Source organism: Granulicella sp. S156, assembly GCF_009766105.1.
Lineage (GTDB): Bacteria > Acidobacteriota > Terriglobia > Terriglobales > Acidobacteriaceae > Granulicella.
Map to the genome: position 1 here is coordinate 56,790 of NZ_LMUH01000007.1, position 57,671 is coordinate 114,460.

General features: G+C 56.0%; 45 protein-coding genes (1 of these 45 only partly in view). 18 read left to right on the forward strand and 27 right to left on the reverse strand.

All coding sequences use genetic code 11. The features are described from left to right. Positions 1-1,826: FtsX-like permease family protein (locus tag GSQ91_RS06055; RefSeq protein ID WP_158820370.1), on the forward strand; the 1,826-nt coding region annotated here is incomplete at its 5' end. Positions 1,827-2,928: 1,102 nt separating this feature from the next. Further along, complete coding sequence (locus GSQ91_RS06060; RefSeq protein ID WP_158820371.1) at positions 2,929-3,780, forward strand: TIGR03435 family protein; 852 nt, start codon at positions 2,929-2,931, stop codon at positions 3,778-3,780. Positions 3,781-4,285: 505 nt separating this feature from the next. Here the strand turns inward: GSQ91_RS06060 and GSQ91_RS06065 are convergent. The 4 genes from GSQ91_RS06065 to GSQ91_RS06080 all read right to left on the reverse strand — a co-directional run bounded on the left by GSQ91_RS06065 (position 4,286) and on the right by GSQ91_RS06080 (position 6,646). Beyond that, positions 4,286-4,615 carry a hypothetical protein gene (locus GSQ91_RS06065; protein ID WP_158820372.1) on the reverse strand — a complete coding sequence of 110 codons (330 nt, stop codon included), beginning with the start codon at positions 4,613-4,615 and terminating at the stop codon, positions 4,286-4,288. A gap of 79 nt (positions 4,616-4,694) precedes the next feature. Further along, on the reverse strand, positions 4,695-5,660 hold the full coding sequence (locus GSQ91_RS06070) for a DUF1376 domain-containing protein (RefSeq protein WP_158820373.1): 966 nt from the start codon (positions 5,658-5,660) through the stop codon (positions 4,695-4,697). Then, the gene (locus GSQ91_RS06075; protein ID WP_158820374.1) at positions 5,661-5,972 is read right to left on the reverse strand and encodes a hypothetical protein; all 312 of its coding nucleotides are present in this window, start codon (positions 5,970-5,972) and stop codon (positions 5,661-5,663) included. It abuts the gene before it with no gap. A 323-nt stretch (positions 5,973-6,295) separates the two neighbouring features. Beyond that, positions 6,296-6,646 (reverse strand): hypothetical protein, encoded by a 351-nt coding sequence (locus tag GSQ91_RS06080; protein ID WP_158820375.1) that lies wholly within the window; start codon positions 6,644-6,646, stop codon positions 6,296-6,298. Positions 6,647-6,886: 240 nt separating this feature from the next. Here GSQ91_RS06080 and GSQ91_RS06085 point away from each other — a divergent pair, with 240 nt between their 5' ends. Continuing rightward, positions 6,887-8,749, forward strand: coding sequence for a glycoside hydrolase family 9 protein (locus GSQ91_RS06085; RefSeq protein ID WP_254064383.1), 1,863 nt, complete (start codon positions 6,887-6,889; stop codon positions 8,747-8,749). A gap of 2 nt (positions 8,750-8,751) precedes the next feature. On the opposite strand, the gene GSQ91_RS06090 is transcribed toward GSQ91_RS06085, so the two are convergent. The 9 genes from GSQ91_RS06090 to GSQ91_RS06130 all read right to left on the reverse strand — a co-directional run bounded on the left by GSQ91_RS06090 (position 8,752) and on the right by GSQ91_RS06130 (position 21,988). Beyond that, positions 8,752-9,870 (reverse strand): histidinol-phosphate transaminase, encoded by a 1,119-nt coding sequence (locus GSQ91_RS06090; RefSeq protein WP_216845090.1) that lies wholly within the window; start codon positions 9,868-9,870, stop codon positions 8,752-8,754. Between the two features lie 28 nt (positions 9,871-9,898). Next, positions 9,899-13,393, reverse strand: coding sequence for a carboxypeptidase-like regulatory domain-containing protein (locus GSQ91_RS06095; RefSeq protein WP_158820376.1), 3,495 nt, complete (start codon positions 13,391-13,393; stop codon positions 9,899-9,901). Positions 13,394-13,720: 327 nt separating this feature from the next. Continuing rightward, complete coding sequence (locus tag GSQ91_RS06100; RefSeq protein WP_158820377.1) at positions 13,721-14,644, reverse strand: carboxypeptidase-like regulatory domain-containing protein; 924 nt, start codon at positions 14,642-14,644, stop codon at positions 13,721-13,723. Between the two features lie 110 nt (positions 14,645-14,754). Further along, complete coding sequence (locus GSQ91_RS06105) at positions 14,755-15,663, reverse strand: membrane protein insertase YidC (RefSeq protein ID WP_158820378.1); 909 nt, start codon at positions 15,661-15,663, stop codon at positions 14,755-14,757. Between the two features lie 288 nt (positions 15,664-15,951). Then, the gene (locus GSQ91_RS06110) at positions 15,952-16,278 is read right to left on the reverse strand and encodes a hypothetical protein (RefSeq protein ID WP_158820379.1); all 327 of its coding nucleotides are present in this window, start codon (positions 16,276-16,278) and stop codon (positions 15,952-15,954) included. A gap of 52 nt (positions 16,279-16,330) precedes the next feature. Beyond that, positions 16,331-17,560, reverse strand: coding sequence for an acyltransferase (locus tag GSQ91_RS06115; protein WP_158820380.1), 1,230 nt, complete (start codon positions 17,558-17,560; stop codon positions 16,331-16,333). Positions 17,561-18,020: 460 nt separating this feature from the next. Beyond that, the gene (locus GSQ91_RS06120) at positions 18,021-19,922 is read right to left on the reverse strand and encodes a M56 family metallopeptidase (protein WP_158820381.1); all 1,902 of its coding nucleotides are present in this window, start codon (positions 19,920-19,922) and stop codon (positions 18,021-18,023) included. Beyond that, positions 19,919-20,305 carry a BlaI/MecI/CopY family transcriptional regulator gene (locus GSQ91_RS06125; RefSeq protein WP_158820382.1) on the reverse strand — a complete coding sequence of 129 codons (387 nt, stop codon included), beginning with the start codon at positions 20,303-20,305 and terminating at the stop codon, positions 19,919-19,921. Before GSQ91_RS06125 ends, GSQ91_RS06120 begins: the two co-directional genes overlap by 4 nt. Positions 20,306-20,644: 339 nt before the next feature. Next, the gene (locus GSQ91_RS06130) at positions 20,645-21,988 is read right to left on the reverse strand and encodes a glycoside hydrolase family 6 protein (protein WP_158820383.1); all 1,344 of its coding nucleotides are present in this window, start codon (positions 21,986-21,988) and stop codon (positions 20,645-20,647) included. 252 nt (positions 21,989-22,240) lie between these two features. On the opposite strand from GSQ91_RS06130, the gene GSQ91_RS06135 reads away from it, so the two are divergent. Next, positions 22,241-25,021, forward strand: a complete 2,781-nt coding sequence (locus GSQ91_RS06135; protein WP_158820384.1) for an endo-1,3-alpha-glucanase family glycosylhydrolase — start codon at positions 22,241-22,243, stop codon at positions 25,019-25,021. Positions 25,022-25,279: 258 nt separating this feature from the next. Here the strand turns inward: GSQ91_RS06135 and GSQ91_RS06140 are convergent, their stop codons facing one another. Further along, positions 25,280-26,638, reverse strand: a complete 1,359-nt coding sequence (locus GSQ91_RS06140) for a hypothetical protein (RefSeq protein WP_158820385.1) — start codon at positions 26,636-26,638, stop codon at positions 25,280-25,282. A 133-nt stretch (positions 26,639-26,771) separates the two neighbouring features. Between GSQ91_RS06140 and GSQ91_RS06145 the strand changes: the two genes are divergently transcribed. Next, positions 26,772-27,533 (forward strand): phosphotransferase enzyme family protein, encoded by a 762-nt coding sequence (locus GSQ91_RS06145; protein WP_158820386.1) that lies wholly within the window; start codon positions 26,772-26,774, stop codon positions 27,531-27,533. Between the two features lie 71 nt (positions 27,534-27,604). On the opposite strand, the gene GSQ91_RS06150 is transcribed toward GSQ91_RS06145, so the two are convergent. Next, positions 27,605-27,922: a transcriptional regulator gene (locus tag GSQ91_RS06150; RefSeq protein WP_174240655.1), complete on the reverse strand. Its 318-nt coding sequence runs from the start codon at positions 27,920-27,922 to the stop codon at positions 27,605-27,607. After that, positions 27,912-28,358: a hypothetical protein gene (locus tag GSQ91_RS06155; RefSeq protein WP_158820387.1), complete on the reverse strand. Its 447-nt coding sequence runs from the start codon at positions 28,356-28,358 to the stop codon at positions 27,912-27,914. The genes GSQ91_RS06150 and GSQ91_RS06155 overlap by 11 nt, the downstream gene beginning before the upstream one ends. Before the next feature lie 782 nt (positions 28,359-29,140). Here GSQ91_RS06155 and GSQ91_RS06160 point away from each other — a divergent pair. The 6 genes from GSQ91_RS06160 (at position 29,141) to GSQ91_RS06185 (ending at position 39,191) form a co-directional block, all read left to right on the forward strand. After that, the gene (locus GSQ91_RS06160) at positions 29,141-30,682 is read left to right on the forward strand and encodes a glycoside hydrolase family 76 protein (protein ID WP_158820388.1); all 1,542 of its coding nucleotides are present in this window, start codon (positions 29,141-29,143) and stop codon (positions 30,680-30,682) included. 190 nt (positions 30,683-30,872) lie between these two features. Then, positions 30,873-32,945: a S53 family peptidase gene (locus tag GSQ91_RS06165; protein WP_158820389.1), complete on the forward strand. Its 2,073-nt coding sequence runs from the start codon at positions 30,873-30,875 to the stop codon at positions 32,943-32,945. Between the two features lie 435 nt (positions 32,946-33,380). Next, positions 33,381-34,487, forward strand: a complete 1,107-nt coding sequence (locus GSQ91_RS06170; protein WP_158820390.1) for an RICIN domain-containing protein — start codon at positions 33,381-33,383, stop codon at positions 34,485-34,487. 77 nt (positions 34,488-34,564) lie between these two features. Continuing rightward, the gene (locus GSQ91_RS06175) at positions 34,565-35,881 is read left to right on the forward strand and encodes a glycoside hydrolase family 76 protein (protein WP_158820391.1); all 1,317 of its coding nucleotides are present in this window, start codon (positions 34,565-34,567) and stop codon (positions 35,879-35,881) included. Positions 35,882-36,158: 277 nt separating this feature from the next. Continuing rightward, positions 36,159-37,952 carry a glycoside hydrolase gene (locus tag GSQ91_RS06180; RefSeq protein WP_158820392.1) on the forward strand — a complete coding sequence of 598 codons (1,794 nt, stop codon included), beginning with the start codon at positions 36,159-36,161 and terminating at the stop codon, positions 37,950-37,952. A 108-nt stretch (positions 37,953-38,060) separates the two neighbouring features. Continuing rightward, positions 38,061-39,191 (forward strand): hypothetical protein, encoded by a 1,131-nt coding sequence (locus GSQ91_RS06185; protein WP_216845092.1) that lies wholly within the window; start codon positions 38,061-38,063, stop codon positions 39,189-39,191. On the opposite strand, the gene GSQ91_RS06190 is transcribed toward GSQ91_RS06185, so the two are convergent. Both GSQ91_RS06190 and GSQ91_RS06195 read right to left on the reverse strand, forming a co-directional pair. Further along, a complete protein-coding gene (locus tag GSQ91_RS06190) occupies positions 39,123-40,802 on the reverse strand; it encodes a hypothetical protein (RefSeq protein WP_158820393.1) in 1,680 nt (559 codons plus the stop codon). The genes GSQ91_RS06185 and GSQ91_RS06190 overlap by 69 nt on opposite strands. Beyond that, on the reverse strand, positions 40,795-41,559 hold the full coding sequence (locus tag GSQ91_RS06195; RefSeq protein WP_158820394.1) for an ABC transporter ATP-binding protein: 765 nt from the start codon (positions 41,557-41,559) through the stop codon (positions 40,795-40,797). The genes GSQ91_RS06190 and GSQ91_RS06195 overlap by 8 nt, the downstream gene beginning before the upstream one ends. Positions 41,560-41,645: 86 nt before the next feature. Between GSQ91_RS06195 and GSQ91_RS06200 the strand changes: the two genes are divergently transcribed. After that, entirely contained in the window at positions 41,646-41,951 is a 306-nt protein-coding gene (locus tag GSQ91_RS06200) for a PadR family transcriptional regulator (RefSeq protein ID WP_158820395.1), read from the forward strand. Then, entirely contained in the window at positions 41,951-42,775 is an 825-nt protein-coding gene (locus tag GSQ91_RS06205; RefSeq protein ID WP_158820396.1) for a hypothetical protein, read from the forward strand. The genes GSQ91_RS06200 and GSQ91_RS06205 overlap by 1 nt, the downstream gene beginning before the upstream one ends. Before the next feature lie 324 nt (positions 42,776-43,099). Here GSQ91_RS06205 and GSQ91_RS06210 read toward each other — a convergent pair whose 3' ends face one another. The 3 genes from GSQ91_RS06210 to GSQ91_RS06220 form a co-directional block, all read right to left on the reverse strand. After that, on the reverse strand, positions 43,100-43,555 hold the full coding sequence (locus tag GSQ91_RS06210) for a hypothetical protein (RefSeq protein WP_158820397.1): 456 nt from the start codon (positions 43,553-43,555) through the stop codon (positions 43,100-43,102). Further along, a complete protein-coding gene (locus GSQ91_RS06215) occupies positions 43,533-44,135 on the reverse strand; it encodes a nucleotidyltransferase domain-containing protein (protein ID WP_158820549.1) in 603 nt (200 codons plus the stop codon). The genes GSQ91_RS06210 and GSQ91_RS06215 overlap by 23 nt, the downstream gene beginning before the upstream one ends. 554 nt (positions 44,136-44,689) lie before the next feature. Then, on the reverse strand, positions 44,690-45,694 hold the full coding sequence (locus tag GSQ91_RS06220; RefSeq protein WP_158820398.1) for an NAD(P)-dependent alcohol dehydrogenase: 1,005 nt from the start codon (positions 45,692-45,694) through the stop codon (positions 44,690-44,692). A 119-nt stretch (positions 45,695-45,813) separates the two neighbouring features. Here GSQ91_RS06220 and GSQ91_RS06225 point away from each other — a divergent pair, with 119 nt between their 5' ends. Then, positions 45,814-46,188, forward strand: a complete 375-nt coding sequence (locus GSQ91_RS06225) for a helix-turn-helix transcriptional regulator (protein ID WP_158820399.1) — start codon at positions 45,814-45,816, stop codon at positions 46,186-46,188. 282 nt (positions 46,189-46,470) lie between these two features. Here GSQ91_RS06225 and GSQ91_RS06230 read toward each other — a convergent pair whose 3' ends face one another. Next, positions 46,471-47,820: a Gfo/Idh/MocA family protein gene (locus GSQ91_RS06230; protein WP_158820400.1), complete on the reverse strand. Its 1,350-nt coding sequence runs from the start codon at positions 47,818-47,820 to the stop codon at positions 46,471-46,473. A gap of 524 nt (positions 47,821-48,344) precedes the next feature. On the opposite strand from GSQ91_RS06230, the gene GSQ91_RS06235 reads away from it, so the two are divergent. Next, positions 48,345-49,601, forward strand: coding sequence for an acyltransferase (locus GSQ91_RS06235; RefSeq protein ID WP_158820401.1), 1,257 nt, complete (start codon positions 48,345-48,347; stop codon positions 49,599-49,601). A 96-nt stretch (positions 49,602-49,697) separates the two neighbouring features. Here the strand turns inward: GSQ91_RS06235 and GSQ91_RS06240 are convergent, their stop codons facing one another. Beyond that, a complete protein-coding gene (locus GSQ91_RS06240; RefSeq protein ID WP_158820402.1) occupies positions 49,698-50,477 on the reverse strand; it encodes an SDR family NAD(P)-dependent oxidoreductase in 780 nt (259 codons plus the stop codon). A 144-nt stretch (positions 50,478-50,621) separates the two neighbouring features. On the opposite strand from GSQ91_RS06240, the gene GSQ91_RS06245 reads away from it, so the two are divergent. Continuing rightward, a complete protein-coding gene (locus GSQ91_RS06245) occupies positions 50,622-51,512 on the forward strand; it encodes an AraC family transcriptional regulator (RefSeq protein WP_158820403.1) in 891 nt (296 codons plus the stop codon). A gap of 118 nt (positions 51,513-51,630) precedes the next feature. Here the strand turns inward: GSQ91_RS06245 and GSQ91_RS06250 are convergent, their stop codons facing one another. Beyond that, the gene (locus GSQ91_RS06250; RefSeq protein ID WP_158820404.1) at positions 51,631-52,191 is read right to left on the reverse strand and encodes a TetR/AcrR family transcriptional regulator; all 561 of its coding nucleotides are present in this window, start codon (positions 52,189-52,191) and stop codon (positions 51,631-51,633) included. An 84-nt stretch (positions 52,192-52,275) separates the two neighbouring features. Here GSQ91_RS06250 and GSQ91_RS06255 point away from each other — a divergent pair, with 84 nt between their 5' ends. Then, positions 52,276-53,319, forward strand: coding sequence for an aldo/keto reductase (locus GSQ91_RS06255; RefSeq protein WP_158820405.1), 1,044 nt, complete (start codon positions 52,276-52,278; stop codon positions 53,317-53,319). 598 nt (positions 53,320-53,917) lie between these two features. On the opposite strand, the gene GSQ91_RS06260 is transcribed toward GSQ91_RS06255, so the two are convergent. Both GSQ91_RS06260 and pstS read right to left on the reverse strand, forming a co-directional pair. Beyond that, positions 53,918-55,432: an MFS transporter gene (locus GSQ91_RS06260; protein ID WP_216845094.1), complete on the reverse strand. Its 1,515-nt coding sequence runs from the start codon at positions 55,430-55,432 to the stop codon at positions 53,918-53,920. A gap of 54 nt (positions 55,433-55,486) precedes the next feature. Beyond that, positions 55,487-56,587 carry a phosphate ABC transporter substrate-binding protein PstS gene (pstS, locus tag GSQ91_RS06265; protein ID WP_158820406.1) on the reverse strand — a complete coding sequence of 367 codons (1,101 nt, stop codon included), beginning with the start codon at positions 56,585-56,587 and terminating at the stop codon, positions 55,487-55,489. 408 nt (positions 56,588-56,995) lie between these two features. Here pstS and GSQ91_RS06270 point away from each other — a divergent pair, with 408 nt between their 5' ends. Further along, positions 56,996-57,361, forward strand: a complete 366-nt coding sequence (locus tag GSQ91_RS06270; RefSeq protein WP_254064385.1) for a nuclear transport factor 2 family protein — start codon at positions 56,996-56,998, stop codon at positions 57,359-57,361. Positions 57,362-57,427: 66 nt separating this feature from the next. On the opposite strand, the gene GSQ91_RS06275 is transcribed toward GSQ91_RS06270, so the two are convergent. Further along, a protein-coding gene (locus tag GSQ91_RS06275; protein WP_158820407.1) for a LysR family transcriptional regulator crosses the window boundary here: on the reverse strand, positions 57,428-57,671 show its end. Its footprint extends 623 nt past the window's final position; the window shows 244 of its 867 coding nt (coding positions 624-867); its start codon lies beyond the right edge, outside the window; the stop codon is at positions 57,428-57,430.

Genomic DNA, 57,671 nt, shown 5'->3' on the forward strand with positions numbered 1-57,671 from the left:
TGCTGACTTCCCCGCCAATGGGCACTCATGATTGGGATGAACTGACGAAGCAGGTAGGACCAGGGCCAACTTCCCTGAGTGTTTTGGGCAGGCTTCGTGCCGGGGTGCCCCTCTCATTGGCTCAGTCAGAGATGAGTTCGATCTACAGCAGAATCGTTGCTGAGCATTCTGCCGACCAACATGTCTATGACGAGTTCACGGGCTGGCGTATGTCGCTCTTGCAGGAGAAGCTGGAGGGCGGTGCAAGACGCGCTCTTTTCGTTCTCACTGCGGCAGTCATTTTTGTCTTGCTTATCGGGAGCGCGAATATCGCAAATCTCATTCTTGCGCGGTCCGCAGCCAGGCAGAAGGAGATCGCCGTCCGTGTTGCCATGGGAGCAGGGCGATCACGGGTCACCCGGCAGTTCCTTGCCGAAAGTCTGCTGCTCTCCCTGATTGGGGGAGTGCTAGGTTTGCTGCTAGCAGAAGCGGCTCTTATGGTAATGATCCATAGCTGGCCTCAAGCTATTCCGAGATTGAACGAGGCTCGGCTCGATACTCCAGTCGTTCTCCTAAGTATCGTGCTCTCTTGTCTCACCGGGCTCTTCTTTGGACTCGTGCCTCTCGCGCTGTTGTGGGGGAAGGACTTGCACGCAGCTCTTAAAAACACGTCCCAGAATTCCTCAAGCGGTATGAACCATGCCCAATTGCGAAAAGCTCTCATATCTGTGGAGATCGCTCTTGCTATCGTTTTGTTGACCGGCGCTGGGCTCATGCTCAAGAGCTTTGCGCAGATGAGCGCAAACGCTCCTGGCTTCGAACCTGAAAGCATTTTGACGATGCGGGTTTCTCTAGCCGGGGGACAATATTCCACATGGGTCCCCCAGCAGTCCTATATCGAAACAGCACTCGAAAAGCTCCGTGCCTTTCCTGGAGTGCAGGCGGCCGGTATAGACAGCGATACGCTGAATACAACCGTAAAAATTGAGGGGCTAGGTTCTGATACTTCAGACGGAAGATTCTCCGCCGTGCGTGCGGTCTCGCCCGGATACCTGCGAGCTATGGGTGTGTCTTTGATTGCTGGAAGATGGCCATCGGACAACCGGGCGCTGGATGAGGTGATCGTGAATGAAAGCTTTGCTCAAAGCCTCTTGAACAAGGGAACTCTTCTAGGCAGACAAGTCACAGGGGGATTTCTCAATGGGCGAATAGTTGGGGTGGTTGCCGACTTCAAATATTCGCAGATGGATGCTGAGCCGACTCCCGAGGTTTACACCTCCTACCAACTCGCACCCCTCATGGATCCCATGACAGTGCGTTTCTTTATTCGAGTAGATGGGAGATCTGCACCTGACGCCGCAAGCCTGAGAAAGGTGCTTGCGAGCATTGATCCCACTCAGCCCGTCTACGGAGTACAGACACTACAGCAAGCTCTTTCGGATTCAATTTCACCACGCCGTTTCAACATGTTCCTGATGGGCACCTTTGCTTTCGTAGCACTACTGATGGCTTTGGTTGGCATTTACGGAGTAGTTTCCTATTCGGTCACACAGCGGACTCAAGAGATCGGCATACGTATGGCGGTAGGTGCTGCTCGAAGCCACATTGTCGAATTGGTGCTGTTTGAAGGCTCAAAGAGCATTCTCCTTGGAACAGGTATCGGTCTCGTCGCAGCGCTTGGACTTACTAGACTCATGTCGAATCTTCTCTATGGTGTAAAGCCTTACGATGCGATGACCTTCCTCAGCGTCACCGTGCTTCTAGTATCGGCAGCAATGCTTGCCTGCACTATACCTGCCCTGCGCGCCTCCTTAATAGATCCGGTGCTCACACTTAGGTCTGAGTGAATCGAGACGGTTTCCCGAGCGCTCCAACTTAGGAATCGTCTGCGCTGGCAACAAATGTAGAACCTTCAGCCCTTGATTCGTTGTGGGCCTCGGCACGCACCCTACATCATTTGGGTGCTTATGAGACACGACACGCTCAAGCGCCTGTCATCAAACTTCCCTTAGAGCCAGATCGAACGGTGCAAACGTTTTGTTGAAGCAAGGACCGGAAGGGCATGGCTTCAGCCATGCCGATAACAGCCGGACCAAAGCCCCACACCTCGCTGCCGCAGGCCGGAGTGAAGGCAGAGCCGCAACGACTGAATTGGCGGGTGGCTCAGGTCTGCGATAGAACCAAAGTGGGTGCCCCACATCTCGCGTTTGAGATGTGGGTTGCAGGATGACGGTAGAGCGTTCTTCAGCCTTTAAAGCGCTGAAGGCGCGACATATACCAGCCTGGGGCGGACGGGGTCCCCGACGAGCGTTCTTTGCTCGTTGGGTGCAGGTAGCCCCAGGTAAATATCAGGCTAAAGGCCCTTCCTCCCTGCCGGAGTCTGGAGTGCAGCGCGAAACGCGAAACGACGGAATTGCCTTCTTTGGTCGTAGCGAAACAATACCCCAGCCACGCATACAGCCTTAGGCACTACCGTACAAGCTTGGCAGGGTGGGTGGCTAGGGTCTGAGCCGGAGCAAAAGTCGGTGCCCACATCTAAGGGGAGCTATCCACGATCTGGGCCACCCGCTCGGGGAAACGACCTTGGTTCGAATCAGGGAGTCTGTGGTCGTTTCAGCAAGCGGGGGGGCTGACGGTACAAGCTTTCGCATACGCCGAGTGTAACCCTAACGGCGTGTACACGTTATCTGGCTGTCCAGCAGGTACAACTGGGTATGCCACCTGTACCTGCACCAATTGGTCGGCATCCGGGGGATATAGTGGTTGCGGTATAGTTGCGGGTTGCTATTAATTGCTTGATGTGTATTTTCAGCCATTTATTTGGGTAGAGCTGGGTATATATCATTTGAAATTTGGAGTGATATATATCCCAGCTTTGACGTTCCTTGATAAGTGGTCCTTGTGGCGAACTGTCATAACTTAGGATGACGCAGTGTAGCGAGGTTTTTAATGCAAAACTCATCTTATCTATTGAGCCTTATTTTACTCGGCACGATACAGACTGGAATTCTCGCCGCACAATCTAACACGCTCGCCGGAACAGCAGATGCACCACTGCCCTCCTTCGATGCCGTTTCTATCAAAGAGGTGGAGAAAGTTCATTTCTCCCATACTGCGGATGGATCAACAACGATCACAACCCCCCAGAAGTCATGTGAATATTTAACTGATCGCGTAGTTTGCCAGCTGCCCTTGAAGCATTTGATTGAAGAAGCATTTCAATTACGTAAAACAGAAATAGTTGGGTCTTCTGGAATGGAAGATGAATTGTTCTTAATCCAGGCAATTATGCCATTGAACACCAGCAGGGATACCGCCAGATTAATGTTGCAGCAAACGTTGGAGGAACGGTTCGGATTGAAGTTTCATCATGAAGAAAGAATGCTGCCTGTATATGCCTTAATTCCAGGGAAACAAGGCGTCAAGTTGCAGCCGGCCGACGATCCCGCCCACCGTAAGCTACTGGATGTGACAACCCCGATTGAAGGGCGTAAAGCAGTCGTATCTATGTCGCCCGGCGAGTTTTCCGCAGTGGCGATGTCGTTGGACTCGTTAGTGGACGTTCTTAACTCAATGGCGGATATGGATCTCCCCATTGTAAATATGACGGGACTTGCCGGGGAATATAAGATCAATCTCCACTGGACCCCGGTAGAAGAGCCAAGCACTACGCTGAAGATACTGGATTCTGGTTTTCCGTACGCTGTAGAGAGTCAATTGGGCTTAAAACTAGAGAAGCGCAAGTTTCCGACCAATGCATTTGTGGTCGACCAAATCGGCCATATTCCTACAGATAATTGAATGGTTTTCAGACAAAAGTTTTCTGGCGTGCCCCCCTTAAAGGAAGCTCGCATTGTTCAGGATAAGCGTAGGCACCCGTCCTAGTTTTCCTTCGAAAGGATGCGCGTCAAAGCCTTTTCGGTCGCGCAGTCATCTCTGAAACCACGTTCGGAGAAACTTCTTGTGGATAGTTTCGCCTTGTATTCTTCTTTCGTTCCAAGCTCCTCTCGGTAGGTGGAACTCCCCTTTTTCGTAGCCAGGTGGTAAACGCAATCAAGAAGACCCTGCTTGCGCTGATACCGCCGCACGAGATCTGCGTCGAGGTTTTCTATGGATCGACGAAGTTGTTGTTCGCAAAGGAGCCGTCTGGCGGGTGGCCCACTCGTACCTCGAATCATTTGGGTGCCCCATTCATGACGGCCTCATCGTCATGAGTGGGGGTGGCGAGGGAGCGGGTGGCCACAAACTCGGCACTCGTGGCCACCCACTTGTGTGCAAGGGAATTGCATAGCTGACGCTTCATCGTTTATGCGACACGCTCTAGTAGCTCGATACTCAAAGGCAGCCCAGAGTTCACAGAAGTACCTGCACTTTCAGAAACATCTTCGTGATCATTGCCAACCTCTGCCATCTCGAGTATCCGCAATCTCCGCTTCCGCTCCCGCGTAATCAGCTTCTGACAAAACGCCGCAATGGTCATACCATCCGCATGGGCCATCGCCTTCAGGTCCACGTGGTCCTGCACCTCCAGGGTTGTGGCGAACGGAATCACATCGCCAGGGTTGTGCCGTGCATAGGGACGCTTCCGTCGTGCATGATCAGCGCCTGCTCTATCGAACTCCGCATCTATCGCCATCTTCCCCTCCTCGTTTTCCTTGCCTGCTGATTTCCAGTGCTATGACCACATCCTTCGGTGCCGCACGGATTCTCCGTTGTCAGTTGTCAGTTTGAAAACAACTGAGAACTGGCAACTGAGAACTGACAACGCACTCCAACGCTTCCCTCACCCATCGCGGCGCTTCCCTCGCATAGATCGGCCGGCCCATCGCCTTCATCTCCCGCCAGTAGCTCAGAGCAGCCTCTCTACGGGCCGCTTCCTCTTCCGCCTCCGCAGCCTCATCCCGGGCACTGCAAGCCCTCACCGAACCCATCGCCGCATCGGGTCGCGCCGGCACCGCAACACTCCGCGCCGTATCCTGACTTCGCGACAGCCAGTTGTTCATGAACCGCCGAATGCCGCCGCGCGTCTTCGTCCTGCGCGGATTCGCCAGCAGATACGCCTTCATCGCGCGATACGCCTGCGGAACATCGACCCCGGGATACAGCGGGTTGTCGCGAGCCAGGTCATCTTCACGCACCTCGTAGTGCGTGCCGTCGTTCAACGGCAGCGTGTCCAACAGCGCACCACGATCCGGAGAAACGCGAGAGGCAGCGGGAACCGCATCAGCGGTGGACGCAAAAGTCTTTTCTGTCTCTGTACTTGTTCCTGTTAATGTTCCTGTTCCTGTTAATGCGTGCGCTTCACGTTCGTGCGGCGTACGCCCGGCGTTCGTCGCGCGTTTTCTGTTCGTCGCTTCCGCACGCGCCTGATTGGTCTTGAACTTCTCTTCCGCCCGTTTCCACTCGGACAGCAAGACGACGTTCACAAGCCGTCCGTCTTCGCCCTTCGTGAAGCGACGCAGAATCGCCGCCGAGTTCTCTCTCCACTCCTCATCATCCAAAGCTGCCCGTATCTGCAGCTCCTCATCGTCATCGCTGAGCGAGCAATCGTCGCTCTGCCACGCTGCGGCCAGCAGGTACAGATACCCAATCCGCGCCGCGGCTCGCATCGACTGGACGTGCATGCTTCCGCGCCAGCGATCGATATGAAACGGCATCCACTGTTGCCAACGCTCCGCCACCTAAGCCGCCTCCATCAACCACTGCATCGGAAAAGCGCGATAGGCGATCAACACCTCGGCCCCATAGCGCTTCTGCCCCGTCCCGCGAATCTTCCCCGCCGCCTTCAACTCCGCCAGCCGCCCACCGAAGGTATGAAGAGCCCACCCCGTCCGCTGAGCGATCTCCTTGCTGGTCATACCGTCGCTGGACTGCGCAATGAGCGCATAAATAGTGGTCCGAGCACTCGCATACCGAGCCTCCTCGCTGCTAGTACGAAATGCCAACACATTCGTCTTAGCCTCACCGTATTCATTCACCAGAATGTCCCGCATACACCGCCCCCACAAAACCTTCTCTAAAATGACCCGTCACCACTGCTCTTGCCTTTGCTGCTGCTGTTGCTTTTCTTTTTGTCATTCGCCCTGAGGCAGTCGAATGGGAGGGAACCTACTGTTGCTCTTGCTTTTCTGGTTTGTCATTCCCGTAGGGAATCTGCTGTTGCCTTTGCTCTTGCTCTTGCTCTTGCTCTTGCTCTTGTTCTTGTTCTTGCTCTTGCTCTTGCTCTTGCTCTTGCTCTTGCTCTTGCTCTTGCTAGTTTCTCGCCGTCATCCTGAGCCGTAGGCGAAGGACCCCCGCATTTCGCAGCCGCACAACCTCAAGCCGCCACCGCGCTGTTTCCTGTTTCCTGTTTGCTGTTTCCTATCTCTTCCGCCTCCGCCTCCCGCTCATGCTTCCCACACCATCCCCCCTCGCTCCCACTCATCGCCGTCTCCCGGCAAGGTTCGTCATAGGCGCAGACCTTCCACCCGCAACGCGGCACACAAGCCTCGCAAAGCATCACCTCTTCCCGCCGCCGATGAATCCACGAATAGCGCTCATACGGATACATCTCCGCGCGCGGAAACAACTCGCAGCAGTCGCCGCACTCTTCCCTGCCGCGCGGCCGATTGGGCAGGTTCCAGGGAGCATTCGGATCACACAAAGCACCAGCAGGAAGGTTGTTCATCGCGCGAACCCCACAGAAAACGGGAGAAAAAAGACAGAAGATGCTGACATGGCTAACAATCCTCGATGAACCGAAGATAAGTTAGCCTGCTTATGAAGTCAAGCATAATTAGCGATTTCTAGAATTGTCGCTTAACCCATGAAAATGCACGCTTAGCAGCTCCTCCTACCCTGCGACGACTAAAAATCCACAAGGTACACTGATTCTCATTCCCAGGGACCACGCACAACCCGCCGCGCGTTGGACCGGGAAGAAGATCGTCACAAGGGGGACAGGACAATCAAACGCATCTGGATCCAGGGTTTCGCCGTCTGCGTCATAGGGTCATTCGCTTCGGCATGTGTAGGGCAACTGCGCGTCCTGGTCGATCAGGTCGGCTACGAAACGCGCGCCCCAAAACAAGCCCTCGTACTGGGCACCGACAAGGACCATCCCCAGCAGTTCTCCCTGATCGACGACGCGACCGGCAAAACCGTCCTGACCGGCAAGCTCACTTCGAGCGGCCAGGTCGACGCCTGGGGCGGCCGCGTCTTCTGGACCGCCGACTTCTCCCAATGGCAGACCCCCGGCCATTACTCCCTCCAGACAGACCAGGCAAGCTCTTGCACATTCGACATAGAAGACGATTTATTAGAACGAGATACACTATCAAATTTAATCTTCTACTTCAAAGGACAACGCTCCACTGGACTGATCGATAAAGCCGACACCCACCTCCCTTTGCCCCCCGGCCAAACCGGTTTTGTCGACGTCCACGGCGGCTGGTACGACGCAACCGGCGACTACGGAATCCACCTCTCCCACCAGAATCTGACCTCTTACTTCAATCCCCAACAGGTCCCCCTGGTAGCCTGGACCCTCTTAAAAAGCTATCGCGTCCTCGAATCCCGGCACGACGACAACTTCAGCGAATACGAACGCCGCCTTCTGGACGAAGGCCTCTTCGGCGCCGACTTCCTGGTGCGACTCAAACGCCCCCAGGGCTCTTTCTTTGAAAGCGTCGACGGTCCAGGCAAAGGCAAACTGCCTCAGGACCGAGCCATCGGCAACCCCAACTGGCGCACCCAGATCAAGAAGACAGACACGGATTCAACCGAGCACATCATGAGTGCCAACGGCCCCCATGCGTATGAAGCAAGCTTTCGCTCCGGCGCCGGCATGGCCATCGCCTCCCTGGCCCTGGCCAGCACCATGCCCGCCGACGGCGACTTCCCCCGCGCGGTCTATCTCCGTACAGCCGAAGAAGCCTTTCAATTCCTCGAAGCGCATAACCGCGAGCTCTTGAACGACGGAAAAGAAAACATCCTCGACGACTACTGCGCCCTCATGGCCGCAACCGAGCTCTATCGCGCAACCCACCAGGAAACCTATAGAACCGCCGCCGACAAACGTGCCGCGCACCTCATGGCACGTCTCGCAACCAGAGAGAATTATCACGATTACTGGCGCGCAGACGACGCATCCCGCCCCTACTTTCACCCCTCCGATGCAGGCTTGCCGGTCGTAAGTCTCCTCGAATATGCGGAGATCGCAACCCCTGCCGCCCAAAAGCAGGTTCACGATACGGTAGAGCGGTCCCTGCGTTTCGAGCTCTCCGTAACCTCCGAGGTCAACAACCCTTTCGGCTACGCCCGGCAATTAGTGCGTATGGGAGACGGCAAAGTTCGCAGCGCCTTCTTCTTCCCTCACGACACCGAAGCAGCCCCCTGGTGGCAAGGCGAAAATGCACGCCTGTCCTCATTAGCCGCCGCTGCACGCATGGCCGCCCCGCTCTTTGCCGACAAACCAGAGTTTCAATCGCAACTGCAAAGCTATGCCTGGAACCAGCTGCATTGGATCCTGGGCCGCAACCCGTTTGATTCAAGCATGCTGATGGGCAGCGGCCATGGTAATGCTCCCTACATGTTCTTCCGTTCCTACAAGTACACCAGCGCTCCCGGCGCCATCATCAACGGCATCACATCCGGTCTCGACAACGAAGATGGCATTGCGTTCAATCAGGGATACGCTGTAACAGGACAGGACGAAGACTGGCGTTGGACAGAGGAATGGCTACCCCACGCAGCCTGGTATATGTACGCCGTCAGCCTTCCGCATCAATAGCTCTACGCACCCTGCAGAATCTCGCGCAATAGTTGTTGAGCGATGCGATTCTCCTCTGGCCGGCCAATGGTAATGCGGGCCCAGTTGGTATAGGGCGGGAAGGTTCGCCCTATATCGACGCCCTTGGCTCGCATGCCTGCGGCCAACTCGGCCTGAGGACGGCCTGCATTAAAGAAGATAAAGTTGCTATGCGTATCCGTATGGGCAAGGTTGAGGTCCTTAAGAACAGCCACCCATTTGGCCCGTTCTGCCGCAGTGACAGCCCGAGTCTGTCGTACATGCCCCGTATCAGCGAGAGCCGCTGACGCTGCGGCGATGTTGAGCCGGCCCAGCGATTCTGCATCGCCCAAACCCTGTTGATGCAGAGCATCCGCAAGCGGACGAGGCGCCAGCGTATATCCGATGGGAAGTCCGGCGAGCCCATGAATCTTATCGAAGGTCCGAAACACAAGAACATTCGCACCTTCGCGGACCAGCGAGACAGCAGAGCGAGTCTCAAAGTCTGCGGTGTATTCGAGGTAAGCCTCATCGACAACCACCGGCGCTCGCTGTGAGACCTCACGCAGAAAGCGTTTGAAGGCAGCATCATCGCTGACCGTTCCGGTGGGATTATGCGGATTGATCAGATAGAGCGCGCGCGTCTTCCCATTGACTTTCGCAGCCAGCGCACCCAGGTCATTTTCATAGTCTGCGTTAAGCGGGACCGGAACGCCGACTCCACCGACGTGCGCAGCGGCATCGACAAGCGCAAGATAGCCGGGGGTGGAGTAGATGAACTCTCCTCCAGGGCCACCCTGGCTGCCGAGATAGAGTCCGAGCGCGCCTAGAATCTCTCCGAGCACTACTTGTTCTACCGGCACACGCTCATAAGCGGCAATCTGCTCGGCAAAACTCCGCGCTGCAGCGGCATCCCCATAACGCGAAAGCCTCGGAAATTCACGCTGGATCGCGCCTGCAACATTCGCAGACGGACCAAAGGCGTTTTCGTTCAGATTCAGGTGTATGAGCTGCGACGAAGTACCCTCTGCGGTTAAGGCAAGTGCTGACGCAGGCAAGAGAGTCGCACCGAGCGCCATACCGGAGGTCTTGAGAAGTGAGCGGCGCGTAAGAGCTGACGACATGGGTTGTTCCTCTACAGAAGATAACTGGTTAATACGTGATATGCAGCCCGAGCTGCAGATAGCGCGGGAAGTTGGCCTGGGCCGTGATCGCTCCGAAGTTTGCGCTGCCGTAGGCTGTATTCGGTCCGGCAAACAGCGGAGTGTTGAATGTATTGAAGGTCTGCGCGCGAAACTGAACATTCACGCGATCACGTACCACGACATTCTTGAACAGGGAGATGTCCCAGTTCTCATAAGCTGGCCCGCGCAACGAGAGCGTACGCGGCGCGTTGCCAAAGGTATACGCTGCCGACTGCGTAAAGGCAGCAGGATTGATGAATCCATTAAGCCGCTGGTACAGGCTGCCTTTGGTTCCAAGCGGAGCGCCAGAGACGCGATTGGGACGCTGGATTCCATTGCCCGCAATCGTGCTGTTGGGATTGCTGCTCTGATAGATCGAGACCGGAAATCCACTCTGGAATGTCGGCAGCACATTCAACTGCCATCCACCGATAACCTCATCACCCCAGCGGTTTCCCGTAGAGAAGCGCTGATCCTTGCCGAACGGAAGGTTGTAGAGAACACCGGCAACAAAGCGATACGGCACATCGGTCACAGAGTGCGAATACTCAGCTTCGAGGTCATAGATGTTCTGAGGTGCGGAGATGCCGGAGCTTTGGATACTGTTGGCCGTGGCAAAGGACGAGTCCATGTTGCGTGACCAGGTGAAGGAGCTGATGAGATTGATGCCATGTCCCGCGCGCTTCTCTACCTGCACAAGGAGTGCGTTGTAGTCGGCATGCGCAGAGCTGACGAAGAGGTTTACAGACGTGAACTGCGGGAATGGGCGGAGAGTCTGCGAACGCGCAACGGTCGGCTGACCGATGATGCCAGGGCCTCCTGCAACATAGTCCGGGTTCGCCACCTGATCGCCGAGTGACGCACCAAGCGAGAAGTTCGATGGGTTGAGCTGGTTGATGTTGATAGGCGTACTACTGGTGGGCGATGGGTTCAGATTGACGGAACGCGATCCAACATAAGACGCATGGAGAGCAATCTGGCCCGGCAACTCCTGCTCGACACCGAAGGAGAACTGCTGCACGCGAGGCGCATGATAGTTCTGATCGTACGTAGTCACTGAATTGCCGACACCGGTAAGCAGGCCAGCGGAGTTCCCTGCTGGTTTCACAAAACCGCTGGGATACGGATTGTTGAGCGTTCCTGCCGAAGTCTGGTCGTTATCTACACTGGCGACGTAGGAGTTGGCCGCGGTATAGCCCGGTGCGAGCGAGCCGGTGGGATCATAGCGCAGCGGCGCATAGAAGATGCCATAGCCGCCACGAATCACGGTCTTCGGCGAGAGCTGATAGGAAGCTCCAATGCGCGGTGCGAACTTGGTTCGGGAGAGATCGCCGATGTCGCGCTGGTTACCGTTGATCCCCGCGAACAGAATTCCCCCTGTAACTGAAACATCGGGTGCAAGCTGTGCGGTCGCATTGCGATCAAAGCCTACCGCTAACTGATTATTGTCTTCCTTCAACCCTGTCTCCGCCTCATAACGAAGCCCGAAGTTGAGCGTGAGTCGCGACGTAAGACGCCAGTCATCCTGCGCGAAGACTGCTGAGTAGTCGAGATACGTTTTGAGCGGCGTGGTGATATCAACCTCACCTGAGATCGGGTAGCCGAGAAGAAGATCGGCGAGATCCGATCCGGAGCCATCGCCTGTTGCGTTGGGGCTGGACTGCGTAAAGGCTCCTGAAAAGGTGTAGGTGCCGGGAGCATTGCTGAAGTCCTGAAAGTCCATGCGGATGCGGCGGTACTCTGCTCCAAAGGTGAGGTTGTGCCGCTTCAATGTCTTGGCCAGCGTACCGTTCACGATCTCCGACTTCCAGTTGTCGAGCGAAGCGGTGTTCTGCCCTAGCTGCGAGAAGTTGCGCGGGAAGATGGTCGGAAAATACTTGTCCTGAATCTGGGAACTGTAAGAAGTTGGAAAACCAAGCGAGGCGGGATCGAATCCCTGGCTTACCTCCGCAATGAGGTTTGGGAAGCGATTGTTGCCGTAACGAGCGGTCAAGACGGTAGTGGGATTAAGTATCCAGGTGCTATTGATCTGCGTGGCGTCTACCTGGCGATGATAGGTGTACGAGTAGCTTCCGGGCAGCGTGCCGAGCGGGTTTCCAAGCGGCTGCAAAGCCTCATAGAAGATATAAGAACCGCTGACGTTCCACCAGGGGCGAATCTGCTGATCGAGCTTAACCGTGACCTCCTGCGCGTGGTCGCGCACATCGTCGGTTCCCGTGAAGTTGTACTGCCCTGTCGCAGTGTTTGTCTGAGGAAGCGGATAGTATGAGGCGATGTTCTTGCCAACTGTGCTGACCTGGCTCGTCGGAATCTTATTGCCGGCAAACGGCGTGCGATGGATTCCGCTGGCGTCGGTGTAGGTCTTCGTTGGGTCGTAGATAACGTTGAGCGATCCATCTACGTTGTAGCTGTTGGAAAAGTCGCCGGTGCGTTCGAGCGCGGTGGGAACGGCGAAGCTCTCTGTGTAAGGAGAGCTCTGAATATAGCCCTCAGCACCAATCCAGAAGAACGTCTTGTTGCGCCCGTCATACAGATGAGGAATGACGACCGGGCCACCGAGCGAAGCGCCCCAGTTGTAGTACGGACTATCGGCACGGGGGACTCCATTGCGGTTGGCGAAGAAGTCATTGGCCAGCCACGAACCCTGACGGGTCTCGCCGAACACAGAACCGTGAACCGTATTCGCTCCCGAGCGCAGCAGTGTGTTGAAGACTCCGCCGCCCGTGCGTCCTACCTGGGCATCGTAGGTGTTGGCCTGCACCTTCACGTCCTGAATAGACTCGATGGTCGGAATCACGATCGGACGATTGTTGGTATCGGTGATGGGAACGCCGTCGACGAGATAAAGGTTTGCGGCAACCGGGCCTCCAGCCACAGACGTAGTGGATGTACCGTTCTGATCCGCAAAACGAATGAACTGCGGATTGCCAGTATTCACGAAGACGCCTGAGAGCTTTGCCGTGATGTAGGGATTGCGTCCGAGAACAGGAATATCTTCGAGACGTTTTTGATCGAGGTCTGTGCTGATGGAAGCAGTAGAAGGATCAACAAGAGGAGCTTCAGCGGAGACCTGCACAACGCTCGTAGTGCTGCCGACGGCAAGTTGAATATCGAGTGTCAGGAAATCCTGCGTGGAGAGAACAATGTGTGTGCGCTCAGCTTCGCTGAAGGTGCTGGCCACAACGTGCAGAGTGTATGTGGACGGCGTAAGCGAGTTGAAGGCATAGGCTCCAACTCTGTCGGACTTTGTGTCCCGCGTCTGATGCGTGGCCTCGTCGGTAAGGCTGATGGAGGCCCCTGCGATAACTCTGCCGCCGGAATCGGCAATAGATCCTCGGATGGCGCCGTTGTAGCTCTGGGCGAGTAAGCGCGAGGCTGATACGAGCAATAGCGCGATGAGGATGTAGGTTTTGTATCCGAAGCTGTATCGGGGGTGGCTCTTGTAGCTATCAGTGCAACTCATGGCGACTCTCTTAAAGAACGTTGTGCGTGTGTGCGGATAGATTGACTGGGGATAGGCACGTTCACGCAAGACCTGCGGAGATTAACGTGCAGGCCAGAAGAGAAAGTTGTGCGGGAAACCTAGGAACAATACATCAGTGCAGCGCCGCTCAACTCACAAGGACAGGCCTGTGAGGAACAGCAACTACAAAGCGTGATGGAACTAGGCATAAGTTGAGCATAAGCTTCGGTTTATGCCGATGTCAATTGACCAGGAACTATGCCGAGATGAGAAAACCGGTGCCTGCATAGACATTTCGCAGCCTTCGATTGAATCAGCAACAGACAGCTATACCTGAACTTCGAACCCCTCTACATCACAAGTTCCGACGGTTAGCTCGATGGAGGAAGCGAGCTCCTTCGTCATTCGAGTGTAGCCGTTTTGAAGGGGCGGAGCCATCTCCCAAACGAACACTCTGTAGCGACCTGTTTGAACAGGAGCCTCAAAGTTTCGACTGGAATCCACCTTGACCCCTAAGCTGCCGAAGTCATCCAGCATCCCCACGTCACGGGTGAAATGGACGGAAATGTTCGCTATGTCTTCCGGCAGTTCGCCCGTAACCTTCCCACGAACAGTAAGCCAAATCGGACGAGGAACACGCAGCTCGAGGTCAGCCTTGATTTGTCCTGCTTGAACATCGAAGGTACCGGCGTCCTTTATGTCCTGAGCATTTGGATAGAGGAAATCGAAGATTCGTTGTTGAATGTCCGGACGAGCTGGTTGAGGCGGAGCGCTGAGCGGTTTTTGGAGTATTCCGACGAAGCGCAGAGAGTAGCTGCCAGGAGAAAGGGGCGGCGAACAGAAGCAGCCATCCTCATCTACCTTGTGGTCCCCAGAATCGCTGATATAGCCAGATCGTTCTCCTCGATTGCCAGCCCTTATCAAAGTGAAATGGCAATACCGTGGGGGAACCCCTTCTTCATCCAAAATCCGTCCCTTGATGAAAGCACCAGGTGTCAGCGAAATCTGTAGATTCTCTACGGTTTCCCCTTCTTCCAGGAGGACCTCGCGGTAAAGAGGAGCATAGCGAGCATCATGAAAACCCAGACTGTATCTGCCAGCTGGTAGTGAGTGAAAGGAGAAGCGTCCGAGCTCATCGGCTTGCGTAAAATCCTCCTCGCGAATCCCGTGACGGATCAGGCTTATTTGAGGCTTCGAAAGGGTCTCTCCTGTCACGGCATCCAGGAGGTGGCCAGTGATCATTCCACTCATCTTCAGCACTCCACTGATGTGTGATTTCGCGTTCTGCGAACCACTCCGAATCAGTATAAGACTTAGGCGAAACAAGGCCGCAGTATGCCACAACACACGCAGCTATCCCATCATCCTGGTCTTCCCTTCGGCAAGTCACACTCTTGAATTCGGGGATTGGTGTGATTGAAGAGGAACTGTTGGACGATGGTTATAACATTCCCAAGTGACCAGTAGAGTGCGAGACCTGCGGCTACACGCCATGCGATGAAGCAATAGATGAGGGGTAGCGCTACTGCCATGATCTTCCGCTGTAGCGCATCGGTAGCCGGTGACGGAGTAACGATCTGCTGTAAGAACATCGTCACTACGAAAAATATTGGAAGAAGGTGAAGAGGATCGGGCGCGGCTAGATCATGCAGCCACAGCCAGGGTGCATGGTGCAGCTCGCCAGCTCCATGAAGCATCCGGTAGATTCCGGAGAGCAGCGGCAGCTGTATCAGAAGCGGCAGAAACCCTCCGAACATGCTGACGCCGTATCTTTCATGTAACTCTGCTATCTCCTTGTTCATCGCCAGCATCTGCGGGTCGCCGAGCTTACAGCCTTTGTAGCGCTCTCTGATTGTCGCGATCTCCGGCTGGAGCTGCTGCATCTTTCGTTGTGAGCGCATGGACTTGATGCGCAATGGGAGCAGTGCAAGGTTGATTCCCAAAGTGAGCAGCAAAATATCCCATCCCCAGTTCCGAACAAGATGCTGGTGCATCCAGTTGAGCGCTACGAAAAACGGCTTCGCGAAAAGATAGAGCTTCTCAGTTTTCTCTGAAGCCTGCGGCATAGCCTTAGCCGCATGATCCGGTGTGGCCTTGTGTGCATTCGTTTGTACTACCGGGTTCAATGTCCCGGCATTGTTCTCCACACCAACCTTTTGATGAAATATCTGCTGCACGTATAGGAAACCGAAAAAGATGACGGCCATCGCGATCAAGGCACGTACAGTTTGCCTGCTCGTTTGCAGATTGGGATTCTTCATTTCTTCCATGGAAATTCTCCTGGTCATCACCGCTGAGCGATGACGCCTCTGGTTTGGATCGATCGTGGATTGCTCGCCAATACACTGGTGGGGCCGGTGCAGCTGCCTTAATTTGTGTTGGACTATGCAGTATCTGAGACATTTTGGGGTGAGGGTTTAAGTCTTTACAGGCCACAAAGTCCGCTCACACGGAGCTGACGATGCGCCTGTCCTCACTCGCATCGTCACGAGAGCGCACAGATGCAGCAAATCAAAACGCAGCGACATACAACTGCGAATGGAGATCGGAGGGTTGAACTAGAGGGAGATTGGAGGAGGAAGCTGGAAGATCAACCGCAGGCGCGGTGCCCAGGGAAGTGTCAGCGATGCCTCTTGCGGCATCGACAGACCGGCCTTCCGGGAAGGCTCAAATACATAGAGACAAATGGATTCTGCACAGGCGATAAGCCGCCGGCAGATATCCCCTGAGTGCGAGGCCAGAAACATCAACAGGCCGGCCACAGCACAGATCAATAGCAGCTTGTCGACCCCGACAAAGAACGACGAGACGGAATGTTTCACTCCGAAAGCGATCAGCGGGAGCAGCAGGTGGAAGCATGTATCAAACTTGCTTCGGGAGAACATAAGGTGCCTCCGACGATGAGTATACGACAGCCTCACCTATAACAAACGTGAACTAGCGAGGCGGTCTGGCCCCTCGCAGATAACGGTTCATCGGCTCAGAGAAGAAGGTAGCCGTAAGCCAGCCAAGAAGCGCCGTAAGCAGAAGAATGCCCACAACCCAAACAGCCATATGCGGCACACTGAGCTGATGAGGTGCTAGACCTTTCGGTTTGGGATTTGGATGCCAGTGGCTGAAGAGCATGACAACCCAGATAACGATGAACTCGTGAGTCAGGTAGACCTCATAGCTGTGCCTTCCATACCAACGAATGGGAGCGGTAAGGCGGCTCGGGCTGCGCGAATGTCCTCCTGCATGGCGAAGCACGCTGGCCAGCATAACGAGGCACGCACCCACGGCGAGCAGCGTTCCGAAGAAGTCCGCTTTCGTCGGAATCAACTTCCAAAACCAGTGTGGGCCGCAGGCAGTAACAGCGATGATGGTGACACCTGCAACCTGCAGAAGCAGCAGTAAGCGGCTATGGATGGCGGGCCAGCGACCCTCTTGTCGGATTGAAACGTAGTGAGTCAACAGGGCGGTAAGGCAGCCCAGGGCAATACCGTCCATTCCACCGAGATAGCTTTGGTCCTGCCATATCTCATTTGTGGACCAAACAGTCCGGGCATAGGGTCCCATCGCTACAAATGCCACCAATATAACGATGAAGGGGATCATGCCCCTGCGAAAGCGCAGGAGAAGCATACAGAGGATCGGGAAGAAGACATAGAACATCTCTTCAACCGATAGGGACCACATCACATTCCAGTTTCCAGGCAGAAAGCCAAACCGAGCCTCCAGCCAGTTCAGGTGAAAGGTGAAGGCGGCTATGATCGCGCGCCACAGGGGAGCCCTCTTGTGGGAGAAGTCAAAGCCTTCTACATGGGCCAGGGCCAGAACGCTAAGGATCGTAACGATGAGTATGAGCAACGGGGCGATGCGCGCAAACCTGATCCGGTAAAAAACGGACGCTCTCATGGCAGAGAGCGAACCGAACCGGCGCAGAGAGGTCAGCGTAATGAGAAATCCTGAAATGGCGAAAAAGACGGTGACCCCATTGCCGCCATTGAAGAAGAGGAGGTGGGTGACGATCTTCGGCAAAGGCAGGTGCCGTATGTCGTAACCGGCAAAGAAGAGCCGGATCCATGTATGCAGCAGGACAACTGCAAGAATGGAGAAGCCTCGAAGAACGTCGATCGTGTCAAAACGTTGTGTCGCCGCTGGCAGAACAGGCGGGTTAGTAGCCATAGCTCATTCTAGAGTCGTCTTTGTCGAGAACGGCTGAAACAGATCTCCGCCTGTAGGTCTTCGATCGGGTGCAAATGACATAAAGGTGCTATCGCAGAGCTTACGGAAGCGGCGCGGAGAGAACAGGGGCTCCATCTGACCTGAGCATTGTTCCACGTGCAACAACGTGGTGAAATCGAGCAGATAGTGGAGCCAGGCCGTGCTGTATGAAGGATTTAGACGCCACAATTCTAGATTTTGAAGAGGAATTTATGGTAGCAGATAAATAATTGAGTATTTCAATCAAATGCGAGAAATGGGGCGGCGTAGGGCGACCGCCTTTGCCTTGTAGTAGCGGCTATGGCCGGACGGAGGAGAGCGGTCGGGCGTTCGCCCGATGCCCACCTTAGGCGCGATAATGCCGCGCCGAAGATGGGGCACCCGGCCCGTGCTATGCCGAGGGCTGAATTCCTTCCCTGCACTAATTTGTTGAAGGTCGTTCGAGTCTTTTGACGGAAATCGTCTCGACCTCACCTTTTGATGGCTTGAGACTTAACCCCATCTGCTCTTCGATTGCAGTGAAGAATGACGGGGCCGAATCATTCGAGCCTTCTCTGGACCATTTCGCTTTGCAATCATACCTTCCCTCCAAACCTGTCCGGTCCAGCACTGGACGTCCGTCCAACTCCGGTTGCCAGGCGAGTTGACCCGCAATCAGCCAGAAGGGCCATCCCCAGGTGTCCATCACACCCTCGCCGCTGTGAGCTCCCTCCGGCGGTGGAGGTGGTGCTGGACTGCCCGCCGGTGGCGGAAGCGGCGGCGGCATTTGGAATCCGCCACTACCAAGGCGGGGCCGGCCAGAAGGAGCCACAGGAGAATCAAATGTCGATTTTTGGCATTTCAGCCCGCCCTTAGCCACTACCAACTCATATACAGGAAGACTCTGGGACTGAAAACTAACAACTAATCCGAAGCGCTCCGCGAGCAACGACTGCACCCTAAGACGCATCTGCTCGTCCCGGTCGTCCGGCGATAGTTTGCTCATAGCCGCGACCTGCGCATCATCCAACTTGCCCTGGATATCATATTGATCCGTCCCAATCCACTTTGGACCGCCCGAAAGCTCTCGCGCAAAATCGAGACCATAGGCGTAAATCATGACTTCTTTGACCGTCTCTTTCTTCGCCTCAAAGCCGTCGGGACGCACAGTCTGCACCGGCCATTCCTCATCTGGCCCACTCGGGCGAACACTGGAAACCGCAAACGAGGGTTTCGGCCCGGAAACGTGCAGAATCTGGCCATATAGCGGAATCATTCGCACAACCCCAAACGCCATGGGCACGACGATGACGGTGAAAACAAATACTGCGAGCATGATCTTTCGAGGAAGAGTTAACTCGGCCACGCGCGGAGTCATAATGGACCGGATGCGACGCTTCAAGTCAGCGCCGGTAATACCAGCAACACAGGTGAGGGGAGTTTCGACGCAGAACTCGCAGACTGTGAGAATGCTCTCTGCATAGATCTGTGGCTGCCGGCAATGCAGCGCAATCTCTTCATCGCAGGAGAACTCGCGCTCTTCCACCAGTCGCGTCTCGATCCACCACACAAGCGGGTGAAACCAACAGATAGCTTCAACCAACATGTGAATCGCGGCCGTCAGATTATCGCGCCGGCGTACGTGACAAACCTCGTGAGCCAGCACCGCCTCTAGATGCTCGTCTCCTAAACGCTCGGATATTCCTTGCGGCCACAGGAGAATGGGACGAAAGAAACCGAAGATTCCGGGCTCAACGGAAGCGGGCAACAATCTTAGTTCGATCTTTCGCTGCAGTCCTACTCGATCTTCTACACGGCGAAGCGCCTCCACCTCGCGGCCCTCCAGCACTGGCAGGGCCCTCCGAACTGCCTCTTGAATGCGCAACCACCGCGAGGTCCAGCGGCCTAGTATCACGATCGCGCCGCACAACCATATCGTTAGAACGATAGCCGGGACCGGAGGCGTGCTTAGGAAGTCTGCGACTCGAGCAGGCATAGAGGCAACCCCGAGCTCCGGCGCCCGTGCCTGGGACGCTTCCGACGTAAAGGGTTGGCTTAGCTCTTCCATTGCAAGATAGGAAGCAGTGTTCGCGCTCCCCGCCCTTAGCGGCGACGGATGAGGCATCCATGTCAAATGACTGCCCAGAATCACCATCAGCGAAAAAGGAATAAGAAATTTTATCGACCCCGCTAACCAGAGCCAGTATCGAATTCTTGCACGGTTCTTTCGCAGGGCTAAGGTCAGTAACCACACTGCTGCGGTAAGCAGCGTCGATTGCCATAGGTGATTCACCAGGGCAGGCACAATCGTTCCCGACATCCCGGACAAAGAGTCTGCGATCATTCCGCTTTCTCCTTTTCTTGAAGCTTTTTCAATTCCCGTTGTGCCTCTTTGACGTCCTCCAGCCGCAACTTCCCGGACCTAACCAGATGTGTCATCACGAGCTGGGTTCGCCCGCCAAACAGCGCCAACAGCTCGTCGACCAATCTTTGCTGGGCGGCATCGCGCGAGACGAGAGCTTCGAAGACGTGGAAGTTACCCACCTTCTTGACGCGGCGCACAATCTTTTTCACCTCCATGCGGGACATCGTCATCTGGATGGTCGTATAGCCGGGCCGTCCCTTCTCAGGAAAGGCGTCTTGAATCTCACGGATGGAGGATTCGCCTCGATCCCAGAGTTTCTCCATGATCTGAAGTTCGAGCTTCGATAGTTTCGGCGTTGCCATTCGCATCTCCAACAAGTGTTATAGGTTCTACAACACGTGTTTGAGCAATGTCAAGACGAAATCGCAGGGCTGGTTACCGCGGTTATTGGAACTTCCTGTGATATCGCGTTTTTGGTAATGGTCTTACGCTCGTCGCAAAATCTGTGGCTATATCCAGGTTTGAACGTTGTAGCCAAGGCACACATCAAGCAGGAGCGGTCGCGCTTCGCGCGATGCCCACCTTAGGCGCAAAAAACGCGCCGAAGATGGGGCACCCGGACCGTACGGCCTAAGCGGAAAGCCCACACGCACCCGCATCGCGTGCGGCTCGAGAGAGTCTCGCTTTGCTCTACTAGCCCATCAGGGCAGCAAGCTGGGGTTAGCTCTCTGTGCCAGGTCTATTGCCTGCTGCGGAAACCAGCTCCCTGCAATCGGATCGTCTAAGCCCCATAGTGGATCGAACACTGCCTGGCCCGCTGCGTCCGTCGGCCATTGCGCCTGGGAATAGTCTGTGTAGTCCCACGCTCTTGCTCCGCCCGCTGCGTCACAGGTCCCATCCGACTGACCTGGCGTCTTCACCCAGATATAGGCATCCAATAATGAAATGCCTGTACTTGCAGCTGGATGAGTCCCCAGCCCACGCGCCGGAGGGTTGCACCAGCCGCCATTGGTGAGGGTCTGGACGACTGCGGCCGGCTGGTTATACGGCGCGTTCGCATAGATGCTGGCATCGAGTGGTCCCTGGCCGTTGCGACTCGTGTCGACCACGAAATGCGTCACAGGTTCGGCTGTTCCCAGGTTCTGCTGAAACCACTCGTCGGTGTAGATCCAGGTCGTAATGTCGTCCGGGTTGACTGTTCCGAGAGGCGAATAATACTGGCTCGCACAGTACGAATAATTTCCCAGCCGCCATCCACCATTGTCGGGATTGTTGGCGAACGCGATGCACTCGGAGACCCAGGTGTCATATTTAGATTCGTAATTGTTCAGGTTGAAGTTCGATACGTTCGTAAAGAACCCCTGTGCCTGCGTGATGCCAGCCTGTGCGAGCCGCGCTGACATAATCGGTACAGCCTGCCAGTGACTATTGCCACCGTCGATATAGACCAGCGTTTGCGATCCAGCCTCCAACGTCGTCACCGCATAGTTGATCTGGGTATATCGATCCGCCGTGAGCTGCGCGATGTTCACCTGTGCCGGGTTGTAGCCGCAATCGCTGGGCAGATCCGCCAGAGCATCCGGCTCCAGCACGATCACTACCTTCTGACTACCGATCGCTGCCGCAATGGCATTAATCCACGTCTCGTAGTCTGCGGTATTCTCTGCTCCACCCGCCGAGTAGCTACCGCAGTCCCTGCCAGGAATGTTGTAGAGCACAAACACCGGTATGGCTCGTTCCAGATGCGCTTCCACAAGAGTTGTTGTCACGGTGGAGGTCACCTGGGAAGTCGTACCGCCAGTGAGCCACACCGCTTGAGGAACTGTCTCCATGGTCGTAAGCAGCAGAGCATCCTTGAACTTCCCCTGCTCTAACAGGCCCTCCACTTGTTGTGCGGCTCCAGTAGGCGGTAGAGGAGTAAAGAAACGTGTGTCGGCCGGCAGCGTCTTAGACTGTCCGTGAGCTCCGGCGAATGGAGTCAGAAAAAGCGCTGCTCCTATAACCAACCTGTGCAGAGTGTGCCGGTGAGTGGGTGTGCTGCGCATATTGAGATCTCCCGAAATTATGGTGCGTATTACACGTGCCATCTTCTAGATGTTTCGCTCAACGCTTGTCAAGAATGGAGTCTCGATGATCACGTTCAAAGGAAGAATTCTTCCTCTTCTGAAGAATGCGCGCAACCAACGATAGTATGGCGATTTTCAAACTCCTCTCACATTGGATATGCGTCTCCCTATGCTATGGTGGCTCGTGTCATTTTCCAGAGAACTTTAGGATTTAGCCCGGAGGTTGCCGCTGTGCCCTCGCCTAAACACACGCTTCTCATCTCACGCTTCGACATGCTTCTGCCGCTTCTGGCACTTGCCCTCTTCTCTCTCCTAGTCCCGCAGAAAGTCATGGGACAAAAGAAGGTCTTCGCTCACTACCTGGTGACGAATCAGGACTACCAGGGCAATACAGATCCGACAGGCCAACTAAAAGTCCAGGCCTACGAAAAAGAGATCCAGCAGGCGCAAGCCGCAGGCATTGACGGCTTTGCCCTCGACGTTGGAAGTTGGCTGAGCGAAGGTGTCTCTTCGGAGTATTACATCGCGTATGCCTCGCAGATGTTTGAAGCGGCTTACGAGCTCAATACTGGGTTCAAACTATTCTTCTCCGCCGACTTTTGCTGCGGCAATACAGTCAGCGATGCAGAAGACATGATGCGGCGTTTCGCCAATGACCCCAAATTCTCGACTGTCTACTATCAGTACAACGGTGCGTTTGTGCTGAGCACATTTTCAGGCGAAACGCAGATCGGGATCTCCGGCTTTCAGCAGATCCGCTCCGACCTGGCCAATGGAACCAATCCATCCACGCAATCCGTTTCCTCAACATGGCCGACGCTTGAGGTTGGTGGAGCTCCGAGCAACGCCGACTTACAGATTTTTCTGGTTCCGGCATTCTTTAGCGGGTGGGGTGGAGATATCCCCACTCTTTCGGAGGTTCAATCCGGTTTCAATTCGTGGAGCTCTACGATCAACGGATCGCTCTACTGGGGCATAGCTGGCGTTCCAGGATCAGGGGGATCGATCGACCAGATTCCCAGTAGCGAAGACTATGCTTCCGTTGTTCAAAATAACGGAGGCAAGGTCTATATGGCGCCGATCACCCTGCAGTTCTGGGGCGCGGACGCAGCCAGCTCCTACAACTACTACGAATACAGCGGATATAGCGGCATGCGAAAGATGTGGATGGACGCCATCAACGTCTCTCATCCCGACTGGGTCGAGATCATCACATGGAACGACTTCATCGAAGGCAGCTATGTAAGTCCCATCGACGACCCGAATAAATACTCGGACGCAAACTATCTCACCGGGAGCGGACTGCCGACCGGAGTGCTGAATTACTTCCACACCCACGCCGGCGCTACTGCCCTGCTGCCGTACTTCATCCAGTGGTATAAAACAGGCGTTCAGCCCGCGATCAATAATGATTCGATCTACTGGGCGTATCGAACGCAATCGGTAAACGATAACGCCTCCAACAACACTCCCCAGATCTCGGCAAATACCGACAACGGCCCTATTGCCGATGACATCTACGTCACCGCAAACCTCGCGCAGCCGGGGACACTCGTCGTTACATCAGGCAGCCAAGTAACCTCCTTCACTCTTGCCGCGGGCAGCACCGATGTGCAGGCGCCCTTCGTGGATGGCAACACACCCACCTTCACCTTCAGGCCCAGCTCAACCGGCACCATTGAACTGAGCGGAACCGGCACGGATGCGATTGGCCTCGCCAACTACGCGATAGCCTCATGGGCAGGGTCTTCCAGCACGTCGACCCCCGCGAACGATTACTACTATTCGACGGGATCAGTTGCTGGGTCCAATATCTCGTCGTCAGTTGCGGCCACGCCTACCTTCAGCCCGTCTGCGGGATCGTATGCGAGCGCCCAGACCGTGACCCTCTCCGACGCCACCTCCGGCGCGCAGATCTACTACACCACCAATGGCACTACCCCGACGACTTCCTCGACACTCTATTCCGCGCCCATCACGGTGAGCGCGACCGAGACTGTCGAAGCCATCGCCGTCGCTTCCGGATACACCAACAGCGCGGTCGCAACAGCAGCTTTCACCATCAGCGGAACGGCCGAAGGTCCGTATGGCGGCACGCCTGCAGCCCTCCCCGGCACAGTACAGGCCGAGAACTACGACACGGGTGGCCAGGGTGTTGCCTACAACGTGACTTCGATCAACGGCAGTGGAAACAGCTACCGCTCCGACGGTGTCGATCTGGAAACCACCTCCGACACAGGTGGCGGCTACGATCTCGGATGGACAACTGCCGGACAATGGTTTCGCTACACCGTCAATGTCGCTACAGCTGGAACCTACACGGTCAGCTTCCGTGTCTCCGCTCCCAGTGCTGTGACCGATGCCTTCCATCTGTCGAACGCCTCGGGAACAAACCTGAGTGGATCCGTCGACCTGCCCGCGACAGGCGGTTGGCAGACATGGGCAACGGTAACGGCCAGCGTCACACTGCCGGCGGGCCAGCAAGTCTTAACGCTTAACCAGGACAACGCCGGTTGGAACTTCAACTACGCGACGTTTGCGGCGTCCGGATCGCCCTATGGTGGAACTCCAGCAGCCATCCCCGGCACGGTGCAGGCCGAGAACTATGACACAGGTGGTCAGGGGTACGCCTATAACGTGACTTCGATCAACGGCACTGGCAACAGCTATCGCTCCGACGGCGTCGATCTGGAGACAACCTCGGACACAGGTGGCGGCTACGATCTCGGATGGACAACCTCCGGACAGTGGTTTCACTACACCGTCAACGTCGCCACAGCCGGAACCTACACGGTCAGCTTCCGCGTCGCTGCTCCCAGCGCTGTTACAGATGCTTTGCATCTGTCGAACGCGTCGGGAACCAACCTGAGCGGGTCCGTCAATCTTCCGGCGACAGGCGGCTGGCAAACGTGGACGACGGTGACAGCCAACATTACGCTGCCGGCGGGCCGGCAAGTCTTAACGCTTAACCAGGACAACGCCGGTTGGAATATCAATTCCATGACGTATTGATACTCCACATCTAGTTATCAACAAAAACGGCCTCCCTTGCGAGAGGCCGTTTCATCGTGTTGACCGCAATCTAGAGCATTTTTCGTGCAGGTGTAGAGCAGCAGGAGAAAGCGTAGTGTCAGTTGAAACATTGGAGACGTGGCATACATGGGCAGGAGCGGTCGGGCGGTCGCCCGATGCCCACCTTAGGCGCAAAAAACGCGCCGAAGATGGGGCACCCGGATTTGTGGCTCGCTCTACATCTATAGAGGAAATGCTCTAGTGAGAGGTCGTACGACGGTGGGCGGGAGCCTTCGCCGGTGGTTTCGCCGGGACAACTGAGCTATCGCTCATTGTGACCATGACTGGCGACGAGGTGTAGGACGCATAGGTGCCCTGCAGCTTTATTTTGTCACCGGCCTTAGGCACGACCTTCAACGGTTCTTTCATGTTGAAGGTAAAATCTGCCGTCTTGCTTTGCACCGAATCGTCGGAAAACGCAACCTGAACAGCATCCGCAGTAGCCGAGATGACCAAGGCATCACCGAAGGATACCGATTTACCCTTGACGCTATCGAAGACCTCATCCGCGTAGGTCTTTTGGGTCTTGGGGTCTATCTGGCCCGTAGCAGGATCCACCGTCCCGGTCTTAGGATCGGGAACATTGCCATATTGATACACAAACTCCTTGTCGCCGGGGGCTAATTTGGCGAGGTCGGGCGTGCTGGCAATCGTCTGCTTTACGTAGTCAATAGGCTTGGGCGCGGCCGTGATGGTGGTGCCCAGATCGACTGGAGGTGTCAGGCTTGTCTTCACCAATGCCTGTAGCTTCTCATAGCCATCGGTGCTGCCATGGTACTTCTTGTAGCAGTAGGTCGCCGTCGGCTGAATCGCAGACACATACTGGCCGGCAAACGCAGCAGCCCGAGTCGCGTACCAGGCGCAGTTCAGGTAATCGGGCGGCGTCGATTGCTGATAGGCGTTTGCCAGATAGAACACATCCTGCAGCACGGCGCCTGGAGCCTGTGTCGCGTCCGGGGTTACGCCACCGAGTTCAGTTTTGAACGCCGTAATCGCGTCCGTATAGTCCTTCTTGGATATATCATCGTCCGCAATTGCGCCCTGAAAGGTGGCTGTAGCCGACTTGAAGGTGGCATCATCCATAGCAGCTGGCTTGCCAACACCCAGGCCCGTCTGGGCATAGCCCGCGGCCTTGTCGAGAGCCGCAGTCTTGGCGGCGGGATCAGTCAGTGCATCCGCCGCGCTCCGGCGCAGAAAGGCTTCGAGGTACAGTGCTTGAAGCTGTTTCGGATCGGCTTGCAGAAGACGGTCTGCGGCATCCAGCGTCTTAGCAGGATCGTTGGCTTTGTAGTAGGCGAACATCAGTTTCGCGAGCGCATCCTTCTTGACCGCGGAGTTTGGATAGGCCTTCAGATAGGCCTCCCACGCGGCTGCCTGTGCAGCGGGTGTGGCTGCGGTATCGGCATCGTTATAGGCCTTGTACTCCTCCGGCGACATCTGAATCTGCCCGGCAGCCTGGCCAGCGGCAGGGGCTGAGGCATCCTGCGCAAAGCAGGGTTGCACAACGGTAGCAACGCCGGCCATTGCCAGCAGTGAAGCAAGTACGACGTTCTTCATAGAAAAGCTCCTGGGCTGAATTAAGATGACAGTATACCTATACAAGACAACACCTTTGTTCGGCCACGATAAAACAGCTCGATACTCCAGGAAACAGCGAAAAACGCAGGCTCGAGCATCCCCACAAGTCTCTATGACGGAAGACGAACACATCCTCACAGGCGGAAACGTCGCCGCACGCGTCGTAAGAATCGGAGAGACGGTACGCAAGCCGGTCACGATTGCCACATCCAGCGTCAAAAGCCTTCTCGATTTCCTGCAGGCTCGAGGCTACCCTGCATGCCCACAACACTTTGGGATGGATGAACAAGGCCGGCAATCTTTGGAGTTTGTTCCGGGAGTCATGGCCAATGTCGGAACCCCGTTGAGCCTCGCCGATTTAGAGGGGGTCGGCAGACTCATCCGTCAATTGCACGAGCTTACGGCTTGCTTCCCGATTCCGGCCGGCGCACGCTGGGACGTTCCGATACGTCCCGACCATGACGATCTCATCTGTCACAACGATCTCGCACCATGGAATCTGGTGCGGAACGGGGATCGATGGGTCTTCATCGACTGGGATAACTCAGGTCCCGGTTCTCGCCTTTGGGACCTATCCTATGCGGCGATCACCTTCCCTCCCATAGAGCCGCAGGGGGACATCACGGAGATAGCTCCACGGGTCCGCGCATTAGTCAGAGGCTACGGATTGTCCCCTTCACAAGGCGATGCTTTACCCGCGTTGATGCGTAGGCGCGCTCAAGCCATGGGAGACCTTCTCGTGAAGGGTGCAGCGAAGGGTCTTCAACCCTGGACGCAGATGTATGCAGCAGATCACGCCAGGTACTGGTTCGGGGCGGCGAAGTTTGTAGAGGAACATAGCCAGGCATTACAAGACGTCTGCAAGAATCCTTGAATGAACCTGTAGGGGCTAATGGACTGAGTGTACCGGGACATGCGTTACGCTGTGGAACCTGACACATCCGCTTAGATCGGATCAGCAGCACCGGCAACAATTCTTTGCAGTGCAGCTACGTGATTATGGAACATCTTGCGGCCGGTGCGGGTGACTGAGACCCACGTTCGCTGACGACCATCGGCGGTGGCCTTGGTGAGTTTGATGAGCCCGGCGTCGGCGAGTGCCGATAGGTGCTTCGACATGACCGAATCGCTGGTGCTCGTGAGTTCTTTGAGGCGAGCGAACTCGGCCTGTTCCACTTGTACGAGAACGGCCATGACCTGAAGGCGTGCGGCTGCCTGGAGCAATGGCTCGAACCCGACGATGATGGTTGCGCTAGCAGGCATTGAGTTCTCTCACGAAAATGTGCTGCCAGAGCACGCTTCCCAGATAGCCGATGATGAAAGTCAGGGCTGCAAGCGCGAGGCTAATGCCAGGTTCTTTCCGTACGATTGAGAAGTAGTAGCTAGTAAGGTACAGACCGCTAAGGAGCACAAGCATGGGGAAGGTGACCATACGTGTCTTGCCACGGCGATCGCCTCTAATGAAGACGCCGAGGCGGCGCTTATCCCACCTCACGATGAGATATACGCTTGCGATAATCAAGGCAAGTGCGGTGAATCGCAGCGGCTGAGGGAAGGCGGGGGTTCCCACTAAGGCTGCCACAACCGCAGCGAATGCTGCGTGGCGTGACGGAGGGCAGAACGAAAGATTCGCGAGGTTCTGCTCGACCTCGCCCTTTGCGGCGAGTGCCAGAAGAGCTTCTTCTTTAGGGGTGGACATCTGATTGGCCTCACTTTCCATTGTGGAAAGTATAGCGTTCATTTTCCATTGTGGAAAGTGGCTTTAACAAGTTTCTACCTCGGGATTGCTACTTCGACGCTCTGCCTGTGGACCCCGCATCTAGCCATCGTCATTTTCCAGCGAGAGTACTCGCCGTTCCGCCGATAGAGCCGCAGGGCGACATCACAGATGTATGCAGCAGATCACGCCAGATACTGGTTAGGCGCAGCACAATTCGCTGAAGAACATAGCCAGGGCCGACAAGACATAATTTGTTCTGTCTCTCATACCGCCGCAGATCCGTCATCCTGTACTAGATCTAAGTCATGACCTGCCTCACCCATCATTCAAGTCCATGAACAATGTAGTCAGACAGATAGCTTGCTCAACCAGGTAATACGGACCGGGTAATAAGTGTGATGCCGCCGAATTGCTCCACACTGACAGATTCAAAGGAAGATGAACGTTGCCTTGCGTCGCCTGGAATTTTTTACGGAACTTCTATTCATTCCCACTTGACTAGAGAGGCACGCTAGTAGTATTTTGAATCCCGCCGTCATGGAATCGTTACCAACGCCGGATAGAACATAATTTTCATAGGCAATCCGATAACGGGTTGCATCTGTCCGATGCGTGTGTACAAAGCTGTCGCAGTCAGTAGTCAGGAATACTTCTTCATCTGCATGAACAGTAGAGCCGTGTGGTTCACTGCTTTCCGCACGGAATGAAACGCAGATTCATTGCACGTCGCCTGTATAGCGAGCCCGCAAGGAGAATTCTCCATGAACGTACATTTTTGCGCAGTCCTGTGTCGTGTAGTCGGCCCTTTCCTCGCAACCCTGTTGATGCTGAGCGCCGTTCGCCCAGCCCTCGCACAGTGGACAACTGCCGATGCTCAGACTGCATTCAGCAACTACAACAATGGCTTCTATTTCAATCCCAGCGGCGATAACTACGATTACCGCGTGCAACAGGGATCCACCACGACTTCAGGCTTTTGGGTGGGAGCTGAAGAGATTGAACTCGCAATTGACGCCTATAACAACAGCCCAACTACGGCCAACCTTAATATCATCAATCAATTATGCAATGGCTTCGTTGCGCAGTTTGGGAGCAACTGGTCTAGCGATAGCTTTGACGATGATTTGATGTGGGCGACCATTGCCTTTGTCAGGGCTTATTCTGCAACCGGGACAGCCGCCTGGCTAAGCGATGCGGAGACCAACTTCGCTGTCGTCTGGAGTCGCGGGTACGACACAACCTTTGGAGGAGGCATCTGGTGGAACGCCGCTCAGGCGAACACTTCCTCCGGCTATAAGAATTCTGCTGCGAATTGGACGTTTGTGATCGCCGGAAATCTTCTCTATAACGCAACCGGCAACTCAACGTATCAGAGTGAGGCAAACACAATCTATAGCTGGGCGTACAGCAACCTTTATGTCGCATCGACCGGGGAGATCTATGACGGCATTAACAGTAGCGGGATTAGCTCTGGGCAGTACTCCTATAACTACGGGGTCGCCGTGGGCGCTGACTACTTCGAAAACAAAGATAGTGATGCCACGAACGTAGCAAACTATCTCATGAACAACGAATCCAGCGGAACCGTCAACGGATATAACATCCTGCCAAACTATGGACAGGGCGGCACGGATGGCGGCGGATTCAATGGCATTGCCCTGCGCTGGATCGGGTACGCGTACACCAACGGTGCTCTCAGCAATCCCGATATATTGTCCTGGGCGCAGACCAATGTCAGTCAGGCATGGTCTGAGCAAAACTCACAGGGACTTTCATGGAATAACTGGCTGTCAGCCACTCCCTATGGCGGACTATACAGCTGGGATTGCAGCGATACAGTCGTTGGACTGCTGGATATACCTACTGGCACAGCGAGCTTGAATGGTGCGCACACACTCACTCCACAAAACGCCACCGGCTCACGACTCGATGACTATCAGTCCGGTACGGCGTCTGGAAACACAATCGACATTTGGACTGCGAATAACACCGGAGCACAGAGCTGGGTCTTCAGTAACGTGAATGTCTCACCGGCGGGTTACTACAATATCGCGGTCTCCTACGGCGCCTATTGTGTCACGGCTTCTGCCGCCACCAGCGGTTCGGTGGTAAACCTCCAGCCGTGCATTGGCTCTTCAGGCCAGGCGTGGGAAGCAGTCGCCTCGGGCAGCACTTTTATCTTTCATCCCGCAAGTAATACCAGCCTCTGCCTTGATGTGCAGGGGGCAGGTACGGGTAACGGAACACCTGCTATCGCCTATACCTGCAGTGGCGGAAACAACGAGCAATGGGCGCTCGATTAATTTGTAATCCTCAGCCTATTTCTTAGGACTGTTTCCCACCAGATCGTTTTTAGTCACGACTGACTTCTATCGCAGCCCATGAAGGATCGCAGCACCCTGTACGACTGAATGGTTGCCTTCTGCTGAGTCACCTGCAGGCATATCTTCCAGATCCATATTTATTCAAATCCAGACTACTTAATGAGGGTTTATGAAGAACTATGTGATGCCGCTCGTCGTCTTGTTACTTTCCTCCCCGGTGTTAGCCCAGCAACAAGCTCCCATAAAAAATAGCGTTCGCAGCGTGGTCGTAAACCGGCAGGTCAGAATGCTGAGCCAGCTGGATGAGGCACAGACCCTGAAGTTATCGATCGCCCTTCCGCTGCGCGATCAAGCAGGGCTCACTTCCCTGCTGCAGCAACTCTACAATCCTGCCAGCCCGCAGTATCATCACTGGCTTTCTGTGCAGCAGTTTACCGATAGATTCGGCCCTACGCAGGAAGACTACGACACTGTCGCGCGGTATGCGCAAGCCAACGGCCTTACGATTCGAGCCAGAACTGCCAATCGCTTTCTTCTGGACGTGAATGGTTCTGTGGCGCAGGTCAACAAGGCTCTTCACGTAACGATGCAGACATACCAGCATCCCACCGAGGACCGAACCTTCTACTCGCCAGACCGGACTCCTATGCTCGACCTTCCCGTGAAGATCTGGTACATCGCCGGGCTGGATAACTTCTCCATTCCGAAGCCTCGTCTTCGTTTTGCAAAGGCTGGCGAACCCAAGACGTTCACAACGGGTTCAGGTCCGGGCGGAGCGTTTCTCGGCAGCGATATGCGTGCGGCATACTATGGCGGCACGGCGCTCACGGGAGCAGGCCAGACGATTGGCTTGTTCGGCCTGGACTACAACATCAGCGATGTTGAGAACTACTTCAGCAACGTCGGCCAGCCGTTTAATTCCGGTGTCGTGCAGAACTACTCGACCGATGGCACAACCAACTCCTGCGGCTCAGGCTGCGATGACGGCGAGCCTGTCATCGACATCGTGGAAGCACTTTCCATGGCGCCTGGAGCCAGCGCGATCATCGAGTACTTCGGTGCGAACTTTGAAGACACCTTCAACGCCATGGCCACGGCGAACGTCGCAAAGCAGCTTAGCGCATCTGTCGGCTACCTGCCTGCAAACCCTACTGCGGATGAGCCTATCTTTCAGGAGTTTGCTGCACAGGGACAGAACCTGTTTGTATCCTCCGACGACAGTGGTGCTTATCTGAATGGCGTCGATGCCTATTACCCTGCAGACGATCCGTATGTGGTCTCTACCGGTGGTACGGACCTGACAACCAACGGATCAGGCGGAGCCTGGTCGTCAGAGAGTGCCTGGGTCGGCAGCGGCGGCGGCATCAGCACAAACGGCCTGGCCATTCCTTCGTATCAGCAGATATCCGGCGTTATTAACTCGTCGAATGGCGGATCAACCACCTTGCGCAACGCTCCTGATGTGGCCATGGAGGCGAATACGGATAACTGGTATTGCGTCAATGGCAACCCCTGCCAGGGAGGTGTTGGGGGCACGAGTCTCTCCGCACCGCGCTGGGCTGGCTTTCTGGCGTTGATCAATGAACAGGCGGCCAACAATGGGCAGTCCTCCGTCGGCTTTCTCAACACCATCGTGTATTCACTCGGCTCTAGCTCGAACTACAGCGGAGACATGCACGACATCACGACCGGCAACAACAACGACTCGGGCAACGGAGGCTACAACGCCGTTGCCGGATACGACCTGGTGACCGGCTGGGGCAGTCCGAATGGGCAAGCGTTTATTAACGCGCTGGCGCCCCTGACAACTGGCAATCTTGACGGCGCGCACATCATGGCTCCGGCAAGCTCTCCTGGCCTGGTGCTTGACGATTATGCCTCCGGCACCGGCAGTGGCAACCAGATTGACATCTGGACTGCCAACGGTACGGGAGCGCAATCCTGGGTCTTTGGCAGCGCGAACGTACAGCCGGCGGGAGACTACAACATTGCCGTGTCCTACGGCGCCTACTGCGCCACGGCATCGGGCACAACCAGCGGTTCGGTTGTGAACCTGCAACCGTGCAGTGGAGCGTCGTCGCAGGCGTGGAACATCACCAGCGCTGGAAGCGAATACATCTTGCATCCGTCAGGCAATGCTGGACTCTGCCTTGATGTGGAGAACTCCGGCACGACCAACGGAACGCTTGTGCAGGTCTACACCTGCAACAACACGAACGCCCAAAACTGGGCGCTTCAGTAAGAAAACGATGGAACGAGGCGGTTCACACCGCCTTGATTCAAGTCGTTGAACTGTGTCTGCCTTCCTGGACATCCCAACGCAGGCACAAAGATCCTCACTCACTCGTCACGCAACCCGAAACTACCCATGGAGAGAGCAATGACAATGCCAGAATGCAAGCGCAGACCAAACCAATTTTTCTCGAATGTTTGTCTTTTCCTATCCTGTCTTTTCGTAATGACCCTTTCAGCCGCAGCGCAAAATCTATCTGCAGGGCGCCCCACGAACGTACCGGCTGAATATGTGGTAACGCCGTTCGGCTATATGCATCCTTCGTGTCTGGTACACCTGCGCGAAGGAGAAAGCGTCGGGAAAAATACAGTTCATCATGCCGACGGCACAGTGGAGAATGTCGCAGCCTGCCAGTATCCGCGTTATAAGGCGAACGGAGACGTTATGGCGCAGCCCGCAACGTCAAAATCGACCGAGACCGAGACCGCAACACCGCCACCGCCCACAATTAGCTGGGACTGGGTGGAGGACGTCACTGACTTTTATTCAAGTAACCTTGGCAAACAATCCAGCACCTGGGTTGTGCCGGCAGACCCCACCAGCCACGACGGCCAGACCGATTACTTCTTCCCAGGCATCGGCAATATCATGCAGCCCGTGCTGGGGTGGGGCGCTGACTATGCGACCGGATGGGGCATAGCCAGCTGGGTATGCTGCAGTCCTGCGGCGGAGAGCGCGGCGATTCCAGTCAACGCCGGCGACCTGATCTCAGGAACCACAACCCAAACCTGCAGCAATGGGAGCGCTTCCTGTGGCACCTGGATCGTCTCGACAACCGACGTGACAACCGGCCAGACCACGACCCTGGGCGCCGAGCCAACCCAGGGAGATCAGAATGAAGCGATTGGCGGTGTACTCGAGGTGTATAGCATCGCCCAATGTAGCGATTATCCCGCGAACGGTGAAATCGTCTACGACTCTACGTTTTATGACTATAACGGCAACTTCGTACCCAATCTGACCTGGACCGGCAGCGCAAGCACTACCGATTCACCCCAGTGCAACTATTCTGCGTCGGCACCGACGCAGTCGCAAATTGTACTTACCTTCGGCACCGTTGCGAACCTGAACGGCACACACACCTTGACCCCACAGAACTCCACTGGATCGCGCCTGGATGATTGGCAGTCCGGAACCGGCAACGGGAATCAGATTGATATCTACGGGGCGAATAACACGGGGGCACAGAGTTGGGTGTTCGGCAACTCGGGTGTTTCGCCTTCCGGGTTCTACAACATCGCGGTCTCCTATGGAGCGTATTGCTTGACGGCTTCCGGCTCTAGCAGCGGCTCCCTGGTCCAGCTCGATGCCTGCAACGGGGCCTCCTCACAGGCGTGGCAAGCGGTGCCTGCAGGTAGCGGATACGTACTTCATCCTGCCAACAACACCTCTCTCTGCCTGGACGTGCAGGGCGATGGAACTGCCAATGGAACGCTGGTGGACGCCTATACCTGCAACGGCGGCAACAACGAGAACTGGGTGCTCAACTAAACGGCTTATCCATTCGATTTTGCCAACCGAAATCCCCCGGTTTTTACCGGGGGATTTCAATCTACAAGGAGAGCTTTATGCTTCGGCCCAATTTCCAAACGCTCAATCAGTTCTTTCATCGGACTACCTTAGGAGCAGCGCTTCTGCTCGCCATCTCACTTCCGGGCCTGACAGCCTTCGCGCAAACGGCCTGTTACACACCTTGGAGTGCCACTACGGTGTATACAGGCGGACAGACGGCCAGCGAAAATAATCAGAATTACACCGCAGATTACTGGACGCAGAATCAGGACCCCTCCTCCAACAGCGGCGCAGTTGGAACTGGCGAGCCCTGGATTCCAGACGGAAGTTGTGGTGGTGCTGCTGCTTCTCCCTATGCGCAAGAGGCAGCCGAAGGAGTTACTACACTCCAGCAGTGGTATGTGCAGAGTAGCGGCCTCTATCAGTCCCCTACTGGATGGTGGAATGCCGCGAACGCGATCACTCTCTTAGTGAATTACTCCAGGGTCACCGGTACGACGCAGTATCTCTCCGCAGTTGCAAACACGTATGCGAATGCGAATGCGGCGAACGGCAGCCAGAACTTTATCACCAGCGCAAACGATGACGAAGGCTGGTGGGCTTTGGCCTGGGTCGATGCCTACGATCTGACACAAAACCAGAACTATCTGAATACCGCTGAAACCATATTCTCCGACTTAACCACGCAGTGGGATACGACCACGTGCGGTGGAGGCGTTTGGTGGAGCAAGAATCTCACGACGTCGGCCTACAAGAACGCGGTTACGAATGAGATCTTCCTAAAGCTTGCCGCATCGCTTGCCAACCGCGTCTCCGATCCCACAGCGAAGGCGCAATATCTAAGCTGGGCCAATCAGGAATGGCAATGGTTCCAGAGCTCCGGCATGATCAATTCGCAGAATCTGATCAACGATGGACTGAATGCCACCAATCCAAACGCCTGCACGAACAATGGCCAGACAACCTGGACCTACAACCAGGGAGTGATACTGGGCGGCCTGGTTGAGCTTAATAAAGCCAATCAGAATAGTTCTCTGATAACAACGGCGCAGACGATTGCCAGTGCGACCATGACGAACCTTGTGACTTCCAACGGAATCCTGCAGGAACCTTCGATCTCCGGACCAGATCAGCCGCAGTTCAAAGGTATCTTCATGCGCAATCTCATGGAGCTCGATGAGGCATCTCCTCAGTCGCAGTATCAAACATTCGTCGATAACAACGTGAACAGCATTTGGCAGAGTGATCAGGGATCGAATTACGAGTTTGGCGTCTACTGGCAAGGTCCCTTCGATTCAGGGGATGCGACACGTCAGACCTCGGCGCTAGACGCCTTCGTTGCTGCCATAGAGATGGAGGGCAATTCGCAGTAGATTGCATCTCACGGACGACATACATAACAACTGTCAGAACCATGTGGTGGCCCAGACCTCATGGCGCAACGATGAAGTTCCTGTCGATTTAAGGGACTGGGTGTGAGCCATTGGATAATTGGACATGGTGCGTTTCACTCCTCTTCCGCTCGTTCGATTCGCTGCCGTTTGTGCTCTCGCGGCACTCTTGCCACTGTGCAGTCACGCAGACGCTTTGGGGCAGGTCAATTCCGGCCGGATCACTCCTCGGCCTGCACAGGCCTTTCGCGGATGGGGCATGTCCCTGATGTGGGAGGCAAACGACCTCTACGGCGGCGGCCGCCAGGTGGCGAAGATCAAGGATCCGAAGATTCAGAGCCAGTATATGGACCTGCTCTTCGGAGACCCGGCAACGCGTCTCACACTTGGACTCACGATCGCCCGCTACAACATCGGGGGTGGCGACGATCCAACGCACACGCACATGCGGCCCGATGCTCAGATGGAAGGCTATCAATCCGGTCCAGACAAGCCTTTTGACTGGAGTAGAGATGCGTCGCAGCGGCGCATGCTGGAGGAAGCCAAGAAGCGCGGGGCTAACATTTTTGAGGCTGCTTCTTATTCCCCGCCCTACTGGATGACGCTCAGCGGCTGCACCTCCGGGAGCAAAGACACACATCAGGACAACCTGCGTCCCGATATGCGAGAAAGTTTCGTCAACTATCTGGCAACCGTCGTCAAGCACTTTCGAGATGCGGAAGGAATCCGCTTTGAAAGCCTGGAGCCATTCAACGAACCGGATGCCGACTGGTGGAAAGCCGGAGAGAGTCAGGAGGGGTACACCGTACCGGTGGCGACCCAGAGTGCAATCCTTCCGATGCTGGCGAACGTCCTTAAGGGCGACGGTTTAAGCACCATGGTTGCCGGCGTCGATGCGAACAACATCCCGGCGGCGGTGAGCATTGGCAATCAGCTAAGCGCCGATGCGCTCTCCGCGACCGGGCGACTGAATACGCACGACTATCATTCATCCATCGGCGATGTGGCAAAGCTCAAGGAGTACAGAGCTCTCGCCGAGAAGCTGCACAAACCGATCTGGATGAGCGAAGTCGGCTGCTGCTTTGGAGATCAAGGGGACAAGAGCGAGATGTGGGGAGCTCTGTTCATGGCGGATTCCATCCGCACGGATCTGCGCGATATGGGTGCGGAATCGTGGGTGCTCTGGCAGCCTGACTGGGGCGTGATCGCCTTCGATCCCAAAGGCGGGGAGCCGCATCTGCAGAAGCAATACTATGCACTCGCCCAGTACACCCGCTTCATTCGGCCAGGCTTTCAGATCATCTCAGCCGGAGGAGCGTTCCATACCCTCGCTGCTTACTCGCGCTCGGCGAAGCGCCTCGTTCTTGTAACAACCAACTGGGAGACACCGGGGGAGAACGACCTTGATCTCACGGCATTCGCTGGGCTCCAGTCCTCAGTAGCGGCCTACCGTACGACCGGAGACAATTCAGTCAGTCTGCGAGAGGAAAAGATCGCGATCTCCGCAACGGGACACATCCTTGACTCGCTTCCGGTTCGCTCCATCACTACTTATGTGATCGACGGTGTTACGCCCACCGCAAAGGCTCTGACGGGCACCCTCCAGGGCACTCATAAGGTTGTCTCACAAGCAGCCAGGCAATGCCTGAATATCACCACCAACTCCACGCGCGCGGGTGACGCCATCATTCCCTATTCCTGTGGCGCCTTCAATAACGAAGAGTTTAACTTTGTCGAGAAGGCTGGCGGGTTCTACTCGATTCAAACCGTCAACGGCGCAGAGAACCTGTGTCTGAACGTGTCCAACGGTGCGACATCGCCCGGAGACGGCAGGACGCGCGGAGGTCCGGGAAACCTGATTCAGTGGAGTTGCGGCAATGGCTCGTTGCCCGCAAACGATCTCTTTGAGATGATGCCCTCGGGCGAGGGCAGTTATCGAATTCGCGTAAAGAGCAGCGGCCTCTGCCTGGAAGACCCAGGAGCAGGAGGCACGATCCGCCAGAATCGCTGTGATGCTGCATCCGCGAACCAAATATTCAGCCTGATCGACTAATTCAGTGTGTTCAATAGCGGGATGTCAGGCGGGTGCCCCCTTCGTGACGGCCTCATGTCATGCGACAACTCGTTGCATTGACGTCAATACAGCGGTTAGTCTCGTTCCATGCAACAATCCGCGCTGTACAGGGCATTGCTCTTCATTGCCGTGATGTTGATCGCGTCTTTTGGGAGCGCCCAGGGCACGAATGTAGGATTCATGGTGGTACAGATTCCTAATGGAACAGAGGCTGCTCTGACCGCAGGGATTTGGTATCCCACCGATGCAGAGCCGAGCGTTCATGCCTTGGGATTGTCCACACAAAATGTTGCCTTGGAGGCTCCGGTCAAGGGTCACAACCTTCCGCTCGTTGTCATCTCACACGGGGGTGGCGGTTCGTATGAAGGCCACTATGACACCGCACTTGCCTTAGCTCATGCCGGATTCGTAGCTGCGGCCATAAGCCATGCTGGCGACACCTACGACGACCAAAGCAAAGTGCTGCAGCTTTGGCGACGCCCGGCCCAGCTCCGTCTCCTTGTGAGCTACATGCTGCAAAACTGGCCGCAGCATGAACGGCTGGACGCAAGCCGGATCGGCGGATTCGGGTTTTCTAATGGCGGCTTCACCATGCTGGTTGCAGCGGGTGGTATTCCTGATCTCAACAAGATTGGCCCCTATTGCCAGGCCCAGCCCGGCCACGATCTCTGCCAGACGTTGAAGGAAGCAAAGGTTGATTCCTCTCATCTCGGCGATCTTGTTCCTTCTTCTGACGTATGGATCGCCGATCCGCGTATCAAATCCATAGTGATTGCTGCTCCAGCGTTTGCTTTCACGTTTACGAAGGATGGACTGAAAGGTATCCACATTCCGATTCAGCTTTGGCGAGCAGCCAACGATCAGCACCAGCCGAACCCGTACTACGAGGAAACACTTCTCCGGCGTCTACCGCGACTGCCCGAATACCACGTCGTTCCCGGTGCCGGCCATTATGATTTTCTCCCGCCCTGTAGCGCGAAATTGGCGGCGGTGAACCATCTCATCTGTGCCGATCCTGCCGGGTTCAACCGGTCTGGGTTTCATGAGCAGTTCGATAGCGAGATTGTGCGGTTCTTTCAGACAACTCTGTCATTGCAGTCGAGAGATCAGTCGGCGGATGCCCCACACCTGCCGCTGTGTTCACTATTGCTATCCAACAGTCAAGCCAAGGGTGATGACCGCGGCCTCAGGGATCTCATCGAAGCGGAGTTCTTCTGAAGCAGCGAGCGTTCGATTGAGCCACTCGAGGATGCCAGCGGCCAAGAGCAGGATGACAGACGTTACCAGTGTTTCAGTAGTGCTTGTGAGCATCAGCTGCTCCTTGCGAGTCACGGCATCGACCACTGGAATAGAGAGGACGACGCTGCCCCAAAACAGGAAGGGAATCTGTGCGGTGCCAGGCAGGTAGGAACAAGTGTAAGGGATACTTCGATTTCCATAGAGACAGATGTCGGCGAGAAGGATGCCATATAGAGCGAGCAGAAGCACATGTTCGCAGCAGCTTCCCGCTGGCTCGACGAATAACCCGAAGACAGCCGAGACAATACAGACAGGAAGCACCGTGAGGGCGATCAGTGTGTAGCGGGAAGCATTCTGGTACGCGGGGGCGATACGAACCTGGTGAAGCCTGAAGACCCAATTTGCCTGGAGCAGAACAGGGAAAGAAAAGCCCACACGAAGACCGAGTACGACCACGGTCATCATCACGATGGTTGAATCCAGGTACTGCAAACTGATGTGCGAATTCAGGGGCGCGCGACTGCTCATGTCGAACACGACGAAGAGAATTGCCGAGCCAATACCTATATAAAACGCTAAAAGAAGCTTTTGTTGCCGGTTCCGAAAGAGAGATCGGCCCGAAAAGAGCAGCAGCGGACCCAGCAGAGAACCGCCGAGCCATGGCAGACGCTTCGGGCTGAATCGTGTCTTGACCGTGTCGGCATTCGCCGCGATGCGGGACAGGAGGTTTGCGTATAGCGCTGCACTGCCTATTCCTGAGGCCGCTATTACTCCTGCGAGCAAGATCCATCCGTGAATCGCCGCGGTGCTGGCCGATGAGGGTAGAGTGCCCTGCATTTGGAAGAACATGGCTGTGAAACAGTAAGGCGGAAACCAGGAGACGTGTGCAACCGCCGATTGCAGCGCGAGCTGCTCCGGTACCACCGCACCCGGCTCAAGAAAAAATGTGGCGAGCAGTGTGGCGAAGAGCAGTACCTGCAGCATCGCAGAAGCCCGCAGAAAAAGATTCCTGGGAAGCAGGAGTGCGGCAGCGCTCTGTATCGCCAGCACGCTGGCGAAGAGGAATATTGCCGCGAAAGCCTGCATTAGCCAATAGGCCAGGTAGCTCTGCAACGTGGCACGAAGGCCGGAGGGTGCCAGCACCACCGGCCATATGAGTCCCGAAGCACAATTCAACACGAACGCGGAGATCAGCACGATGGAGCAACTGGCGCCTGTTTTGGCGAGGCACAGCGTCGTGGGCTTGATCGGCAACGGCCCGAGCACGAAGACATCCTTCCGGTCGGGCAACAAGGCGTCCCAACCGAGCAGAGTGCATAGCCCGCTTATAAGCAGGGTCCCCGACAGCAGATGGTATTCCATCGTCCAACAAAATACCTGCTTGAGCTGCGACGCCATCTTTTCGCCGCCGAAACTGAAGCCGGCAAACATCATGATCAGACTGAACATTAGAATTACAGAGCTCAACTGTCCAAGCAGTTTCGTTACGTCAGCCTTGGAGGACAGCGAGTCGAGTTCAAAGATCCGAAATGCGAACTGTCGATAGAGGACTCTCAGGCGAGAGGGCGTATGCTGCGAGGAGTTAGTCATGAATCAACTCCATGATCTGTTTTGCGATGAGGATGCTGTCCTGTTCGACCGCCAGCTGCGCAAAGATGCTTTCCAGATCGGGCAACTCCATCAGTGCGCGAAGCTGGCCGACAGAATCGTTTGCGATGAGCTTTCCCTTGTGCAAAATTACGACCCGCGCGCTCAGACGCTCGACGGTGTCCAGTTCGTGCGAGCTGAACAGTACGACCTTTCCCGCGGCAGCTAACGCCTGTATCAGGTCACGCAAGATCAAAGCAGATTCCACATCGAGGCCAGAGAACGGCTCATCCAGTAGAACCAGGTCGGGGTTGTGCAGGAGCGCAGCGATCAACAGCACCTTCTGCCGCATCCCTTTGGAATAACCGGAGATGGCCGCGTGACGGTCGCCGTGCAACGAGAAAAGTTGCAGAAGCCCGTCGATCCTCTGTGTATCCCGCCGAGTGTTGAGGCCTCGGAGCTGCGCGATCATCGTAAGAAACTCGGAGGCCGAGAGGTGTGTGTAGAGATGCGGCTCCTCCGGAACGTATCCGATACGCTGCTTGTAGGCGATCAGGTCTTTGTCGATGCGCTGACCCTGAAACAGGATCGCCCCGGAGGTCGGTTCCAGAAGTCCCGTGATCATCTTCATGGTGGTGGATTTCCCGGAACCGTTGGGGCCGAGATAGCCAGTGACCTCTCCGGCGGCGGCGGAGAAGCTGATCCTATCTACTGCCGGAATGCCGTTATAGCGCTTTGAGACCTCCCGAAGTTCGAGCATGATGTTTTCCCTTCCGTGGTTGCTACATATGTAGCAACCAAGAAAACTCTTGTCAAGAAGAAAGCTACATATGTAGAATCCAGTCTGTGGATGACCTCGCTCAACTCTCGCCCACATCCGTGCTCGTGCTGACAAGCATTGGACAGGGGCAGATCTACGGGTACAGCATTATGCAGCGGACAGGCCTGCCGAGCGGAACGATTTACCCCATCCTCAGCCGGTTGGAGAAGGCGGGACTCATCGTTTCGCGTTGGCAGACAAGGGCTCCGGAGGAGCAGGATCAGCGTCCGCCCCGCAAATACTACGGTTTGACGTCAAAGGGTGAAGCGTTGCTCGCCCCGGAAAACTTCCCGCAAATCACTTCGGTGCAGGTTGAAGCAGGGGGCGCGTGATGAGAGCCACCATGGTCTTCCAGCGGGGATTTTTCTGGGTCGCAGCCTGCGTCCTGCCTGCCTGTGTTCGGGTGGAGTGGCTGGCAACGTGGAACGCTGAAATCTGGCACGTTCACAGGGACGGAGCCTCATGGATGGATTCCTGGCGCTTCGCCTTGGGTAGCGTGGCGGATGTTCTCGCTATACGGTGCGAGCTTCCAGAGGAATCGTCCTATCTGATTTCTTCCCCGGCTGCGTGCCTTCTTACTATGGTGCTCATCAATGCGGCCCTCGTATTGCTGGGACTTCTTACATCGTCATTTTGCCGCAGTCTGTGGTCCGAGCCCGTGTGGGACGCGATTCGCAGCAAAACGGTCACACCTCTATTGGACGCTTTGTATGTACAGCTCCTCTTCGTAGCAGCGAGTTTTCTTATCGTGATACCGGTAACCGCCGTTTTTGGGACGCGAGCATTTTCAGGATATGACCATTTCTGGAAGAAGCCCTGCAGCAGGGCTTCTCTCTTCTACCTGGCTAAGCTTCTCTTGATCGTGTCCATCTTCGAATCTGTGCTCACGGGCACAATGCTCTATCCTGGGCTCCAGCTGAATGGTGCGGTCCTGGCTTATGTCCTCATGTTGCGCTGGGCCATACGCGATCAGCAACAACGTTGTCCCGTTTGCCTTAAGCGGCTTGGCAGCCCAGTTCATTTCGGACGCCCTTCGTGCGCGCTCCTCGACTGGAACCTGCAGGAGTATGTATGTGACGATGGGCACGGTGTGATGCAAATTCCGGCAGTCTCGTTCTCAGGCCAGTCTGCGCAGGCATGGTTGCCTCTCATCTGATGCCCTCATGACAATTGCTGTGACGCATCCATCACCATTCGGTCCTTGATCGCTACCAACATTTCAGGGATGAGGAACTTCGCGGGTGTGTCAACATAATGGCCGGCCAGAAAATCTAGTCGACCATTGTGTTGATCGAGCTTACGAACGTTTGGGCGGGTGGCCCTCACGTACCTTGAATCTGCCGTGCCCCATTCATGACGGCTTCATGTCATGAATGGGGTGGCAAGGAAGTAGACATGCCGCTGAATCAGCCTCAGTGGCAGCACCCTCACGCTCAAAGATCGAGCATGAAGGTGGCACCCGGCAACGCAGTTGATCACTCTATTTGTTAAGAACTTTCAGCAATTCTGGATGCTTTTGCTTCAACCACGCCGAAATGCCTTGTTGCAGTTCCTCCGCGACTTTGATTGCCTGTTCAAGCTCCTGTTCAGAGATATTGCCAGCGGCATCATAGCTTGTTGCGTTCCTCTTCTTTGAGAAGACTTTTAATTTCTGAATCAGCGTCGGATCACTCTTGAGCGTGAGCTCCAGGGACTCGATGGTCTTCTGATGATGCCCCGTTTGCACGCGCGTGCGGTAGCCACTTGCCCGCAAAGCGATATTCGCGGACGTGAGTGCTGCGCTGAAGGCTGCCTGAAAGCGGAGGTCGTCCGAGATCGCTTCCACCTTCGAATCTTTGAGAGCGCGAGTGACAATTCCCAACAAATCGCCAATCTCGTCTGGGCTGGACGCTTCGGCCTTGAGCCAACCATATTCAGCCCATTTTTCTAAGCTCATCTTCATCTCCGATCAAGAGCATTTTTTTGCCATGCAATACCGAAGTTAAAAAGTGATTGCCGTTTTTAATCTTAGTTTTGAATTCTTTCAGAGAATAGATGGTTGGATTGATGGGACGCCCAATGGCACTCTCTGCCCCGCCCAATAGAGCCAGTACGTCATCCAGAGTCACATTCCCTACGATCATCAAATCGACATCACTTCCCGCATCCTCATCCCCTCGCGCAATCGACCCATAGACCAAAGCAAAGTTCATTTGTGCAGCAAGGGGGGCCAGAGCGGAACGAAGCTGATGAAAGATGCCCGAAGTCTTTGCAATCAATGACCGAACTTCTGCGAATGCCAGATGGTTACTATTTGCCTGATAAAAGACCTGCCGCCCTATCGCTGTCCGATTGAGCAATCCAACTTCTGACAAGGTTTCCAATTCTCGCTGAACACTGCCGACACTTGTTCCAATCTGCCTCGCTATCTGGCGAACAAAGAAAGTTTGGTCGGGCATACCGTAGAGCAGTGCCAAAACGCGGCCTCGCGTCTGCCCAAAAAGCAGATCACCCAGAGATTTGGACACCGTTCTCATAACGAGAACAATTGTACTCGATTTGAGAACGGCTCTCACTCCTGCTCCCGAATTAATGTCCCTTCAAACTGAGACCATTCTCTATTAGGCATCCTTGGGAGGGTAGTCCGCTCGTACCCGAACAATGGGTGGCGAGGAAGTCCGATCTGGGTACCCGGCTAACCGGCAATACGGTTCACATAACGCAAATTGAGCGGAAGAACAGGGTTGCTGACGCTTCGGGCCAACGGCCCGGGATATACCAGCCCAGGGCAAGCCGACGCCGGGCGATGCGCGACGCGCATTGCCTGACGGAGAGCGTCGCCGTAGGAAAGATGCGAAGGGGATCCTGCGGGCTGAAAGCACGCGATAAGGGCGACACGATATCGCGTGCTTTCAGCCCGCCACACTACCCTGACACTCTACCCAGGGCGACGCTCTCCTCGACGCAACGCGCTGCGCTCGTTGCGTCGAGTCGGCTTGCCCTGGGCTGGTATATCCCGGGCCGTTGGCTCGAAAGGCCTGGAACCTATCTCTTTGCATGACTTCGGCGACCTATGTGAACAGTGTTGCGGCTAATCGGCAATCACAATCTTTCCAAACGCCCCGCGTCCCAGATGCGCAAACGCCTTCGGCGTCTCCGCAAAGGAGTACGTCGCGTCGATCACCGGATGAATCTCATGCCTGGCAAAAAACTCCAGCATCCGCTCAAACGAGCGCCGTGGCCCCACCGTCACCCCGCGCACGTTGGCGCGCTTCCACAAAAGCGAGGTCACATCCAGCGGCGCAATCTTGTTGTTCAGATAGCCAATCACAGCAATATGCCCGCCAGTGCGGATCGCCTGAATGGACTGCTGCAAACTCTCGCCACCTGCAATCTCGATTACGTGGTCGACGCCGCGCCCATTCGTCAAATCGAGCACAGCCTTGTCCCACTTCGGAGTCGCAATATAGTTGATCGAGCCATCCGCTCCCAGGGACTGTAGCCGCTTTATCTTCGCATCACTGCTCGAGATCGCAATCACCTTTGCTCCGAGTGCCTTGCCAATCTGCAGCCCAAAGATCGAAACTCCACCCGTGCCCTGGACCAGCACCGTCTCACCCGGCTGGAGCTGCCCGTCCTCCACCAGCGCGGTCCACGCTGTCACCGCAGCAATCGGCAAGGTCGATGCTTCCGCGTCGCTCAGATAAGCAGGCGTTTTCAGCGCGCCCTTTTCTTCGAGCAAAACGTACTCAGAGAGCACCCCCTGCAACGGACCGCCCAGCGATGAAGCAAATGCCTTCGCATCCGGCTCTCCATCCAGCCAGTGCTGCCGGAAAAGTCCCGTGACACGGTCGCCGACTATAAAATCCCTGACTTCGCTGCCAACCCTCACCACCTCGCCCGCCACATCCGACGCCAACACCAGCGGCAGAGTGTGCGCTCCAGAATACTGGCCGGTCAACAGGTCCCAATCGCGGTAATTCAGAGATACTGCCCGGTTGCGGATGACTATCTGTTTCGGCTCCGGCACCGGGACTGCCTGTTCCACCAGTTGCAAATGCTCCAGGCCATATTTCTTCGTCAGCCAGCTTTTCATATTCGTCTCCAAGGCTTATTGTTCGACAATTCTCGAACAATATAGAGATGAGCACTACACTGAAATGGATTCCGGAAATCCGCATCTTCAGGCAGAATCGAAACATCTGAAATACAGCAATGGCCCTGAAAACAACCAAGCAGCCTTCGCGAAGCGAGATTCAGCTCCCCGTTGTCCTCCATGCACTCGGCGATCCCATACGCCTGGAGATCCTGCGGCAGATCGACGCTGAAGACAAGAAGGAATGCGGCACATTCAATCTCGAGATGCCGAAGTCATCGCTTTCGCACCATTTTCGCGTGCTGCGCGAGGCTGGCGTCATCGGCACCCGTCCCAACGGCACGGCGCTCATCAACTGGCTGCGAACCGACGACCTCGACGACCTCTTTCCAGGTCTGCTATCAAGCGTGCTCCAAGGAATCAGGAAGCCCTCGAAGCGGTCTCCAGCGAAAAGAAACAGAAGGGCCCGGCTTCAGCCCAAGTCTTTGCTTTGAAGGGGCGGGGCTTCAGCCTAATGCCACTTACTTTCCACAGGAAAGGATGGTGGAGTGAACCATTTGGCTTCTTTGGTGATGCAAGCATCAGCAAAATGCAGGGGTTTCTCCACTCCCGTTGGTCGGTCGAAATGACAGCTATGGGGTAGTTTCTAAATACAACTGCTGTTTCGGTGGAAAGTAAGTGACATTAGGCTTCAGCCCTGCCCCTTCAAAACAGAAATCTGGCCTCGAACTTCATCCGTTATCAATGGATTGAATCAGCGAATTTGAGGACACGCCCTAGGCCTGCGTAGCGATGGCAGACGCTGTGCGGCTCTTCCACCCGCCTCGAGTGAAATCGGGGAAGTCGATGTGGGCGCTGTCCCTGGCGACGGAGGAGACACTAAGCGGACCCACCGACGACCAGGCTGCGGCGTCGTAGACGTCCATGTCGGGCGGGAGCCCTTCGCGCACACATTGGAGAAGGCGATAGAGCATCAGGTAGTCCATGCCCCCATGCCCACCTGCCTTTTTCGCGACCTCTCCCATTCTCTGCCAGAGAGGGTGTGCGTACTCCTTGTATTGGTCGAGCGAGCCGTAGGCCTCGTCCTTGTCACCGTCGAAATAGATGCGGGGCGGGTAATCCTCGAAGATGCCCTTGGTTCCGGCGATCATGTTGATGCGGCTGTAGGGATTGGGGAGAGAGACGCAGTGCTTGACGGTGATGGTGAGACCGTTGGCAGTCTTGATGAGCGAGGTGTTCATGTCTCCACAGACGTATCGCTCGGCCATACGAGGGTCGTTGGGCTGGAGATGGTCTTTGCGGTAGGCATCGAAGCCGCGCTCCGGGCTGCTCATCGAGACGAGGTAGCCGAAGCGGTCGCCGCGATTGATGCCCATATAGTTAGCGACGGGGCCTAGTCCATGCGAGGGGTAGAGGTTGCCGTTACGCTTGGTGTGTTCATCGCGGCGCCAGAGGCCCTCGCCGGCGTTCGAGAAGAGCTCTTCGCGAAGGTCGTGGCGATAGGCGCCTTCGCCGTAGAGAAGGTCGCCGAAGCGTCCCTGGTGGGTCATACGCAGGATGAGCGTCTCGTTGTAACCGTAGCAACAGTTCTCGAGCATGATGCAGTGCTTGCGTGTGCTCTCGGAGGTGTTGACGATGTTCCAGCAGTCTTCCAGTGTGAGGACGCCGGGAACTTCGATGGCGACATCCTTGCCATGATTCATGGCGAAGAGAGCCATCGGAGCATGCCAGGTCCAGGGGGTAGCGGCGATGACGAGGTCGATATCGCTGCGCTTGAGCATTGTTTCGAAGTCGTGCGGGCCGGCGGTGTAGAGATCAGGACGCTTACGGCCATCCTTCTCGACGAGGCCGGCTGCATGCTCAGCCTTCTCCTGGACCACGTCGCAGATAGCGACAATCTGGGCGTCGGCGGCGATGAGGTTTACGAGCAGAGAGGTTCCACGGCCTCCGACGCCGATGATGGCGATGCGCGGGTTCCGCTTTTCGAAGGGGACACCGATCATGGTGGGTTTACCAGTCGGCGCTGCGGCAGCCTCGAGAGAGGGGTTGATACCGGCAGCGAGAGCGCTAGCCGTTCCCATCTGAACAAACCTGCGGCGGGACCACGAAGCGTTAGCAAGAGACATAAGCGGATCTTCCTCACTCGAGCGGGAATGATGATGGAGAAACTATCTCATTGTTTTGGATCGATTTCAATGCTTATTTCTAATTTTGGTAATAATACGAAAGAATGCATAACTTTTATTGGCTAAAACATAGCGGAAAGGTAATTATGCCCTATTTGGATGAAATGGGTTTTGGTGTGGGAGTCGCTCATTCGGCCTCCGTGGCCACCCACTCCTGCTCAAAGAACGAGCAAGAATAGGGCACCCTACAACCTTGAATAACGAACTCCGTTATTCAAGGTTGAGGCATTATCGTTTAATAACGAGCGCAAATGGCTGGTAGCATCGACAAGCTCTTCCAGGCAGACAAGGAAAAGATCGAACACCTCGGTCCGCTTCTTCCCTATTGATCTACACGTACCCTGAACAACGTGGCTTCCCCATTCATGACGGCTTCATGTCATGCGTAGCGTGACGAGGAAGTAGACATGCAGAGGAATCAATTTTCTGTAATGATGGGGCGCTAACTTACAGAGGAAAAGGCGATGATCCATATTGGTTCTCCGGCATTCTATTTGCTTTTCATCGTTGCCTTGCTTAGCGTCTCCGGTTTGCTCGCGCGCGGCGTGAAACCAGACCCAAAGAAGCTGAACGTGCCGTTAGAATCATTGCGCGGTCTGCTGGCTGCCAATGTATTGGCGTGCCATGCTCTGGTTTCGTTTTACTGCTTCCGCACCGGACAATGGGCCCAGGCCCCTTCGCGCTTCTACAACTACATTGGGACAGAGTCGGTAGAGATGTTTTTCTTCATGAGCGCCTTTCTATTTTGGTCAAAGTGCCTTAGTCCCAAAGGTCTTGGTGGGTACGGCAACTTTCTGCTCAAGCGCTTTCGTAGATTGGCCCCCGCTTACTACGTCTCAGTCTCCCTCATCCTGTTGATCGTCCTCGCCCGCACACACTTCCACCTTGTTGTCGCCCCGCTGGCCTTCCTTGGTCAGGTGGCACTTTGGTTCCTCTTCATACCGATACCTACGACGAACGGCTTGCCCGTAACGGCCATCAACGCCTATGTAACGTGGACATTGTGCCTCGAAATCATCTTCTATCTCTTCCTTCCCTTGCTCTTCCGTATCTTTAAGGGATATCGGATCGTGGCAGGCATTGGCGCCGCCATGGCCATCTATGGCTTTCTTGCGCTACGCGGTATCAGTACGGCCTCCGATTTCCATAAGACAAGCGTGGCGTGGTTGATCGTGCTCTTCCTTAACCTCTTCTTCGGATTCGGCTTTGGATTAGGGATGCTGTTGGCGTTCATCTTCCATAAGTGCCCTTCGGAGTGGCTTGCCGTTCTACGTCAAAGGCGGTGGACGCCGGTCCCGCTATTGTGTCTTGCGGCCCCTATGCTCTTGCATGTCAAGCTGTACGACGCTCCGCAGTTCTTGTGCGTCATTGTCTTCTTTGCGTTCGTGGCGGCGGGCAATGACCTCTTCGGCCTGCTGTCGTGGCGCGGCGTCTTTCTACTGGGGACGGTCAGCTACAGTTTTTATCTGATGCATGGCATCATGCTGTATTTGATGTCGCACGGACTGGACCGTTGGGTGAGGATCGTTTCGTTGTCGCCGTGGCGGTACTGGAGCTTCATCTGCGTGGTGGCGGCCGTTACCGTTTGCCTGGCGAAGATACTCCACCGGCATGTTGAGCTACGGTTCATGAGCCAGCGCTCTGCCCTGGCGCAAACCAGAAAGGCCATCGGCGAACCATTCGCCCACCCAGTGATCCCGGAATTGGCATCCCCACAATAGAGAACGTTGGATCGCCGATCCCCCTGGATTTGATTACCAGAAAGCAGGGCCCTCCCGCTGCGGGAGGGCCAGTGAGAGAACAACGCAGCTCGCCTCTTAGAGAACCATGCCACCGGAGACTTCAATCCGCTGGCCGTTGATCCAACGATTGTCTTCAGAAAGCAGTGCCGCGATCATCGGGCCGATGTCGTCGGGAACGCCGACGCGACCGAGAGCCGTCATCTCAGAGACACGCTTGTTGATCTCCGGATTGTCGCGGACCATGCCGCCGCTGAAGTCGGTGGCAATCGCACCAGGAGCAACCGTATTGACAGCGATTCCGCGCGCGCCCAGCTCCTTCGCCAGATAGCGAGTCAGCACCTCAACAGCTCCCTTCATGGACGCATACGGACTGCTTCCAGGGAGCGTAAAGCGGGTCAACCCTGAAGAGACATTCACGATCCGGCCTCCATCGTTGATGAGCGGAAGGAGCTTCTGCGTCAGGAAGAAGACACCCTTGAAGTGGACGTTGTAAAGATTGTCCAGTTCCCTCTCGGTTGTCTGGTCAAAGGCGTTGTGATGAGAGGTACCGGCATTGTTGACTAAGTAGTCGAACCGCTCTGCTCCGAGTGTCGCCAACGCCTCGCGCACACTCTGCACAAAAGCGTCGAAGGTACTAACGCTGCCAGTGTTGAGTTGTATGGCAATCGCCTTCGCTCCCGCCTCACCGGCAGCAGAGACTACCTTGTCCGCTTCTGCACGATTCGAGTTGTAGGTAAAGATGGAAGGTACCCCGCGCCTGGCGAGGTTGATTACGGTGTTGCGGCCAAGTCCACGGCTTCCGCCGGTGACGATGGCAATTTTTGCATTGGAGGTTACAGCATTTTCTGAAGGCATTCACTACTCCTGGGGTTACATGTCCCTTATTCAAACTACGTTCAACCCCGCGCGAAGTGAATGCCGAAACTCTTCCATTTCTTGCCTATTCCTGCTTCGAAAACTACTCTTGGTAGAGCGATGCCGTGGAGAGAAGGAACCAGTATGTTGGATGGATTAGTCGAAGTTGTCAGGCGCTATACGGAGGCACAGCCCGGAGAGAGCCCTTTCGCAACAGCGATTGAAGGTGTGACCATCCTCCGGTCCTTTCACGAGAAACGCCCCAACCATCTCCTCTACAAGCCCGCTCTTTGCATTACCGTTCAAGGTGCGAAGCGCGCGACCTTTGGAGACAAGCGCTTTGAATACAGGGCAGGACAAGCTCTGATCGTGAGCGTCGAGATGCCTGGATTCGGCACCGTTGCTGAGGCGAGTCCGAGCGAGCCCTTTCTTGGCATCATTCTCGAATTCAACCATGCCGTCATGCGCGAAGTGATGTCTGAGTTGGACACACCACCCAGGCCCAGCGATCACTTAGGGCCGGGCGTCTTCGTCACAGACTTCGATGGCCCTCTCGCGGACTGCACGCTGCGCATGATGCGTCTGCTCGACACGCCGAGAGCTATCTCCGTGCTCTATCCCGCAATCATGCGCGAGATCTGCTACTGGCTCCTGACGGGACCACACGGAGGCGAAGTCGTAAAGATGGTGTTGGCAAATAGCCATGAGCAACGCGTGATCAAGGCGATTCACGCGCTGCGCGATCGCTTCGCCGAACCGGTAAGAATTGACGACCTGGCCTCCATCGCGCAATTGAGCGCGTCTGCCTTCCACCGACAGTTCAAAGCGATTACATCCATGACGCCGCTTCAATATCAGAAGCAGCTTCGCTTACTCGAAGCACGGCGGCTGATGGTCTCCGATGCGGCCAACGTGGAGACAGCCTCGTTTCAGGTCGGCTACGAGAGTCCTTCGCAGTTCAGCCGGGAGTATTCTCGTATGTTTGGGAAGTCTCCTCGGAGAGACGTCGCTATGCTGAGAGAGATTGCCGCCTGAACAACAGCGGCGCAGATCATCTCGGAGAAGACGACATATCCGTAGTAATCCGGTGTCGGGAAATGAATTGGCGATTTTGCGTCAATCGAGGCTTGTTCCTGACGAGAAGCGCTTAGGACTACTCTTCCCTTGCATCCAGGCCACGGAAAGCAAGCGCGAGGAGCCTCTTCACGCGCGCTTCTCCGGCTGCGCTTGGAGGGATCCGCCATAAGAGTCCAACCAGCACAAGAAAATCCTCGGGATTGGATCCGCGACGGATTTCACCTGAACCTTCGCAGGCGTCCATCAGTTGGCGAACCGCACCCAGCATAGGTCCGTACGTTTCCTGCATGTCCTGATCCGATGTTCCGGCATGGACGATGTCGGCAACCCCATATTTCATTCTTCCGAATTTGGCGAGCCGATCGCACCAGGTACGGAATGCCTGGAGCGGCGGGTGCTTGCTCAGAAGCACAGGAGCCAGCGCAACAAGCGTGTCGATCTCCTTGCGGTACACGCTCAGCACCAAAGACTCACGGCTCGGGAAGTGACGGTACAGCGTCCCCGCGCCAACGCCCGCCGTCTTCGCGATGGAATTGAGCGATGACGCCGGATCAACGGCTAGCGCATCGCGCGCTACCTCCAAAATACGATCTCGGTTTGCTTGCGCGTCTGCGCGCAAATTTTCATTGTCGGCCATAACCCCTTGACTAAACGGAGAATTCTCCGTTACGCTCTGACTGTAACCGGAGAGTTGTCCCTTTGTATCTGGTTTGGAGGATTTATGCAATATAAAAAGCTCGGAAACACAGGTCTTGACGTGTCACACCTCTGTATCGGCTGCATGGGTTTTGGTGAGCCATCGCGCGCCTATCCTGGCTGGTCACTGGACGAGGAAGCCAGCCGCTCGCTGATCCGCCACTCTATCGAGGCGGGAATCAACTTCTTCGACACTGCCAACATGTATTCGAACGGGGGCAGCGAAGAGATCGTCGGCAGGGCGCTTAAAGATTTCACCAACCGCGACAGCGTAGTCATCGCGACGAAGCTCGCCGCCGCCACGCATAACGGGCCGAACGCTATCGGCTTGTCACGGAAAGCGATCATGACCGAAGTCGACCATAGTTTGAGGCGGCTTGGCACCGACTACATTGACCTCTACCAGATCCACCGTCGCGACCAGTTGACTCCGTGGGAAGAAACCCTGGAGGCGCTTCACGATCTGGTGAAGATGGGCAAAGTGCGCTATCTCGGAGCCTCCTCCATGAAGGCATGGGAGTTCAGCAAGGCGCTGAACCTGCAGCGGGCTAACGGCTGGACACGCTTCGTGTCCTTGCAGGACACCTACAATCTGCTCATGCGCGAGGAGGAGCGAGAGATGCTGCCGCTCTGTGCCGATGAAGGCGTGCAGACCATTGTTTATAGTCCGCTTGCGCGTGGGGTTCTTGCCCGGCCCTGGGGAGAGAAGACGCCGCGATCAGAGACGGAGGCTGCTGCCGGCCATAAAGATGAAACAAACGCCCAAAGCGATCAAAAGATCGTTGCAGCGGTGGGTGAGATCGCGAAGGAGCGTGGCGTCAGCCAGGCGAACATCGCGTTGGCATGGCTGCAGATCAAATCGGTCGTTGCCGCTCCAATCGTTGGCGCGCTCAAAATCAAGCACATCGACGACGCGATTGCGGCTCTCACAGTTACCTTGACGGAGGCAGAAGTCGCCAGACTTGAATCGCCTTATACGCCACGCATGGACTACCAGGGTGTATCTGACCCAGTCATGCTGGCCCGTGCCATAGAGGCAGCGACCGGATTCAAAGCCTCTGCCGCCTGACGTCAACACAACGGAGCCGCGCATAGGGTATACCGGTTCGCGGCTCCTTAGAAGATTCGATAGACACCAGGATTTCTCGTATATGACGCCAGACACCCTCTACAGGCTTGCTCCGCCATTGATCTCGTTACAATTTCTCGCCTTCTGCTGGACAGTCCATCGAGAGATCGAGGCTGCCGACGCTGAGAGGCAGTCGGTGATCCCTCTACCAGACGTGATCAACATACTGAGTCTGTTCGCGACGGTCGGCTGCTTGATCGTATTACCCCTTGCGACCGAAGCTTATTTATGGCTTTCACGGATGGTCCTGGGTGGCGCATACGTCTTGATTGCGTTCCATCCGTTCATGGTCGCGGCACACTACAGACTTTGGAGGCGAAAGGAAAAGTCCGGGAAATACACAAATGGCGCAAGGTCTCCATATGCAAACCGCGAGGAACTTATGATCTCGCTCGTCTCCATTCTGGTTGCGACCGCGGTTGCAGTGTGTCTCCGAATGCGCACTGGCATTTGAACCGTGCCGTTGCCACCGGGCCAATTCACTCGCTAAGCAAGGGTTTGAGATGACCTCTTTCCAAGGCCATGCCGCACACGAAGCTCAGGCGGCGGCCTTGGAAGCCGCCGGCTCCTCTGCTGCCTCGCCGATATGGTCAAGATCGACGCCCGTAGTCTCGATGCGGAACCACGACGTCACCGCAGCTCCCAGCAACGATGCGCCGATCAGACCGTACAGCAGCCACCGCGTGCCAATCGAGACCAGCAGGATAGGAAACAGGAACGCGGTCGCAACCGCACCAATCTTGGCGAAAGCTGCCGCGAACCCTGCGCCCTTACCGCGGATTGCGGTCGGGAAAACCTCACCGGCGAGCAGGTAGGTCTGTGCATTCGGGCCAAGATTGGTCATGAAATTGAACAGCATAAAGCCCGTGAAGATCAGCGGGATCTTCAATGCGCCGGTGATATCCACGGAGAGCGAAGCGAGAAAGAGCCCGACCGCACAGCCGATGAAACCGACAATTTGCAACCGAATCCTTCCCAGCTTGTCGGCGAGCACAACGGCGAAGGCAATTCCAACGATCAGCAGCAACGTGATCATCGCTGCTCCCCTGGCGGCCAGGATGTCGTTGGCGATGAGATCGCTCAAGCTGCGGACGTGATCGGCTTCCTTACCGAGTGCAGCGGCCAGGATCGTCGGCGTGAAGATGCCGATGCCATAGGTGCTGAGATCCTGCAGGAACCAGGGCACCGAGGCGAGGATGGTTGCGCGGAGGTAGCGCGGGCTGAACAACGACAGGAAAGAAGTGCCCCCATGCCCATGTCCACCTGCGCCGGAGGGCTGTGGCATCAGGACGATATTCCCCGGATACTGTGGCTTGCGCAGCAGCAGCCGTCTCGCCGCATGGGTTGCGCGATCGGTAGCGCCGCGCGTGTGCAGCCAGTTGGCGCTCTCCGTAATGAAGAAACGCCCAATGGTGACTGCGAGGGCAGGCACGACGGCGGTTGCAAACATCCATCGCCAGGCGTCGAGCTTGGGTAGAACGACCAGCACCGCATAGCCAACTGCGGTGCCACACAAGGCACCTACTGCCTGGAACGCGAAGGCTCCAAGCACCAGCTTCCCGCGGCTGGTGCTCGGGATATTCTCGGAGATAATCATGTGCGCCGTTGGGTAGTCGCAACCGAGCGCGAGCCCCAGCCCAAACAGGCAGATCACGAGGGACGTGAAACTCGTGCAGAACACGGCCGCACCAAGGAATGCGGTGAAGATAATCATCTCCACGATGAACATCGACTTGCGTCCGAACTGATCCGACAAGCTGCCGAGGCCGACCGCGCCGATCAGGATGCCGCACAGGCTCGCCGCGCTGATGAAGCCGTTCTGTGCCGGACTGATATCGAACTGCCGAGCGATCAGCGGAAGCGCCACGCCGGTCATGAAGACGACATAGCCCTCGAAGAACTTTCCGGCCGCGGCCAGCAGCCAGATGAGCCGCTGCATCGCGGTCATCGGGGTGGAGAGAAGCCGGGTGCCATCCGGCCACATGGGCAACTCATCGATATAGTGCTGTACGGTGCGCGGCTCGCCCGGCGCGGGATTGACATCATTCGGCATCGCGATACCCCTCATGAATAGGCCGAGCAACAGCGGCAAAGCTTGCTTGCCGGTCTAGTGGATTTTGGCAATCTGCAGCTCGCTGCGCGCGCGGATCGATACCGGCAACGCAATGAAATGCACTGGATCGAGGAAGCTCGCCGCGCTGCCGCCTTGCGGTGAGATGCACCAGACAAGAAAATTGCTAATCGCCGTCGCGACCTGCGCGTTCGGTTGCTTCTCCGAGACCATTGCGTATTCGTAGTTGATCAGCGGATAAGAATTTGCGCCGGGAGCGAACACCAGCGTCAGGCGTTCGTCGGGTGGCGTGCGTGGCGTAAGCGTGGCAGCGGCCGCAGCAATCGTGGCTGCCGTAGGAAGCACAAAATTCCCATCCTCATTCTGCAGCGCCGCCGTTACGAGGCCAGCCTTGTTCGCATCGGCCTCGAAACTTGCACCAAGATAACCGACCGCATAAGGGGTGCCGGCAAGTTTTTGCGCCATCTCCCGATTGCTGGATGCTGTCAGGCTGCCCGCTACCGAAGGCCAATGCACCGTAGTGCCGTAGTAGACGGCATTTTCCCAACTCCCGTGTGGGGCAACACCATTTACCTCGGGGGTGGAGAAGCTCAGGAACTGCGTAAAGATGAACGTATCGCCCGAGCCATCGGCACGATGTACCGGCACGATCGTGCGATGCGGCAGATGTGCCCCTCCATTGAGCGCCGCAATGGGCGCGGCATCCCATTCGCGGATCTTGCCGGAATAGATATCGGCCAACACCGGCCCGCTCAGTTTCAGCGTGGAGCCCCGCAACTCCGGCAGATTGACCACCACCAGCTGGGCCGAGATCGCCAGCGGTATGTTGAGGATGTGAGGATTGGCCATGGCCTGGTTGTCGGTCATATACGCGTCCGACGTGCCGATCTGAACCTGCCCAGAGATGGCCGTATTGATGCCCGCTTCCGATCCCGTGGCCCCGACCGTCATGTGCACTGCAGGATCGATCTTCGCGTAGGCGCCAACCCAGGCTTGGAACACCGGGTAGATCAACGTGGACCCCGATTCGGCCACATTCTGTGCCGCTGAATACGCCGCCACCGACAAGAACGCCAGCCCAGCGATGAACGCCGAGACATGTCTTGCGCCGTAAACCACGCCAATGCCACGTCCCATGCAGCACTCCTCTTCCGCAATTCCAGGCACCCATGAGAGCGAGCCGAATCTGTTAGAAAATGCTTCTCCACGCTACAGACGCACTGTTACGAAATGATGACATTCTTTCCAGCAAATGCGGGACCGAGGCAGCCCCCCGAGAGGGTTGCCCGTGGGCGATTTGGCGTCCTGGCAGGGACCCGCATCCCGGTTGAACACTTAGCCGAGATGCATCAGCCGTCTAATTTAATGCCGTTTCGCGGGTTTATTCAAGCTGATCAGCTGATCCCGAGTCTGTTCGAGAATCTCTCGTGAAAGGTTGAGGTCTGACACGGCACGAGAAAGGTTGATCGCACCCAGCATTGCACTAATCGTGAGAATCGCACGGGCACGCCGATCAGAGGTTCCTTTTGGCGAAACAAGGCAACCGTGCTCGAAGCCTTCGAGACACTGTTCAACAAGCGTGACTACGCGGCGGCGGAACGCTTCTGGTCACCCAACTACATCCAGCACAGCGCACACATAGCACCAGGCCGCGAAGGGCTGTTCAATCTCGTCCGCTCAGCGCCGGAAGCGCTGCACTATGAGAACCAGCTTATCGTTGCAGAAGGTGACTACGTCATAGCCCATGGCCGCTTCACGGAGATTGGAAGGCCCGCCGCCTGGATCGCCGCCGACGTTGTCCGCTTCGAAGACGGTCTTCTCAAAGAGCATTGGGACGTATTGCAGGACGAGGCGACCAAGGCAGAATCTGTCAGCGGCCTTCCCATGTTCGGCGACACCTTTCCCAAGTAGCAGCCAACAAAGCGCGAATCGACTTGAGGAAGCTCTGAACAAGGGTGCGAGCATTGATCCACTGCCCTAATCCTTGATCCCCGCTAAAAAGGCCTGCTGGACGCGGTTAAAACTGCGTCCGCGCAGAATGGCGGCGACCACGGTGCGCGTCGCACGCGTGTCGCTGAGGCGCACATAGCGGCAGCCGGCGTTCCGGTCGATGGCCATCTCGGGGACGAGCGAGATACCGACACCCGCCGCAACCATTCCAAACAGGCTGCTGAACTGGCCACTCTCGAACGCGATGCGCGGCGCGACACGGGCTCGTGTA

What these genes read in the sequence shown, in the direction of transcription:
- GSQ91_RS06245 (WP_158820403.1), top strand. Translation starts at nt 50,622, where the DNA reads ATGTTGGATGGATTAGTCGAAGTTGTCAGGCGCTATACGGAGGCACAG.
- GSQ91_RS06225 (WP_158820399.1), top strand. Translation starts at nt 45,814, where the DNA reads ATGGCCCTGAAAACAACCAAGCAGCCTTCGCGAAGCGAGATTCAGCTC.
- GSQ91_RS06180 (WP_158820392.1), top strand. Translation starts at nt 36,159, where the DNA reads ATGTCCCTGATGTGGGAGGCAAACGACCTCTACGGCGGCGGCCGCCAG.
- GSQ91_RS06080 (WP_158820375.1), bottom strand. Translation starts at nt 6,646, where the DNA reads ATGAACAACCTTCCTGCTGGTGCTTTGTGTGATCCGAATGCTCCCTGG.
- GSQ91_RS06215 (WP_158820549.1), bottom strand. Translation starts at nt 44,135, where the DNA reads ATGAGAACGGTGTCCAAATCTCTGGGTGATCTGCTTTTTGGGCAGACG.
- GSQ91_RS06220 (WP_158820398.1), bottom strand. Translation starts at nt 45,694, where the DNA reads ATGAAAAGCTGGCTGACGAAGAAATATGGCCTGGAGCATTTGCAACTG.
- GSQ91_RS06190 (WP_158820393.1), bottom strand. Translation starts at nt 40,802, where the DNA reads ATGACTAACTCCTCGCAGCATACGCCCTCTCGCCTGAGAGTCCTCTAT.
- GSQ91_RS06210 (WP_158820397.1), bottom strand. Translation starts at nt 43,555, where the DNA reads ATGAGCTTAGAAAAATGGGCTGAATATGGTTGGCTCAAGGCCGAAGCG.
- GSQ91_RS06105 (WP_158820378.1), bottom strand. Translation starts at nt 15,663, where the DNA reads ATGGAAGAAATGAAGAATCCCAATCTGCAAACGAGCAGGCAAACTGTA.
- GSQ91_RS06155 (WP_158820387.1), bottom strand. Translation starts at nt 28,358, where the DNA reads ATGTCCACCCCTAAAGAAGAAGCTCTTCTGGCACTCGCCGCAAAGGGC.
- pstS (WP_158820406.1), bottom strand. Translation starts at nt 56,587, where the DNA reads ATGGGACGTGGCATTGGCGTGGTTTACGGCGCAAGACATGTCTCGGCG.
- GSQ91_RS06150 (WP_174240655.1), bottom strand. Translation starts at nt 27,922, where the DNA reads ATGCCTGCTAGCGCAACCATCATCGTCGGGTTCGAGCCATTGCTCCAG.
- GSQ91_RS06170 (WP_158820390.1), top strand. Translation starts at nt 33,381, where the DNA reads ATGGCGCAGCCCGCAACGTCAAAATCGACCGAGACCGAGACCGCAACA.
- GSQ91_RS06230 (WP_158820400.1), bottom strand. Translation starts at nt 47,820, where the DNA reads ATGTCTCTTGCTAACGCTTCGTGGTCCCGCCGCAGGTTTGTTCAGATG.
- GSQ91_RS06130 (WP_158820383.1), bottom strand. Translation starts at nt 21,988, where the DNA reads ATGCGCAGCACACCCACTCACCGGCACACTCTGCACAGGTTGGTTATA.
- GSQ91_RS06160 (WP_158820388.1), top strand. Translation starts at nt 29,141, where the DNA reads ATGAACGTACATTTTTGCGCAGTCCTGTGTCGTGTAGTCGGCCCTTTC.
- GSQ91_RS06090 (WP_216845090.1), bottom strand. Translation starts at nt 9,870, where the DNA reads ATGTCGTCAGCTCTTACGCGCCGCTCACTTCTCAAGACCTCCGGTATG.
- GSQ91_RS06120 (WP_158820381.1), bottom strand. Translation starts at nt 19,922, where the DNA reads ATGATCGCAGACTCTTTGTCCGGGATGTCGGGAACGATTGTGCCTGCC.
- GSQ91_RS06235 (WP_158820401.1), top strand. Translation starts at nt 48,345, where the DNA reads ATGATCCATATTGGTTCTCCGGCATTCTATTTGCTTTTCATCGTTGCC.
- GSQ91_RS06205 (WP_158820396.1), top strand. Translation starts at nt 41,951, where the DNA reads ATGAGAGCCACCATGGTCTTCCAGCGGGGATTTTTCTGGGTCGCAGCC.
- GSQ91_RS06195 (WP_158820394.1), bottom strand. Translation starts at nt 41,559, where the DNA reads ATGCTCGAACTTCGGGAGGTCTCAAAGCGCTATAACGGCATTCCGGCA.
- GSQ91_RS06115 (WP_158820380.1), bottom strand. Translation starts at nt 17,560, where the DNA reads ATGGCTACTAACCCGCCTGTTCTGCCAGCGGCGACACAACGTTTTGAC.
- GSQ91_RS06240 (WP_158820402.1), bottom strand. Translation starts at nt 50,477, where the DNA reads ATGCCTTCAGAAAATGCTGTAACCTCCAATGCAAAAATTGCCATCGTC.
- GSQ91_RS06175 (WP_158820391.1), top strand. Translation starts at nt 34,565, where the DNA reads ATGCTTCGGCCCAATTTCCAAACGCTCAATCAGTTCTTTCATCGGACT.
- GSQ91_RS06075 (WP_158820374.1), bottom strand. Translation starts at nt 5,972, where the DNA reads ATGCGGGACATTCTGGTGAATGAATACGGTGAGGCTAAGACGAATGTG.
- GSQ91_RS06065 (WP_158820372.1), bottom strand. Translation starts at nt 4,615, where the DNA reads ATGGCGATAGATGCGGAGTTCGATAGAGCAGGCGCTGATCATGCACGA.
- GSQ91_RS06185 (WP_216845092.1), top strand. Translation starts at nt 38,061, where the DNA reads ATGCAACAATCCGCGCTGTACAGGGCATTGCTCTTCATTGCCGTGATG.
- GSQ91_RS06145 (WP_158820386.1), top strand. Translation starts at nt 26,772, where the DNA reads ATGACGGAAGACGAACACATCCTCACAGGCGGAAACGTCGCCGCACGC.
- GSQ91_RS06100 (WP_158820377.1), bottom strand. Translation starts at nt 14,644, where the DNA reads ATGAGTGGAATGATCACTGGCCACCTCCTGGATGCCGTGACAGGAGAG.
- GSQ91_RS06110 (WP_158820379.1), bottom strand. Translation starts at nt 16,278, where the DNA reads ATGTTCTCCCGAAGCAAGTTTGATACATGCTTCCACCTGCTGCTCCCG.
- GSQ91_RS06260 (WP_216845094.1), bottom strand. Translation starts at nt 55,432, where the DNA reads ATGCCGAATGATGTCAATCCCGCGCCGGGCGAGCCGCGCACCGTACAG.
- GSQ91_RS06255 (WP_158820405.1), top strand. Translation starts at nt 52,276, where the DNA reads ATGCAATATAAAAAGCTCGGAAACACAGGTCTTGACGTGTCACACCTC.
- GSQ91_RS06140 (WP_158820385.1), bottom strand. Translation starts at nt 26,638, where the DNA reads ATGAAGAACGTCGTACTTGCTTCACTGCTGGCAATGGCCGGCGTTGCT.
- GSQ91_RS06125 (WP_158820382.1), bottom strand. Translation starts at nt 20,305, where the DNA reads ATGGCAACGCCGAAACTATCGAAGCTCGAACTTCAGATCATGGAGAAA.
- GSQ91_RS06165 (WP_158820389.1), top strand. Translation starts at nt 30,873, where the DNA reads ATGAAGAACTATGTGATGCCGCTCGTCGTCTTGTTACTTTCCTCCCCG.
- GSQ91_RS06060 (WP_158820371.1), top strand. Translation starts at nt 2,929, where the DNA reads ATGCAAAACTCATCTTATCTATTGAGCCTTATTTTACTCGGCACGATA.
- GSQ91_RS06095 (WP_158820376.1), bottom strand. Translation starts at nt 13,393, where the DNA reads ATGAGTTGCACTGATAGCTACAAGAGCCACCCCCGATACAGCTTCGGA.
- GSQ91_RS06250 (WP_158820404.1), bottom strand. Translation starts at nt 52,191, where the DNA reads ATGGCCGACAATGAAAATTTGCGCGCAGACGCGCAAGCAAACCGAGAT.